The sequence below is a fragment of the Anaerovibrio lipolyticus LB2005 genome, assembly GCF_000621545.1.
Taxonomy (GTDB): domain Bacteria; phylum Bacillota; class Negativicutes; order Selenomonadales; family Selenomonadaceae; genus Anaerovibrio; species Anaerovibrio lipolyticus_A.
Genome location: NZ_JHYA01000013.1, coordinates 1 through 57671, shown reverse-complemented (window position 1 = coordinate 57671; position 57671 = coordinate 1). Strand labels below are relative to the sequence as shown.

The 57671-nt window shown below is 45.1% G+C and carries 47 protein-coding genes and 3 tRNA genes (1 of these 50 running past the window's edge); 37 read left to right on the top strand and 13 right to left on the bottom strand.

What is annotated here, in order from left to right:
* Positions 1-1530 carry the 3' portion of an ATP-binding protein gene (locus tag T355_RS14845; protein WP_051555540.1) on the top strand. It extends 1041 nt beyond the left edge of the window, so only the last 1530 of its 2571 coding nucleotides appear in the window; its start codon lies off the left edge, out of view; it ends in the stop codon at positions 1528-1530.
* A gap of 84 nt (positions 1531-1614) precedes the next feature.
* On the opposite strand, the gene T355_RS14235 is transcribed toward T355_RS14845, so the two are convergent.
* Positions 1615-3555, bottom strand: coding sequence for a nicotinate-nucleotide--dimethylbenzimidazole phosphoribosyltransferase (locus T355_RS14235; RefSeq protein WP_051555539.1), 1941 nt, complete (start codon positions 3553-3555; stop codon positions 1615-1617).
* Positions 3552-5747 (bottom strand): Tex family protein, encoded by a 2196-nt coding sequence (locus T355_RS0110565; protein ID WP_027397733.1) that lies wholly within the window; start codon positions 5745-5747, stop codon positions 3552-3554. Before T355_RS0110565 ends, T355_RS14235 begins: the two co-directional genes overlap by 4 nt.
* A 205-nt stretch (positions 5748-5952) precedes the next feature.
* On the opposite strand from T355_RS0110565, the gene T355_RS0110560 reads away from it, so the two are divergent.
* From T355_RS0110560 to rlmH, 4 genes are all read left to right on the top strand, one after another.
* Complete coding sequence (locus T355_RS0110560; RefSeq protein WP_407639843.1) at positions 5953-6390, top strand: Fur family transcriptional regulator; 438 nt, start codon at positions 5953-5955, stop codon at positions 6388-6390.
* Positions 6391-6549: 159 nt separating this feature from the next.
* Complete coding sequence (locus T355_RS0110555) at positions 6550-7311, top strand: MBL fold metallo-hydrolase (protein WP_027397731.1); 762 nt, start codon at positions 6550-6552, stop codon at positions 7309-7311.
* A gap of 29 nt (positions 7312-7340) precedes the next feature.
* Positions 7341-8432, top strand: coding sequence for a S1C family serine protease (locus T355_RS0110550; protein ID WP_051555538.1), 1092 nt, complete (start codon positions 7341-7343; stop codon positions 8430-8432).
* Between the two features lie 5 nt (positions 8433-8437).
* The gene (rlmH, locus tag T355_RS0110545; protein ID WP_027397729.1) at positions 8438-8917 is read left to right on the top strand and encodes a 23S rRNA (pseudouridine(1915)-N(3))-methyltransferase RlmH; all 480 of its coding nucleotides are present in this window, start codon (positions 8438-8440) and stop codon (positions 8915-8917) included.
* Between the two features lie 55 nt (positions 8918-8972).
* Here rlmH and T355_RS0110540 read toward each other — a convergent pair whose 3' ends face one another.
* The gene (locus T355_RS0110540) at positions 8973-9419 is read right to left on the bottom strand and encodes an Lrp/AsnC family transcriptional regulator (protein WP_027397728.1); all 447 of its coding nucleotides are present in this window, start codon (positions 9417-9419) and stop codon (positions 8973-8975) included.
* Positions 9420-9612: 193 nt separating this feature from the next.
* Between T355_RS0110540 and T355_RS0110535 the strand changes: the two genes are divergently transcribed.
* From T355_RS0110535 to T355_RS0110470, 14 genes are all read left to right on the top strand, one after another.
* Positions 9613-11589 carry a penicillin-binding protein gene (locus T355_RS0110535; protein ID WP_027397727.1) on the top strand — a complete coding sequence of 659 codons (1977 nt, stop codon included), beginning with the start codon at positions 9613-9615 and terminating at the stop codon, positions 11587-11589.
* 44 nt (positions 11590-11633) lie between these two features.
* Complete coding sequence (locus T355_RS0110530) at positions 11634-12431, top strand: Cof-type HAD-IIB family hydrolase (RefSeq protein ID WP_027397726.1); 798 nt, start codon at positions 11634-11636, stop codon at positions 12429-12431.
* A 27-nt stretch (positions 12432-12458) separates the two neighbouring features.
* Entirely contained in the window at positions 12459-13361 is a 903-nt protein-coding gene (gene rapZ, locus T355_RS0110525; RefSeq protein WP_027397725.1) for an RNase adapter RapZ, read from the top strand.
* Positions 13362-13374: 13 nt separating this feature from the next.
* Positions 13375-14688 (top strand): gluconeogenesis factor YvcK family protein, encoded by a 1314-nt coding sequence (locus T355_RS0110520; RefSeq protein ID WP_027397724.1) that lies wholly within the window; start codon positions 13375-13377, stop codon positions 14686-14688.
* A 33-nt stretch (positions 14689-14721) separates the two neighbouring features.
* The gene (gene whiA / locus T355_RS0110515; RefSeq protein WP_027397723.1) at positions 14722-15678 is read left to right on the top strand and encodes a DNA-binding protein WhiA; all 957 of its coding nucleotides are present in this window, start codon (positions 14722-14724) and stop codon (positions 15676-15678) included.
* Positions 15675-16481 carry a polysaccharide deacetylase family protein gene (locus tag T355_RS0110510; protein ID WP_231483025.1) on the top strand — a complete coding sequence of 269 codons (807 nt, stop codon included), beginning with the start codon at positions 15675-15677 and terminating at the stop codon, positions 16479-16481. Before whiA ends, T355_RS0110510 begins: the two co-directional genes overlap by 4 nt.
* 70 nt (positions 16482-16551) lie before the next feature.
* Positions 16552-16695 (top strand): six-cysteine ranthipeptide SCIFF, encoded by a 144-nt coding sequence (gene scfA, locus T355_RS15045; RefSeq protein ID WP_071997203.1) that lies wholly within the window; start codon positions 16552-16554, stop codon positions 16693-16695.
* 81 nt (positions 16696-16776) lie between these two features.
* A complete protein-coding gene (scfB, locus tag T355_RS0110500) occupies positions 16777-18177 on the top strand; it encodes a thioether cross-link-forming SCIFF peptide maturase (protein WP_027397721.1) in 1401 nt (466 codons plus the stop codon).
* Positions 18178-18435: 258 nt separating this feature from the next.
* Complete coding sequence (gap, locus tag T355_RS0110495; protein ID WP_027397720.1) at positions 18436-19449, top strand: type I glyceraldehyde-3-phosphate dehydrogenase; 1014 nt, start codon at positions 18436-18438, stop codon at positions 19447-19449.
* Positions 19450-19550: 101 nt separating this feature from the next.
* Positions 19551-20744: a phosphoglycerate kinase gene (locus tag T355_RS0110490; protein ID WP_027397719.1), complete on the top strand. Its 1194-nt coding sequence runs from the start codon at positions 19551-19553 to the stop codon at positions 20742-20744.
* Positions 20745-20999: 255 nt separating this feature from the next.
* Positions 21000-21752, top strand: coding sequence for a triose-phosphate isomerase (tpiA, locus tag T355_RS0110485; protein WP_027397718.1), 753 nt, complete (start codon positions 21000-21002; stop codon positions 21750-21752).
* A 19-nt stretch (positions 21753-21771) separates the two neighbouring features.
* On the top strand, positions 21772-23304 hold the full coding sequence (gpmI, locus tag T355_RS0110480; RefSeq protein ID WP_027397717.1) for a 2,3-bisphosphoglycerate-independent phosphoglycerate mutase: 1533 nt from the start codon (positions 21772-21774) through the stop codon (positions 23302-23304).
* A 105-nt stretch (positions 23305-23409) separates the two neighbouring features.
* Entirely contained in the window at positions 23410-24105 is a 696-nt protein-coding gene (locus T355_RS0110475) for an iron-sulfur cluster assembly scaffold protein (RefSeq protein ID WP_037330118.1), read from the top strand.
* 34 nt (positions 24106-24139) lie between these two features.
* Complete coding sequence (locus T355_RS0110470) at positions 24140-25141, top strand: GGGtGRT protein (RefSeq protein WP_027397715.1); 1002 nt, start codon at positions 24140-24142, stop codon at positions 25139-25141.
* A gap of 526 nt (positions 25142-25667) precedes the next feature.
* On the opposite strand, the gene T355_RS0110465 is transcribed toward T355_RS0110470, so the two are convergent.
* The 5 genes from T355_RS0110465 to lysA all read right to left on the bottom strand — a co-directional run bounded on the left by T355_RS0110465 (position 25668) and on the right by lysA (position 29841).
* Positions 25668-25742 (bottom strand) — tRNA-Glu (locus tag T355_RS0110465).
* An 87-nt stretch (positions 25743-25829) separates the two neighbouring features.
* On the bottom strand, positions 25830-27299 hold the full coding sequence (gene gltX / locus T355_RS0110460; RefSeq protein ID WP_027397714.1) for a glutamate--tRNA ligase: 1470 nt from the start codon (positions 27297-27299) through the stop codon (positions 25830-25832).
* A 151-nt stretch (positions 27300-27450) separates the two neighbouring features.
* A tRNA-Ser gene (locus tag T355_RS0110455) sits at positions 27451-27539 on the bottom strand.
* An 83-nt stretch (positions 27540-27622) separates the two neighbouring features.
* Positions 27623-28564 (bottom strand): AEC family transporter, encoded by a 942-nt coding sequence (locus T355_RS0110450; RefSeq protein ID WP_027397713.1) that lies wholly within the window; start codon positions 28562-28564, stop codon positions 27623-27625.
* A 14-nt stretch (positions 28565-28578) separates the two neighbouring features.
* Entirely contained in the window at positions 28579-29841 is a 1263-nt protein-coding gene (gene lysA, locus T355_RS0110445; protein WP_027397712.1) for a diaminopimelate decarboxylase, read from the bottom strand.
* Positions 29842-30059: 218 nt separating this feature from the next.
* Between lysA and T355_RS0110440 the strand changes: the two genes are divergently transcribed.
* From T355_RS0110440 to T355_RS14230, 7 genes are all read left to right on the top strand, one after another.
* Positions 30060-30431: a YkvA family protein gene (locus tag T355_RS0110440; RefSeq protein WP_027397711.1), complete on the top strand. Its 372-nt coding sequence runs from the start codon at positions 30060-30062 to the stop codon at positions 30429-30431.
* A gap of 47 nt (positions 30432-30478) precedes the next feature.
* Positions 30479-32983, top strand: a complete 2505-nt coding sequence (locus tag T355_RS0110435) for a DNA topoisomerase III (RefSeq protein WP_027397710.1) — start codon at positions 30479-30481, stop codon at positions 32981-32983.
* Positions 32984-33000: 17 nt separating this feature from the next.
* Positions 33001-34347 carry a hemolysin family protein gene (locus tag T355_RS0110430; protein WP_027397709.1) on the top strand — a complete coding sequence of 449 codons (1347 nt, stop codon included), beginning with the start codon at positions 33001-33003 and terminating at the stop codon, positions 34345-34347.
* A 1-nt stretch (position 34348) separates the two neighbouring features.
* A complete protein-coding gene (locus T355_RS0110425) occupies positions 34349-36259 on the top strand; it encodes an ABC-F family ATP-binding cassette domain-containing protein (RefSeq protein ID WP_027397708.1) in 1911 nt (636 codons plus the stop codon).
* A gap of 58 nt (positions 36260-36317) precedes the next feature.
* Positions 36318-36683: a VOC family protein gene (locus T355_RS0110420; protein ID WP_027397707.1), complete on the top strand. Its 366-nt coding sequence runs from the start codon at positions 36318-36320 to the stop codon at positions 36681-36683.
* Between the two features lie 75 nt (positions 36684-36758).
* Positions 36759-38036: a hypothetical protein gene (locus T355_RS0110415; protein WP_027397706.1), complete on the top strand. Its 1278-nt coding sequence runs from the start codon at positions 36759-36761 to the stop codon at positions 38034-38036.
* Positions 38037-38137: 101 nt separating this feature from the next.
* Positions 38138-39451: an SGNH/GDSL hydrolase family protein gene (locus tag T355_RS14230; RefSeq protein WP_051555537.1), complete on the top strand. Its 1314-nt coding sequence runs from the start codon at positions 38138-38140 to the stop codon at positions 39449-39451.
* Positions 39452-39492: 41 nt separating this feature from the next.
* Here T355_RS14230 and T355_RS0110405 read toward each other — a convergent pair whose 3' ends face one another.
* The gene (locus T355_RS0110405) at positions 39493-39798 is read right to left on the bottom strand and encodes a hypothetical protein (RefSeq protein ID WP_155851715.1); all 306 of its coding nucleotides are present in this window, start codon (positions 39796-39798) and stop codon (positions 39493-39495) included.
* Positions 39782-41494, bottom strand: coding sequence for an ABC transporter ATP-binding protein/permease (locus T355_RS0110400; protein WP_027397704.1), 1713 nt, complete (start codon positions 41492-41494; stop codon positions 39782-39784). Before T355_RS0110400 ends, T355_RS0110405 begins: the two co-directional genes overlap by 17 nt.
* A gap of 155 nt (positions 41495-41649) precedes the next feature.
* Here T355_RS0110400 and T355_RS0110395 point away from each other — a divergent pair, with 155 nt between their 5' ends.
* The 9 genes from T355_RS0110395 to T355_RS0110355 all read left to right on the top strand — a co-directional run bounded on the left by T355_RS0110395 (position 41650) and on the right by T355_RS0110355 (position 55592).
* A complete protein-coding gene (locus T355_RS0110395; protein ID WP_027397703.1) occupies positions 41650-42309 on the top strand; it encodes a hypothetical protein in 660 nt (219 codons plus the stop codon).
* A gap of 1 nt (position 42310) precedes the next feature.
* Positions 42311-42946, top strand: a complete 636-nt coding sequence (locus T355_RS0110390; protein WP_027397702.1) for a YigZ family protein — start codon at positions 42311-42313, stop codon at positions 42944-42946.
* A gap of 228 nt (positions 42947-43174) precedes the next feature.
* Positions 43175-44338 carry a glucose-1-phosphate adenylyltransferase gene (locus tag T355_RS0110385; protein WP_027397701.1) on the top strand — a complete coding sequence of 388 codons (1164 nt, stop codon included), beginning with the start codon at positions 43175-43177 and terminating at the stop codon, positions 44336-44338.
* Between the two features lie 31 nt (positions 44339-44369).
* Positions 44370-45470 carry a glucose-1-phosphate adenylyltransferase subunit GlgD gene (gene glgD, locus T355_RS0110380; RefSeq protein ID WP_027397700.1) on the top strand — a complete coding sequence of 367 codons (1101 nt, stop codon included), beginning with the start codon at positions 44370-44372 and terminating at the stop codon, positions 45468-45470.
* A gap of 85 nt (positions 45471-45555) precedes the next feature.
* Positions 45556-48003, top strand: coding sequence for a glycogen/starch/alpha-glucan phosphorylase (locus tag T355_RS0110375; protein ID WP_027397699.1), 2448 nt, complete (start codon positions 45556-45558; stop codon positions 48001-48003).
* 11 nt (positions 48004-48014) lie between these two features.
* On the top strand, positions 48015-50495 hold the full coding sequence (glgB, locus tag T355_RS0110370; RefSeq protein WP_027397698.1) for a 1,4-alpha-glucan branching protein GlgB: 2481 nt from the start codon (positions 48015-48017) through the stop codon (positions 50493-50495).
* An 18-nt stretch (positions 50496-50513) separates the two neighbouring features.
* Positions 50514-51947, top strand: coding sequence for a glycogen synthase GlgA (glgA, locus tag T355_RS0110365; protein ID WP_027397697.1), 1434 nt, complete (start codon positions 50514-50516; stop codon positions 51945-51947).
* A gap of 26 nt (positions 51948-51973) precedes the next feature.
* A complete protein-coding gene (malQ, locus tag T355_RS0110360; RefSeq protein ID WP_027397696.1) occupies positions 51974-55423 on the top strand; it encodes a 4-alpha-glucanotransferase in 3450 nt (1149 codons plus the stop codon).
* Between the two features lie 82 nt (positions 55424-55505).
* A tRNA-Leu gene (locus T355_RS0110355) sits at positions 55506-55592 on the top strand.
* 293 nt (positions 55593-55885) lie between these two features.
* On the opposite strand, the gene T355_RS15040 is transcribed toward T355_RS0110355, so the two are convergent.
* The 3 genes from T355_RS15040 to T355_RS0110340 form a co-directional block, all read right to left on the bottom strand.
* Entirely contained in the window at positions 55886-56035 is a 150-nt protein-coding gene (locus T355_RS15040) for a YvrJ family protein (RefSeq protein WP_071997202.1), read from the bottom strand.
* Between the two features lie 76 nt (positions 56036-56111).
* Positions 56112-56318, bottom strand: coding sequence for a DUF2922 family protein (locus T355_RS0110345; RefSeq protein WP_027397695.1), 207 nt, complete (start codon positions 56316-56318; stop codon positions 56112-56114).
* A gap of 20 nt (positions 56319-56338) precedes the next feature.
* Positions 56339-56557: a hypothetical protein gene (locus T355_RS0110340; protein WP_027397694.1), complete on the bottom strand. Its 219-nt coding sequence runs from the start codon at positions 56555-56557 to the stop codon at positions 56339-56341.
* Positions 56558-57132: 575 nt separating this feature from the next.
* Between T355_RS0110340 and T355_RS15550 the strand changes: the two genes are divergently transcribed.
* Together T355_RS15550 and T355_RS14225 are read left to right on the top strand one after the other, a co-directional pair.
* Entirely contained in the window at positions 57133-57264 is a 132-nt protein-coding gene (locus tag T355_RS15550; RefSeq protein ID WP_269318807.1) for a hypothetical protein, read from the top strand.
* Positions 57265-57475: 211 nt separating this feature from the next.
* On the top strand, positions 57476-57671 hold a 196-nt coding region (locus tag T355_RS14225; protein WP_037330117.1), incomplete at its 3' end, for a hypothetical protein.

Below are 57671 nucleotides of genomic sequence, written 5' to 3'. Positions count from 1 at the left end.
ATGGATATACGGCGTTATGCCAGCAATATTCATTCTGCCTCCACAGCGCTTTTGGGAATTATTAATGAAATTCTGGATTTTTCCAAAATCGAATCCGGCCGTATGGAGCTGGTAACAGATAAATACAGCTTAAGGGTTCTCCTTAAGGAGGTAGTGACTCTGGTGGGGTTCAGGGCCAAGGCAAAACAGTTGGAGTTTATCATAAATGTGGATGCCGACTTGCCTAATGAGCTGTATGGTGATGTGGGGCGTATACGCCAGATACTTATTAATGTCATTAACAACGCCATAAAATATACGGATGAAGGTACTGTAACCTTCGATGTAAGTGGTGACATCGTAGAGGATACACTTAACCTTAAACTGGTGGTAACAGATACTGGTATTGGTATTAAGCCAGAGGATATGGAAAAGCTGTTCAAGGATTTTGAGCGTCTTGATATTCAGAAAAACTGCAAGGTGGAGGGCACGGGCCTTGGTTTGGCCATTACCCATAGGCTTCTTACCATGATGGGGGGAGCTGTTAACGTAAGCAGTATCTACGGAGAGGGAAGTACCTTTACCATTGAACTGCCTCAGAAGATTATGGGGGCAGAGGTTATTGGAGATTTTGATGCAGATCAGGATATAGAGGAAGAACTGGAGGACGTGGTGGCCACCAGCTTTACTGCTCCGGAGGCATCCATTCTCATAGTTGATGACAATGAAATGAATTGCTTTGTGGCGACCTGTATGCTGTCTGATACCAAGGCAAAATTGACAGTGGCTCACAGCGGAAGTGAGGCATTGGAATTTCTGAAGAAAGAATCCTTCCATTTGGTTATGACAGATTATATGATGCCGGGAATGGATGGTATTGCAACTCTCAATGAGGCCAAGAAAATCAAAGGCACTGAAAATACAAGGTTTGTTATTCTGACGGCTACTGCCCTGGCAGGTGTTCGTGAAAAATTCCTGTCAGAGGGCTTTGATGATTATCTTAGCAAGCCTATGACGGGTAAGCAGCTTGAGACTGTGGTAAAGCGCAATCTTCCTGCTGAATTGGTGCATCCGGCAGAAAACTCCGAGGCAAATGGATTAAATGACGTTAAAGTGTTGGAGGAACCTGTAAAAACGGACAGCAAGGTTGATGACGATGTTCCTATTTCCAGTCGTATTCCTAAGATAGATATGTCCATTGGACTAAAATACTGCAATAACAGTGATAATCTTTATAAAAGGCTTCTTGGCATGTTTAGCAAGCTTTGTGAGGACAATATCAAGGAAATGGAACAATCCTTTGGGGAGGAGCAGTGGGATGCATACAGAATTAAGGTACATGCCCTGAAATCGGGGGCCTTAAATATCGGTTGTAATCTACTCCATGAAATGGCCAAGGAACAGGAGCAGGCCGGTAAGGAGTATATTTCCGAAGAATCCACTGAGATACAGCGCATAAAGGCTGTGGAATACATGAAACAACACCATGAGGAGCTAATGGCTATGTATCGGCATGTGGCTCAAATGGCCAGGGATATGACAGAAGAATAGTACCCGGATAAAAGAAAAACAGGGTTGGGAATACTTTTTAGGTTTCCCAAACCCTGTTTTGATTTGCAATGATTGTCATGTAATCTATATTTGTCTTCCGGCACCTGGGCCGTCGTTGGCAGTAGCCACCTGGGCCTCGCTGAAGGTTTTCATATCATTAACTATATGAATAGCAGCATCTGCAAGACGCATTCCTATGCAGGCCGTTATGCCTGGTATTTTCACTGCCATGTGGTACAAAGGCGGTTCAATCGGTAAAAGGAATGGCTGAATTTCCGGTACCAATTGAGCTGCATAGCTAGCCAAGGCGGTTACTGCCCTATCTCCAAGAATTATCATGGTGCGGTTGTGGGTGGCGGCAATTATGGCCCCAAGAACCGCGGAGGCTATTAGCTGCATTTCCCCAGGCAGCTGAGTCATGAAGGTACCTGGTTGGAGCTTTAGATTGCCCTGGGTGTCGCACAGCATATTTGCCATGGCATCTATTAATGCAGTGTCGTTATCTATAAGGGAAAGGCCCATGATTTGGCTCCCCAGAGAGATATTTTCCCCCTGCAGACGACCAAATTCAAAGGCATCCATCTGGGTCCTTTCTCCTGTGAGATAGGCTGCAATAGCTTCGGCTCCTGTTTGAGTGGTAAAGCTATGAATAAAAGCAGCTTGGTCCTTATCTAATGCAGCTTCCTTTTTCATGCCAATGAAAAGCATTGTTTTGGATATATCATTTGGCAGCTCGTTGGAGGTTATACCACTTAGCTGGGCGGCTATCTGTTCAATTACCCCCAAGCTGTAGATAGGCTTTGATAAATTGTCCAGCCGCATCTGACAGCGTTCCATGGCCTCCTTATCCAGGTCCGGCATGGTACGAGTATAATAATCAAAGGTTTTATCAGTCAGGGTAATGGCTATGTTGGGAATAACATCCTTTTCGATGGTATCTGCCATTAACTCTTTGGCGGCCAGGTCCTTTTGAATATTTTTAAAGGCTCTTATGGCGGCATCTAAAATGTCAGCCACAAGGGATGAACCAATGGCCTCTCCCAGCTTAATGTTTAAAGCCATAATTGGGGTAAAATCCAATTCTTTAAGGATTAAGTGCTGTCCCTGTTCTCCCGCTTTGTGGGAAGGAACAAGATAATCCTTGAGGACAGGAGCCAATCTTAAAGCTATTAGGGCAGCGGCACTGGAATTAAAGCCGTCCAGTATGGTGAGGGAATGGGACGCTGCGGCACCAAGCATAAGTCCGGCAATGGCTCCCAGCTCAAAGCCCCCTACTTTTGCCAGCACATCAATGGGATCATTGGAATTTGGGTTATTTATCGCCAGTATCTTTTCCACAGTAGCCAGCTTTGTCTTGAACCGTTCATCGGAGATATTGGTGCCTCTGCCGGTGGTGTTGGCAGGGGATTCCTCAAGGAGAGCAGCGGTAATAGCTGCACTGGAGGTGGTGTTGGATATACCCATTTCACCGGGCAGAAATATGGTTATCCCCTGTTGCTGGTGGAGCTGTTTTGCCAGAGAATAGCCGTAGTATAGGGATTTTACTGCCTGTTCTCTGGTCATTGCCGGTCCCTGGGAGGAATTATTAGTGCCGGAGGCGATATGGAAATCTATAAGTCCCGGGAGTTCCTTGGCCTTTTCACTATTTATGCCCAAATCTGCCACACAGAGATGAGCTCCTGTGAAGTCGGCAAAAACATTGGCAGCAGCACCGTGGGAAATAAGATAATTTGCCACCATGTGCAGTGTGGTTTCCGGCGGGTAGGCACTGACATTTTCCTTTGCAACACCATGGTCGGCACAGCAGATGGTGACAGCCTTTACAGGCTTGTCCTCAAATGAAGCAGAGCCCGTAGCACCGGCATACTTTTTCAATAAAAAGCGAAGGGCACCAAAATCATCCCTTTTTATGGTAGAAGTGGCAAGAATTCTTTCCACTTCATCTATACTGTCAGTATCCTTGGGAGGTATTTGAGCTATGAGAGCTTTGAAATCCTCTTCCTTTATTACGGGTAAATTCGTCATATAGCCTTGGCCTCCTGAGGGACCTGTTTGATGCTAAGGCCAATACGGCCCCTTGCTTCGTCCACGCTAATGACCAGAACGGTGACAATATCACCAACAGCCACCACATCCAAAGGATGCTTGACGTGCTTGTTACTTAATTCGGAAATATGTACAAGACCAGCGGTTTTTATGCCAATATCTACAAAGGCACCAAAGTCGGTTATATTGCGGACAGTACCACGCATAATGGTACCTACCTTAATATCAGACAGCTTTACAATGGCTTTTCTGGTAAGAGGCACTGGCAGATCCTCACGAGGATCACGGCCAGGCTTGGACAAAGCATCCAAAATATCCTTAACAGTTGGTACACCGGCATTTAAGTCCTTGGCCAGCTTTTCAGGATTAGCAATTTTTATTTTGGCCTGGAGCATTTCCAGCTGCTTTTTGTCATTTAAAATATCCAAATCGGCCCCTAATTTTGCCAAAATATTTTTGGCCAGCTCATAGGATTCAGGATGTACAGGGGTATTGTCCAAAGGCATTTTGCCCCCGCCGATACGCAGGAAACCGGCACACTGGGTGTAGGCGGCATTGCCCAGACGGGCTACCTTTAGCAGCTCTTTACGGGAGCTGAAAGGACCATTTTCATTTCTGTAGGTTACTATATTCTTGGCAATAGTGGCATTTATGCCTGCCACATGCTTCAAAAGGGCTGGGGAAGCAGTATTCAGTTCTACACCAACGTGGTTTACCGCTGATTCAATGGTCTGATCCAGAGTATTGGCCAGTTCCTTTTGATTTACGTCATGCTGATACTGGCCGACGCCAATGGCCTTTGGATCGATTTTTACCAGCTCTGCCAATGGATCCTGCACTCTGCGGGCAATGGACACTGCACCGCGGATAGTAACATCATACTCAGGCAGCTCCTCCTTTGCCAGTGGGGAAGCAGAATATACGGAGGCCCCAGCTTCGCTGGTAACTATGTAGTGGGTATCAAGTCCGTTATCCTTTATGAGCTTGGCGGCAAATTCCTCTGTTTCAAAGGAAGCAGTACCGTTGCCGATGGAAATGAGATTGACCTTGTATTTTTTGATAAGAGCCAGTGCTTTTTTTGCAGATTCAGCGGCACCTTTTTCACCATGGGTAATATAAAGAACTCCATGGTCGAGGACATGTCCAGTTGGATCTACAATAGCCATTTTGCAGCCAGTGCGGTAGCCAGGATCCAGTCCCATTACTGTAAAGCCTGCCAGTGGTGCCTGCAGTAATAGCTGGCGTAGGTTGGTTCCAAAAATATCAATAGCCTGTTTTTCGGCAGTTTCCGTAAGCTGATTTCTGATTTCTCTTTCAAGGGACGGCTGAATGAGACGCTTCCAGCTATCAGCCACAGTGTCTTTCAAAAGGCTTTGGAAAATGGAGTTACCTTTTATGAAACGCTTGCCAATGATAGAAAGAATTTTTTCCTCATCATCCTCCATTTTCACCTTCAGACATTCCAGCTTTTCGCCACGGTTAATAGCCAAGATACGATGGGATGGCAGGGTGCGCACCAGTTCCTTATATTCCTTGTACATCAGGAATACTTTGCCCTCAGCGGTGTTTTCTTTTTCCTCGTCCAAAGTGGTGGTAATAAAGGCGTTATTCCAAAGGAATTTACGCAGCTCCTGACGAAGCTGGGCATCCTCGGAAATCATTTCTGCAATAATATCCTGAGCTCCAGCCAAGGCATCCTGGGCCGTTTCCACCTCCAGCTCTGGATTGATGTATTCCGCAGCCACTTCCTCAGGAGTACCCACAGCAAGATTTTGCAGAATAATAGTGCTTGCCAGTGGCTCTAAGCCCTTTTCCTTGGCCTTCTGGGCTCTGGTGCGCTTCTTCTGCTTATATGGAAGATAAATATCCTCCAGCTCCTGTAGCTTAGTGGTTTTTTCGATGGCCAGCTGCAGCTCAGGGGTTAGTTTTCCCTGTTCCTCTATCTTGTTGATGATTTCCTCCTGGCGTTTTACAAAATTGCGGAGGTAGGTGAGGCGTTCAGAGATAATCCTAACCTTCTCCTCGTCCAGTTCACCGGTTTTTTCCTTACGGTAGCGGGAAATGAAGGGAATGGTGTTGCCCTCGTCTAAAAGCTCCGTAACAGCATCAACCTGAAATACTTTTATTTTTAATTCGTCAGCAATAATTTTACTGATATTTTCTGTTTTCATCTTGATTTATTCCTCCATCGTGTAAGCAATCGACAAATAATTATATCATATTATTTCCTTTTAAGAAAAATGAAACTATTATCCTATATTTTTATTGACATAAATGTTAAATATATGTACAATACTCAATGGATAGTAATTATCCATTAATAATTGGGAGAAGGTAGTTACGTTTTACAACTAAATTTGGAGGAAGAAGAATATGATGATGGACATGCAAAGTGTAGCAGATATACTTCGCAGTCATGGCTTTAAGGTAACTCCGCAGCGTCTTGCTGTATATGATGCGTTGCAGAATACAACTGAGCATCCTAATGCGGAAATGCTTTATAATATGCTTTTGCCAAGTTATCCGGCCATGAGTCTGGCAACTGTATATAAGACCATGGAGATATTTGATCAGATTGGTTTGGCTCAGGTACTGAATATTGGTGAGGACAGTTACCGTTACGATGCCAGAATGGAAAATCATCCACATGTGCGCTGCAACACATGTGGCCGTGTAGATGACATTATGGAGTTTGAGGATGAGGCCATTATGGAACAGGTAGCAAAGCTGTCCGATTACAAGCTGACAGGCAGACAGCTGTATTTTTATGGTGAGTGTCCTAAATGTCAGGGAAAAAAGAAAAAATATAATTAAGGAAATTTGGGGCAGGACTGGACAAGGAGTCAGTCCTGTCCTTTTCTTTTGACCTTTTTGAACATTTTTGTTATGGTATATGGGGTTCTAAACAAAATCTAATAATATTTACAGAATTTTTTCAGCAGGGCTTCTTATACTTGGCTTATAGGAGGAAAGATGCAGGTTTCGGTTTTGGCCAGCGGCAGTAAAGGAAATTGTACCTTCATTGAAATGGAGGGAAGCAGACTTTTAGTGGACGCTGGTATCAGCGCCAGGCGCATTAAGCAGGAACTCAGTAATATTGGTCAGGCCATTGAGGAATTGGATGGGGTCTTTATCACCCATGAGCATAGTGACCATATTAAGGGGCTTGCCACTTTGACAAAAAAATATGGTATACCGGTGTACAGCCGTCCGGAAACCTTTAGGGCCATGAGCTGCTACAGGGATATTCCTCAGGAGTGTATTAATCCAATTATGGATCGGGTCAGAATAAACAAGCTGACGGTAAAGGCCTTTGGAATTCCTCATGATGCGGCTGACCCTGTGGGGTACTCCATAACTGGCAGTGTAAAATGTGTGGTAGCTACTGATATGGGCTTTGTGGACAGCAATCTGCGCAGAGAGCTGGAATCAGCCAGAGTAATGATATTGGAAGCAAACCATGATGTGGATATGCTGAAAAACGGCGAATATCCCTGGCCACTGAAACGGCGTATTTTAAGCAATCGGGGCCACCTGTCCAACATTGATACGGCCTGGACACTGGTGCATTTAAAGCAAAAACCGCAAAAGGTCTTGCTGGCACATCTAAGTGAATCCAACAACCTGCCGGAATTGGCCATGAAAACTGTGCGGCAGATTCTTGATCAGCAGGGAGTTAGGAACATGGAGCTTATACTTACTGCCCAGGATAGATGTGTTAGTGTGGATTTTTGATATATTTTTATATTTTGGAGGGAGAGAAAATGATTACAAAGAAGAGAATTTTTAAGTCTTGTCTGCCAGTTGTAATGGGTCTCCTGGTAGCGGGATCGGTAATGCTGGGGGGATGCGGCAAGAACAATGTGGCCGAAGGAATTCCAGCCTCCAGTCCAAGCTATAATACCAATGTATCCGATGCCAGAAATACACCTGTGGTCAGGGCGGCCAAGAATGTGGGGCCTGCCGTAGTGGGTATTACCAATAAGGCAGTTGCCAGAGATTTCTTTTTTAACCTTCGTGACGTTGAGGGCTATGGCTCCGGTGTTATCTTCCGCAAGGATGGCTATATTGTAACCAATAATCATGTAATCGATGGCGCTAAGGAGATTATAGTATCCCTTTCTGACGGCCGCAGCCTTAACGGTAAGCTGGTTGGGGCTGATGAAATCACTGATTTGGCTGTGGTTAAGGTGGATGCAGATGATCTGCCGGCAGCAGAGTTCGGCGACTCCGATGATATTATGGTGGGAGAGCCTGCCATTGCCATTGGTAACCCAATGGGGCTGGAATTTCAGGGCAGTGTTACCACTGGCGTAATAAGTGCCGTAAATCGTGTTTTGAACAAGGGCGAAAGCAATATGAAGCTCATTCAGACAGATGCGGCCATCAATCCGGGAAATTCCGGCGGTGCCCTGGTAAATGCCGATGGCAAGGTCATTGGTATTAATTCCCAGAAAATTGTTACAAATGCTGTAGAAGGTATGGGCTTTGCCATTCCAATTAATACTGTACGTTCCGTGGTTGAGGAGCTTATTTCCCAGGGCCATGTTACCAGACCATACCTTGGGGTAAGTGTTTTTGACAAGGAGTCCGCAGCCCGTCAGGGTTATATTTTAAATGTGGATAAGGGTGTATATGTATTTAATGTATCCTTGGATGGACCTGCTGGACGTGCCGGCTTCCGTCGTGGCGATATTATCTTGGCTGTAGGTGGCACAGAGGTTAATACTGTGGGTGAGCTGCGGGCAGCCATTACTGCTCATAAAGTGGGTGAAACAGTAGAGGTTAAATATGATTCCAATGGAACCACAAAGACTGTTAATGTAACCTTGGATGCCCAGCCTGTTGAGGGTTAAGCAGAATGAAGATTAATATAGTTACCGCCGGTAAAATAAAGGAAAAATATCTGACAGAGGGAATAAACGAATTTTTGAAGCGTCTGGGGCCCTTTGCCAATGTGAAAATCATAGAGATAAGTGAAGAAAAAATGAAGGATAATCCTTCAGAGGCTGAAAAGCAGCAGACTCTGACTCAGGAGGGACAACGTCTTTTAAAGCAGGTGCCTGAGGGCAGCTATCTTATCGTATTGGATGTATACGGCAAGGAGCTTTCTTCTGAGGAGCTGGCTGCCAAAATTGACAGCTTGGGCCTGTCGGGAAAGAGCAATATAACATTCCTTATAGGAGGAGCCTTTGGCTTGTCTTCGGAGGTAAGGTCAGCTGCAGATATGCTTCTTAGCTTTTCAAAAATGACCTTCACCCATCAGATGGTACGCCTGCTTCTGGTCGAGCAGATATACAGGGCATTTAAAATAAACCGTGGGGAAAAGTACCACTGGTGATGGAAAAACAAAAAAATGGGGCTGCCTGGGCAGTCCCATTTTTAGTATCTGCGATTTACTCAATGGTAACGGAAGGTCTGTCTATAATGGAGGACAGAACGACAATAGTTTGTGTTTTGATTACACCAGTTTGTTCCTTGATACGTGTCAGAAGATTTTCCAAAGTAGTCGTATTCTGAGTGATTATTTTTAGGGAATAATCAAAGTCACCAGTGATGTAGAAGCATTCCTTGATGTCCGACTCACCAACCACAAAATTTTTAAAGCTGTCACCATGGCTAGGATTATCAAAGCTCAGATAAACCAAAGCCATAAGTTGCTTGTCCACAAGCTCAGGATTTAAAATAGCGGTATACTGCTTAATGACACCAGAAGCCTCCAGCTTTTTTAAACGTTCACTGATAGCTGGCATGGATAGGGAAATCTCAGAACTCAAAACTGAAATTGTGACACGGGCATTTTCTTGTAGGCGCTTAAGAATCTTCTTATCAATATCATCCATTTTTAACACCACCATTCTGATTACATTATACCAGTGAAAGGATACAAAAGTAAACTTTTATCTTCAAAACCATAAAATAATTCTTTAAAAAGAAAATATTCTGACATTTTATTTTGTTTAAGTGAAATTTTTGCATTTACTTTGTATTGGTGTAAAATAATAAGTTAGAATAGTATAAATTTGGGGTAGTGTAATGAAAAATAAACAGACAAAGATTCTTATAAATATTAATAGACTCACCTTGTTTCTGATGTTCCTGTTTGTGGTTACCATTGGCAGATATTTCATTTTACAGGTAATCCAGCACGATGAGATGGAAGAAAAGATTATGAATATAGCCCGGGATAACGTGGTGCGCCAATCTCCCAGAGGGAAGATACTTGATCGAAATGGCAGGGAGCTGGCCATCAGCCGCATAGCCAAGCTGCTGGTCATACGGCCGGATAAAGTTGGCAGTGAGGAGGATATCCAGGTTTTATCAGCGGAGTTGAGTCCAATAATTAATATTCCTGCAGAAACTATTGCCAACCGCATACGGGAGGGCGGTGCCTACTATGCCGTTAAGCATGGACTGGAAAGTGATGAGGAAGCGGCAATAAATCAGCTAAAAAAAGACAAGGGATATGAATGCCTTTGGATGGATGATGAGGTTAAACGATATTATCCAAACGATATGTTGGCCGCAAATATAATCGGATTTATCGGTATGGAAGATAAGGGCCTTGAAGGACTGGAATACTCCATGGACAGCATAGTAAAGGGGGATGTCCAGGAGGAGGATGTACTTACGGACATGAGGGGCCGTACCATTTTTGATTCCATTTTCTCCCATTCCCAGAAGCGTTATAAGGGAGATAACTGCAAGACAGTTACCTTAACAATAGATGCCACAATGCAGTTTATTGTGGAGCAGGTTCTGGATAAAGCAATGATTGAGAACAAGCCTCAAAATGTTACTGCCATTGTTATGGATCCTAAAACAGGTGAAATTCTGGCCATGGCTTCCCGACCAAGTTATAATCCAAATAAATTTGGTGATTATAGCATGGAGGCAATAAAAAATCGTGCTGTGTCGGATATTTATGAGCCAGGATCTACCTTTAAGTCAGTTGTGGCCGGTGCTGCCTTGGAGGAAGGCGTGGTAACACCTAATCAGACTTTCTACGATCCGGGGCGTATTAACGTATCGGACAAGCATATTCAGAACTGGAATGGTGAGAGTTTTGGTACAGTAACCTTTACGGATATTGTTAAGAATTCCATTAACACCTGCTTTGCTATGATAGGTCAGATACTTACTGGTGAAAAGCTCAACGAATATGCCAAGAAATTTGGCTTCGGTGAGCCTACAGGTGTGGAGCTGCCGGGTGAGGCCTCTGGTATGCTCTTTGAAAGTGATAAGATGGTGGATTCCGATATAGCAACCATGTCCATTGGACAGAGTATTGCGGTGACACCTATTCAGCTGTGTACAGCCATGTCTGCCATTGCCAATGACGGTGTGCTTTTAAAGCCTCATATCGTAAAAAATATCACCAATGCTGATGGTTCTATGTATAAAGAAAATGGCCGCGAGGAAGTACGTCGCGTACTGAGTTCTGCCACTGACAAGACTCTCATGGGACTGCTGGAGCAGGTAGTTGCCACCGGTGGCGGTCAGAAGGCTCAGGTTAAGGGCTATCGGGTGGCGGGAAAAACCGGTACAGCTCAGAAAATTAACAAGGACACTGCGGGCTATATGGACGGCCGTTATATTGCGTCCTTCTGTGGCTTTGCTCCAGTGGAAGATCCTCAGCTTGTGGTTCTGGTTATAATTGATGATCCTACAGCCGGTTCCTTCTACGGTGGTCAGATTGCTGCACCGGTGGCAGGGGAAATCTTTGCCCAGTTGCTTCGTTATAAACACATTGAACCATCATCTGACCCATTTGAAGATATGGATAAGAAACACAAGGAAAAGGAATCACAGCCAGCTGTCAAGACCGCTCCACCTGGAAAACAGATAATGCCTGATCTCAGTGGTATGAGTATTCGTGAGGTTTCCCAAAAGCTGGGAGAGCTGGGAATTGGGATGAATATTCAGGGGACGGGTCTTTCCACGGGCCAGAGTATACCAGCAAATACAGTAGTGGATCCGGGTACAAGCGTAACGGTTTATTTTAAGCCATAATGATATTCATATAATACCAATATACACAGGAAAGGAACATTATTATGAAAGCTAAGCTCTTTGTTACAGATATGGATGGCACCCTCTTAAATAGCCAGCGTAAGGTAACCGATGGTGTAAAGGCTGCCATTAAGAAGGCTGTGGATGCTGGGGTTATTTTTACTGTAGCCACTGGAAGAATGCATATTTCTGCCCTGCCCCATGTGAAGGATTTGGGAGTTAATGTGCCAATTATTACATATAATGGTGCCCTTGTAAAAACTGTTGATGGGGAGGAATTATTTGCCTCCTATCTGGATCGTAAGCTTGTGGAAGAGCTGGTGGAATTTGCCGAGTCGAGAAATCTTTATATTCAGATTTACAGCAATGAAAAGCTCTATTATAGAGAGGAAAATGATAAATCAGCATATTATCGCTGTGCTGCCGGTGTTAATGGCAATCCTGTGGGGGATGAGCTGGGAAAATTCATGGACAATGTGCCAAAGCTCTTGATTATGGTGGATACCCCGGAGGAAGGGGATAAAGTGGTTGATGCAATTTCGAAGCAGTTTGGTGGCCGTATAGAGGCTGTTAAGTCTACGCCAGTTTATATTGAGCTTATAAAACCGGGAGTAAATAAGGCAACAGCCATTGCTCGGCTGGCGGAGAAATATAACATACCTATGGATTCGGTGCTTGCTATTGGTGATTCCAACAATGATTTGACCATGATTCAGGCAGCAGGCTTTGGGGTAGCTATGGGCAATGCCAACGAAAACGTGAAGAAAATTGCAGAATATGAGGTGGCTGACTGTGACCATGACGGTGTTGCAGAAGCTATCGAAAGATTTTGTCTGGACTAACAGGCTGATTTTTAGAAGGAGGCTGTTATGGATAGAGATGAAAGAATGGATTTTATTATCGTAACGGGTATGTCCGGGGCGGGAAAAACCCAGGCGTGTCGCTATATGGAGGATATTGGGTATTTCGTAATAGATAATCTGCCTCCGGTGTTTATTCCAAAATTTGCCGAGCTGTGCCGTCATTCTGATGGTCATGTAAACAAGGTGGTGCTGGTAGTTGATACCAGAAGTAGGGAGTTTTTTGATACATTTATCCATGTACTGGAAAATATGGACAGGGATAATCAGCCCTATGTAATGCTGTTTATGGATGCATCCGATGCTGCCATTATTCGCCGTTACAAGGAAACTCGACGTCGTCATCCTATGGCCCCTAGCTCCAGAATTCCCGAGGGAGTTGCCAAGGAGCGTGAGAGGTTGGCCCCTATCAGAAATAAGGCTACCTACATCATTGATACCTCAGATCTGAAAAAGATTGAGCTTAAGGAAAAAATACTGAATATATTTGCCAGCAAGCCAGGGGATAAGCTCAGCACCAATGTAATGTCCTTTGGATTTAAGTTTGGTATGCCTCTGGATGCAGATTTGGTATTTGATGTGCGTTTTTTGCCCAATCCCTTTTATGTGGAATCAATGCGCCATAAGAGCGGTGCTGTGCCGGAGGTGGCCCAGTATATCGAGCAGTATCCTGTTACCAAGGAGTTTGAGAAGCATCTTGATAATATGATAGATTTTCTAATGCCCCAGTATGAAAAAGAGGGGAAGACTCAGCTGGTAATAGCTGTGGGGTGTACCGGGGGAATGCACCGTTCTGTGTTTATCGCCAAGCATATATATGACAGACTGAAGGATAAGGGGTATTTGGTGAATTTAGAACACCGTGACCTGATGAAAAATGATGTTTGGGAACACGTTCGTGAGGAATGTTAAGGAGTAACAAACAATGAATTTTTTGAAATGGTTGTATCCAGGCATGAGATTCAAGCGCTGGCTGCTGCTGTTTGCCGCCGGTGTTATGTTGGCCAGTCTGGGCATAGCAATTATGTTCAACTATAAATATATAGACAGTATAGAGGAGTCCATATTCTGGGCTGTTTATACCTTTTCCGGGGAATACACCTATACTGCCACAGCGGTTATGGGATCTGTGATGGTAGTCATAGGCTTTTTGATTATGGCTATGGCGGCCCGCTTTATTATCCAGTCGGTTATTGATGTGGTGTATCCATCATCTTCGGAGAAGCTGGTGGATTTGATTTATGAGAAACGAATGCTGGGCAAGGGACCTGCTGTTACTGTTGTGGGTGGCGGTCACGGACTCAGCGTGCTTTTGCGTGGCATAAAGGAGGTTACCACCAATGTTACAGCAGTGGTGACCGTGGCTGATGACGGTGGGTCCTCTGGCAGGCTTCGTGAGGAGCTGGGGATTATTCCACCAGGGGATTTGCGAAATTGTCTGGTGGCCTTGGCTGATACGGAGCCTTTGATGGAAAAGCTGTTTCAGCACCGTTTTGGAGGCAGCAGCTCATTGTCTGGTCATAGCTTTGGCAATCTTTTTATTGCTGCCATGGCAGAGGTCACAGGTGATGTGGAAACTGCCCTGACAGAATCCTCCAAGGTTCTGGCGGTAAAGGGACGGGTGCTCCCTGCCAGTAAGGAGCATGTACGGCTGGATGCTATCATGGAGGATGGCACCATCGTCTGTGGTGAATCCCATATTCCGGAGGTTCATAAGCGGATTCATCGGGTTAAGCTGTTCCCTGAGCATGTGGAAGCAGTACAGTCCTCTTTGGATGCCATACGGGATGCCAATGCAATCGTTCTTGGGCCTGGCAGCTTGTACACCAGTATTATGCCTAATCTTTTGGTGGAGGGCATAGGTGATGCTATTTGCCGTAGCAAGGCAATTAAGATTTACATTTGCAATGTCATGACCCAGCCCGGGGAAACCGATGGTTATACCGCATCCATGCATGTAAAGGCTATCTTGGATCACGCGGGGCGGCAGGCCATAGATTATGTTATTGTAAATTCCACTCCGGTACCTGAGGACTTGGCTCAAAAATATGCGGAAAAGGGTGCCTATCCGGTGGAGGTGGATGATGATGCACTTAATGCTCTGGGGGTAGGCCTTATTAAGGCAGACCTTATAAGTGGCAAGGATGTAATTCATCATGATTCCCGTAAATTAGCCAGCAGTGTTATGCGGGCAGTTTATGGCATAAAGGCTGGCCTTGATGAAATAAGGAAGCATTAACAGAAATTATATTAGAAGTTTGGTGAGAAATATATGCCATCTTTTGCAGCTGATGTGAAAAATGAGCTGGCCCACAAACTGGATAAAAAATTATGCTGCCAGACTGCGGAGCTGGCAGCACTTTTGCGTATGGGTGCATCCATGACCCTGGGCCCTAACATGACTCTGGGACTTAATTACGTTACTGAAAATGCGGCGGTGGCCAGAAAGACTCTGAGCTTGCTGAAGGCCACCAGCAATGTGCAGACGGAGGTAACCGTAACCAGGAGTAAGCGGCTTAAAAAGAATAACCGCTATATGGTGCGCGTGGTGCCATCGCCATTGGTTCGGCCACTGATGGAAAAGCTGGGAATGCTGGGTGAGACCGAGGGCTCCTTGGGCCGGGATAATGCCCTACTGAAGAAGGTGTGCTGTCGTCACGCGTATCTTCGGGGGGCCTTTATGGGTGGTGGCAGCATTAACAAGCCTGAAGCAGAGTGTCATCTGGAAATGGTCACTTCAAACTACGGCTTTGCGGACACCATAGCAGGAGTCCTTAAGCGTATGGGCTTTCCTGCTGGTTTTACGGACCGGAAAAATCATTATCTTATTTATATGAAAGATGGAGAGGCGATAATGGATTTCTTGTCCATTATCGGTGCCACCAAATCCTTGGATGATTTCGAGGGTGGTCGTAATCTTAAGGAAGTCCGTAACCAGGTTAATCGTTTGGTTAATTGTGAAACTGCTAATCTGCAGAAAACCGTGGATGCAGCAATTTATCAAAATGAGTGTATAAAATATTTAAGGGATGAGGGAAAGCTGGAAGGCCTAACCAAGGCCCTTAGAAAGACAGCCCAATGCAGGCAGGATAATCCCGACGCCACCTTGGCAGAACTGGCAGAAATGCTGCTTGTGACCAAGTCCTGTGTCAATCATCGGTTGAGAAAGCTGGTGGCCTTGGCGGAGGAACTGCGGGGGAAAAATAAAGAAAAAGGTGAAGATGATTGAAAAAGTATATGAGGTTTATTAAGATAGCACTGTTGGTTGTTGTCCTTGGGGCGATATTGCTTTTTGCCGGGATTCAGTATCTATTATCGCAGCCGGCTCCGGAGGGGTTCCCTATTTTGGAGTACCACATGGTACAGGAAGCGAATCCGGACAAGGCATATGAATACAACGTACCACCGGCAGAATTTGAGGCTCAGCTTGATTATCTGGAGCAGCAGGGCTACACTACCATTTCTATAAGGGATTATTTGAGAGCAAAAAAGGGGTTGCAGCAGCTGCCGGACAAGCCAGTGATTCTCACCTTTGATGATGGCTACGAGAGTAATTACACGGAGCTTCTGCCAATTTTGGAAAAGCGGGGGCTTAAGGCTACCATTTTTATGGTAGGAAATGATATTGGCAAGGAAAATTACATGTCCTGGGATCAGTTGAAGGACATCCAGCATCGTGGTGTGGAAATAGGCAGTCATACTGCTAACCATTTGCCGTTGACCAGTATGAGCCTTGATGAAGCCAGAGATGAGGTTAAGCTATCCAAGCTCTTGATGGAGTGGAATGGGGTGAATACCATTTATACCCTGTCCTATCCTAATGGCAAATATACCGCGGAATTGCTGGATATGCTGAAGGAGGAGGAGTATCTGGCGGCAGTAACTGGGGATGCAGGGCTTAATACCTTTGAAACAAATCCTTATCTTCTTCAGCGTATCAATATTCCACATCCATTGTTTGGTTTGACGGAATTTAAATGGCGCCTGTTAAAGGGAAGAATTATGACCCAATTGGGAATAAACCAGCATTAAAATTTGCATATCAAGGCAAAAAAAGGTAAAATAACTTAAGACTTTGTTTAAGGTGAGGAGGTTACCTAATATGAAGCACATTCAGACTGTAAATGAGCCTACTCTGCAGGCTACCAAGACTTCTGGCGGCTGTGGCGAGTGCCAGGCATCCTGCCAGTCCGCATGCAAGACTTCTTGTACTGTCGGCAATCAGGTTTGTGAAAGCAAGAAATAATTATTTAGTGAGAAGGGCTCCCCAGGAGGGAGCTTTTTTCTTGTGTTTTTAGGAGAGTACTGTTTTATTATGAATAATGAAATGAGCACAAAAATACATAAATTTGTCCAAAATGGCATGTATATCCTGTTGGATGTAAATAGTGGTGCAGTCCATGTAATAGATAAAATGATTTATGATATCATGGATATTTTTAATGGTAAAAACGATAATGAGGTTATAAATAACCTAAAATCTCAGTATGCGGAAAATGATTTGAAGGAAGCCCTGGATGAACTCCATATTCTCATGGACAAGAACCAGCTTTTTGCTCCTGATATTGATGTTCCGCCTACCTTCAAGGCCAAGGGCCTGGTTAAGTCCCTGTGCCTGATGACTGCCCATGACTGTAATATGCGCTGCAAATATTGCTTTGGTGATACCGGCGAGTACGGCGGTGAGCGTCAGCTCATGAACAACAAGGTGGGCCGTGCTGCAGTTGATTATATTATTGAACACAGTGGCCCTAGAAAGCATTGTGAAATCGACTTCTTCGGCGGTGAACCTCTCATCAATATGCCTTTGGTGAAGGATGTTACCGAGTATGTAAGAAAGCGTGAAAAGGAAACTGGCAAGGAATTCAAGCTGACCTTGACTACCAATGGTTTGGCTCTTAATGATGACAATATAAAATGGCTCAATGATAACAATATCAGTTTGGTACTCAGCACCGATGGCCGTCGTGAGACCCATGACAATATGCGCCCTGACTGTGGCGGTCAGCCAACCTATGACAAGGTAATGAAGAATTTCAAGAAATGTGTGGATTCCCGTAATGGCGAAAATTACTACATGCGCGGTACCTACACTGCAGAAAACCTTGATTTTACCAAGGATGTGGAAGCCATGGCGGATGCAGGCTTTGATATTCTGTCCATGGAACCGGTGGTACTGAAGGATTCTCCGTATGGTCTTACTGAGGAGATGCTTCCGGAGATTTTCGCTGAGTACGACAGACTTACTGATTTCTATTTGAAGCGTCATCGTGAAGGAAAGGGCTTCTTCTTCTTCCATTTTAATATGGACCTTTCCAACGGTCCATGCGTGGCTAAGCGTCTGGCTGGCTGTGGAGCTGGTCATGAATACTATGCAGTGGCTGCCAACGGCGACCTTTATCCATGTCACCAGTTTGTGGGCCGCAACAAGTATAAATTGGGTAATGTATTTGATGACCTTGATGAGGGTGCTGAGGATATCACCAGATATTTCCGTGAATCCCATGTTATGAACAAGGAACGCTGTAAGACCTGCTGGGCAAAGTATTTCTGCTCAGGTGGTTGTCATGCCAATGCGGATTTGTTCCATGATGATATAAGAAAGCCTTATGAAGTGGGCTGTGAAATTCAGAAGAAGCGCCTTGAATGTGCCATCGCTGTACAGGCAGTTTTGTCCATGGAAAAGATAGGAAAAAAGGATTATAAGCCTGCCAGCGTTAATTGCTGATAAAGGTGCTAAAATTATTACTTTATAGTGATTGTAAGCTTACTTTAGTATGATACATATTATTTATGCTATAGTTATTGAAGCTTATGAATTTGCGTTGACAAGGTATCTTGAATTGGTGTAATATTAACTTACTTGAAAGATAAGGGACACTAGGATATATGATTGTCATCTGTCTGCCGTTCAGGTAGATGGGTGTCTTTTTCTGACGTGTTCTCAAATTATTTTATCTATATATTTTTAGGGGGTATTTTACAAATGGCAGTAAAAGTAGCTATTAATGGTTTTGGCCGTATTGGTCGTCTGGCATTCCGTCAGATGTTCGACGCAGAGGGTTATGAGGTTGTTGCAATCAACGACTTGACCAGCCCTAAGATGCTGGCTCATCTTCTGAAGTACGATTCTTCCCAGGGTCGTTACAAGTACGCTGACAAGGTAACTGCTGGCGAGGATTCCATCACTGTTAACGGCAAAGAGATCAAGATCTATGCTTGCGCTAACGCAGCAGAGATTCCTTGGGGCAAGCATGATGTAGACGTTGTTCTGGAGTGCACTGGTTTCTACACTTCCAAGGAGAAGGCTTCTGCACATCTGACTGCAGGTGCTAAGAAGGTTGTTATTTCTGCTCCAGCAGGTAAGGACCTCCCTACTATCGTTTACAACGTAAACCACAAGGTACTCACCAAGGAAGATAAGGTTATTTCCGCAGCTTCCTGCACCACTAACTGCTTAGCTCCTATGGCTAAGGCTCTGAACGATCTGGCTCCAATCCAGTCCGGTATCATGGCTACTATCCATGCTTACACTGGTGACCAGATGACTCTTGATGGCCCACAGCGTAAGGGTGACCTCCGTCGTTCCCGTGCTGCAGCTGTTAACATCGTTCCTAACTCCACTGGTGCTGCAAAGGCTATCGGCCTTGTAATTCCTGAGCTGGACGGCAAGCTCATCGGTGCTGCACAGCGCGTTCCTACCCCTACTGGTTCCACTACTCTCCTCTACGCTGTAGTTAAGGGTGATGTAACTGTAGAGCAGGTTAACGAGGCTATGAAGAAGCAGGCTACTGAGTCCTTCGGTTACAACGAGGACGAGATCGTATCCAGCGATATCGTTGGTATGCGTTATGGTTCCCTCTTCGATGCTACCCAGACTATGGTTAGCAAGGTTGCAGATGGCCTGACTCAGGTTCAGGTTGTTTCCTGGTATGATAACGAGAACTCCTACACCAGCCAGATGGTTCGTACCATTAAGTACTTCGCTGAGTTAGGCTGATAACTCGTCATCAAAAAACAATAGTTTAAAAGATCCATTGAGGTCCGGCCTTTGTTTGGGCCGGACCTATTTTATTGACGGAGGTTTTTATTAATATGGGTATGAATAAGAAAACCATTAAAGATGTAGATCTTAAGGGTAAGAAGGTATTTTGCCGCGTAGATTATAACGTACCATTCGATGAGAATATGAATATCACCAATGATACTCGTATTCAGGCTACCAAGGAAACTGTTAAGTACATGCTGGAGCAGGGTGCAGCAGTTATTTTGGCTTGCCACATTGGCCGTCCTACCGAGGCTCGTGAGGACAAGTTCTCCACCAAGCACATCGTTAAGCGCGTATCCGAGGTTATGGGCGTAGATGTTAAGTGGGCTCCTGACTGTGTAGGTCCTGAGGCTGAAAAGGCTGCAGCTGACCTTAAGCCAGGTGAGATTCTCCTCTTAGAGAACCTCCGTTATCACAAGGAAGAGAAGAAGAACGATCCTGAATTTGCAAAGCAGCTTGCTTCCCTTGCTGACATTGCCGTAAACGATGCATTCGGTGTTTCCCATCGTGCTCATGCTGCCAACGTTGGTATTGCACAGTATCTTGAGTCCGTTGCAGGCTTCCTCATGGAAAAGGAGATTAAGTTCATTGGTCAGACCCTTGAGGCTCCAAAGCGTCCATTCGTTGCTATCATCGGTGGTGCTAAGGTTTCCGACAAGATTGGCGTTATCTCCAACATGATTGATAAGGTTGATACCATCATCATCGGTGGCGGTATGGCTCACACCTTCGATGCAGCACAGGGCTTGCCAATTGGTAATTCCATCTGCGAGAAGGATAAGTTTGAGGAGGCTCTTGGTCAGCTCAAGAAGGCCAAGGAGAAGGGCGTAAAGGTTGTTCTTCCTGCTGACCTTACTATTGCTGATGATTTCTCTGCTACTGCCAACACCAAGATTGTGGATGTTGACAAGGTTCCAGAGGGTTGGGAAGCTCTCGATTCCGGTCCTAAGACCTGCGACCTTTATGTAAAGGCTCTTGAGGGTGCAAAGACCGTTATCTGGAATGGTCCTATGGGCGTATTTGAGTTCGATGCATTTGCAAAGGGTACTCTGGCTGTTGCTGAGGCTGTTGCCAAGGCTACTGAGAATGGTGCAACCTCCATCGTTGGTGGCGGTGACTCCATTGCGGCTCTGAAGAAGACTGGCCTTTCTGACAAGATTTCTCACATTTCCACTGGTGGCGGTGCTACTCTCGAGTTCTTAGAGGGTAAGGAGCTGCCAGGCATCGCAGCTATAGCAGACGCATAAATGCTTGTCTTTTCACTGCATAGCTTTGTCAACCTTCGGAAAAATTCCTCGACGTACCAGTTATGTACGACTGTGGATTTTTCCTTCGTGTTTTCGCGCTCTGCGGCGAAAATCCTACGCATTGTGATTTGTCTTTTCACCGCATAGCTTTGTCAAGCCTTCCCCTTTGGGGAAGGTGTCAACGAAGTTGACGGATGAGGTATTTTAACGTTTAACCGATAAATATATAGATAATTTGAGGAGGATATAATTATTATGGCACGTAGACCTATTATTGCTGGTAACTGGAAGATGAACAACACTATCGCTGAGGGCGTTAAGCTGGTTAAGGAGCTGGCTCCATTGGTAGCTGACGTTGAGGCTGTAGATGTAGTAGCTTGCCCAACTGCAACTGCTCTGGCAGCTGTAGCTGATGCTTGCAAGGGTACCAAGATTCATGTTGGTGCACAGAATGTTCATTGGGAGCCAAAAGGTGCTTTCACTGGTGAAATCTCCACTGGCATGCTGAAGGAAATCGGCGTAGAGTATGTTGTACTTGGTCATTCCGAGCGTCGTGATTACTTCGGTGAAACTGATGAGGGCGTTAACAAGCGTGCTCGCGCTGCTTATGCTGCTGGCATTACTCCTATCATCTGCTGTGGTGAGTCCCTGGAAATCCGTGAGGCTGGTACTTACATCGACCATGTTGTAAAGCAGATCAAGGCTGCTCTTGATGGCTTCTCCGCTGACGAGGTTGCTAAGCTGGTTATCGCTTATGAGCCAATCTGGGCTATCGGTACTGGCAAGACTGCTACCTTCGAGCAGGCTGAGGAGGTTTGCAAGGCTATCCGTGAGGCTGTAGCTGAGGTATTTGGTCAGAGCGCTGCTGATGCTATCCGCATCCAGTATGGCGGTTCTGTAAAGCCTGCTACTATTAAGGATCTCATGGCTCAGCCAAACGTTGACGGTGCTTTGGTTGGTGGTGCTTCCCTGAAGGCTGCTGACTTCTCCGCAATTGTAAAGTTCTAATTTAGAGGTTGATAAAATAATGGCAAAATTAAAAAATGCACCTGTTGCATTAATTATCATGGATGGCTACGGAAACGGCAAAACCTGTGATCCAAACAATGCTATCCAGATAGCTAAGACTCCTGTTATTGATAGTCTCAGACAGAATTTCCCATCCACCCATATTCAGGCTTCTGGCGAGTTCGTTGGTCTCCCTAATGGACAGATGGGTAACTCTGAGGTTGGTCATACCAACATTGGTGCCGGTCGTATTATTTATCAGGCACTGACCCGTATCACCAAGGCTATCAAGGATGGTGATTTCTTCAAGAATGAGGCTCTGGTAAGTGTTGCTGATCAGGCTAAGGCCAATGGCGGCGCTCTCCATCTCATGGGTCTCGTTTCCCCAGGCGGTGTACACAGCCATAGTGAGCATCTCTATGGTCTCTTACAGTTCGCTAAGAACCAGGGCTTCAAGGATGTATATGTTCATGCATTCCTTGATGGCCGTGATGTTGATCCTTCCTCCGCAGCTGAATATGTTGCAGAGCTGGAGTCTAAGATTGCTGAAATCGGTTGTGGTAAGATTGCTTCCCTGTCCGGTCGTTATTATGCAATGGACCGCGACAACCGCTGGGATCGTGTACAGAAGGCTTATGAGGCTATTGCGTTGGGCAAGGGCGTTGCTACTGATGATGCAGTAGCAGGCGTTAAGGCATCTTATGCAAATGAGGTAACTGATGAGTTCGTAGTTCCTGCTGTTGTAGGTGACTACAAGGGTATGAAGGATGGAGATGGTGTTGTATTCTTCAACTTCCGTCCTGACCGCGCCCGTGAGCTGACTCATGCATTTACTGATGTTGAGTTTAGCGGTTTTGAGCGCAAGGTTCTGAAGCTCTCTTTTGTTACCATGACTCAGTACGAGGAAGGCCTTAATGTAAAGGTTGCATATCCGCCTGAATCCATCACCAACACCCTTGGTGAGGTTATTTCCAAGAATGGTATGACCCAGCTGCGTATTGCAGAAACTGAGAAGTATGCCCACGTAACCTTCTTCTTCAACGGTGGTGTTGAGGAGCCTTATAAGGGTGAGGACCGTATTCTGGTTCCTTCTCCAAAGGTTGCAACCTATGATTTGCAGCCTGAAATGAGTGCTATTGAGGTTACTGACAAGGTTGTGGAGGCTATTAAGTCCGGCAAGTATGATTTCATCATTCTGAATTATGCTAACGGCGATATGGTTGGCCACACTGGCGTTATTGAGGCAGCTGTAAAGGCTGTTGAGACTGTTGATACCTGCGTTGGCCGCTTTGTTGAGGCTATTCGCGAGGTTGGTGGTGAGGTATGCATCACTGCTGACCACGGTAATGCAGATCAGATGGTTGACCCTGAGACTGGTGCACCTTTCACCGCTCATACAACCAACCCTGTACCATTCATCGTTGTATCTGACCGTGTAGGCTGGATAGCCAGCGATGGTGCTCTCTGTGATATTGCTCCAACACTGCTTACCCTGGCAGGCATGGAGATTCCTGCAGAGATGACTGGTACTCCAATGGTTAAGCTGAAGTAATAAAGCTGCCATTTAGATGTGTTTGAAGGTGTATAGTGGCCCGGACCTGGCTTTAGGGCCACTTGGCACTGAGTATTATATTATTAGCGAAGAGAGGAATACAAAATGATTTATTATGATAAGCATGTTGAAGACATGACTTGCATTGCAAAAGAAGTAAACCATGGTCCAGCTCCAATTCCTGAAGAGGGCAAATGGGTACAGTCTAAGGAAATTAAGGATATCAGCGGTCTGACTCACGGTATCGGCTGGTGTGCTCCTCAGCAGGGTGGCTGCAAGCTGACTCTGAATGTTAAGGATGGTATCATCGAAGAGGCTCTCATCGAGACCATCGGTTGCTCTGGTATGACTCATTCCGCAGCTATGGCTGCTGAGATTCTCCCAGGCAAGACTATTCTGGAAGCTCTCAACACTGACCTGGTTTGCGATGCTATCAACACTGCTATGCGCGAGCTGTTCCTGCAGATCGTTTATGGCCGTACTCAGACTGCATTCTCTGATAATGGTTTGCCAGTTGGCGCAGGTCTGGATGACCTTGGTAAGGGTCTCCGCAGCCAGGTAGGTACTCTGTACTCCACCAAGCTGAAGGGTGCTCGTTACCTCGAATTAGCTGAAGGTTATGTTACCAAAATGGCAGTTGACAGTGAAGATCGCGTAATCGGTTACGAAGTTGTTCACCTTGGTAAGGCTATGGAAGCTATTGCTAATGGCATGGATGCCAACGAAGCAATCAAGAAGAACACCTCCACTAAGGGCCGTTACGCAGATGCTGCCCGTTACATCGATCCTCGTAAGGAATAATTTGAGATAACGAACAGGAAGGACTGAAAATAAAATGGCATTATTTGAAGGCTATGAGCGCCGTATTGACGGTATTAATGAAGTTTGCAAGAAATATGGTATTGCTTCCATTGAAGCTGCTGCTGATATTTGTAAGGAAAAGGGTTTCGACCCAGCTGCTATCGTAACTGATCTGCAGCCAATCTGCTTCGAGAACGCTAAGTGGGCTTACACTCTTGGTGCTGCTATTGCTATCAAGAAGGGCGTAAAGACTGCTGCTGATGCTGCAAGAGCTATCGGCGAGGGTATTCAGGCATTCTGCGTACCTGGTTCTGTTGCTGACCATCGTAAGGTAGGTCTGGGCCATGGTAATCTGGCTGCTATGCTCCTCACTGAGGATGCAGAGTGCTTCGCATTCCTGGCTGGTCACGAGTCCTTTGCTGCTGCTGAGGGTGCTATCGGTATTGCTCAGACTGCAAACAAGGTTCGTAAGAACCCTCTCCGCGTAATCCTTAATGGTCTTGGTAAGGATGCTGCTCAGATTATCTCCCGTATCAACGGCTTCACCTATGTTCAGACTCAGTATGACTACAAGGCTGGCAAGGTTAACGTTGTTAAGGAAGTTAAGTACTCTGACGGCCCTCGTGCAGCTGTTAAGTGCTATGGTGCTGATTCCGTTCCAGAGGGTGTTGCTATCATGCATCTGGAAAAGGTTGATATCTCCATCACTGGTAACTCCACTAACCCTACCCGTTTCCAGCATCCAGTAGCTGGTACCTACAAGAAGGAGTGCACCGAGCAGGGTAAGAAGTACTTCTCCGTTGCTTCCGGTGGCGGTACTGGCCGTACTCTGCATCCAGATAACATGGCTGCAGGTCCTGCTTCCTATGGTATGACTGATACTCTCGGCCGTATGCATTCCGATGCACAGTTCGCTGGTTCTTCTTCCGTACCTGCTCATGTTGACATGATGGGCCTCATTGGTGCTGGTAACAACCCAATGGTTGGTATGTCTGTTGCTGTTGCAGTTGCTGTTGCAGAGGCAATGAACAAGTAAGATTTGCTTACATAAATAAAATTAGGGCTTCCGCTTTGGCGGAGGCCCTTTTTGGTATTTGAAAATAAGCATAAAAGGTATATGCCATGTGTGATTGCCTTTCACCCAACTGAATTGCTAAAAATATTGTTTTCCTTTAAATAAATATCTTGAAAAATTACAACTCGCTACGCTCAAACAAGTAATTTTTCGAGATAACTCTAGTATGGAAAAAATATTTTCTATACACAATTCAGTCTAATGTTCAAGACAATCAAACATGGCACTAGTATTGTAGTTATCATTTTAAATGGCAAGAGCCAATGACTAGAGCAATTAGGACATGGGCCGTAAAAAAGTCTTTTTTACGTACCTTAATATTAGTGGAAAAAATCATTTGTTTGAGCGAAGCGAGTTATGATTTTTTTCACTATATAATCGGAAAAAAGAATTTTAGGCTCGTGGCCGACGCTCTAGTCATTAGTTCTTGCCATGTATATTTTGGTATCAAAAAAGCTCAAGGCAGAAAGCCTTGAGCTGAATTTTCTGGTGACGCGTAGGGGATTCGAACCCCTGAAGCCGCCGTGAGAGGGCGGAGTCTTAACCACTTGACCAACGCGCCGTTGACAAGGAATATAATACCTCTTTTAAAGGAACTTGTCAAATATTTTTTGAAAAAAGTTTTTGAGCGTTATTTCGGCTTATGGAATTAGCCCTGAACCTTGGTCAGACCCAGATTTAAACGCTTCATGGATTCTTCACGGCCCAAGAGATAGAGCAGTTCAGTTACACCACCTGGTGTTACCTTCTGGCCGGAAAGAGCAATTCGGGCAGGCCACATAAAGGTGCCCATTTTGATACCGCTTTCAGCAACGCCTGGCTGCAGTACCTCATCAATACCCTCAGGAGTCCAGGTCTCAACCTTTTCAAGAACCTCAATAACTACAGGAAGGATTTCAGCAGCCTTTTCTGGAGTTACTTTATTACGCTTATTGTTAAACAGATCGATATCATAATCAGGCAAATCCTTGAAGAAACCAATCTGTTCCGGAATTTCATTGAAACGGCTAACTCTGGTCTTCAGGAGAGAAGCCAGGTAGGTCCACTTGTCACCTAAGGATTCGGCAATAATGCCACCAAAGGCACTGGACTTCTTGGCAAAGTCCTCATCGCTCATGGACTTGAAATATTCGCCGTTTACCCAGTCCAGCTTGTTGTAGTCAAATACAGCTGGGGATTTGCTGAGGCCCTCTAAAGAGAAGCGTTCAATCAACTCATCCATGGTGAAGATTTCCTGCTCGGATTTAGGAGACCAACCCAAAAGGGCCACATAGTTGGTAATGGCCTCCGGGAGATATCCCATATCCACCAGCTGGCTAAAGCCAGTGGCTCCGTGACGCTTGGAGAGCTTGGAAATGGAGCCGTCCTCGTTCTTGCCCATTACTGGAGGAAGGTGAATGAATACAGGTGGCTCCCAGCCCAGGAACTGATATAACAGTACGTGCTTAGGGGTGGATGTAATAAATTCAGTGCCACGGAAAATATGGCTGATGTCCATAAGATGGTCATCGATAACATTGGCAAAATTATATGTAGGCATGCCGTCACGCTTCAGTATAACCTGATCCTCCAAAGTGTCACAGGCGATAGTAATGTTTCCGTGAACCACATCGTGGAATGTAACCTCACCAGTAAGAGGCATCTTCTGACGGATAACATAAGGTCTGCCCTCAGCCAGATACCGGTCAATAACAGACTGCTCCAAATCGCGGCAGGCACGATTGTAACCACCGAAGCTCTTGGCATCGCCGGCTTCCTGAGCTGCATGCTGCTCCTCGCTGCAATCATTGCAGAAACAACGATAAGCATGGCCCTTTTCAATAAGCTCCTCTGCATACTTCTTGTAAATATCCAGACGCTGGCTCTGGATGTATGGACCGCAGTCACCGCCGATATCAGGCCCCTCATTTGGGATGATGTTGGCTGCCTTTAAGGTATTCTGAATGAATTCCACTGCATCAGCCACATAACGCTTTTGGTCAGTGTCCTCGATGCGAAGCAGAAAATCACCATTCTGGGACTTGGAAAAAAGATAACCATATAGTGCGGTACGAAGATTACCGATATGCATGTAGCCGGTTGGGCTTGGAGCAAAGCGGGTACGAACGCGATTTGACAAAATAATTCCTCCTAAAAAAAGAGATTGCTGGTGAGCAATCTGTAAATACACTAAGTGATACTGGCACGGACAAGGCCCAAAACTCACGGCCCTTGTCGAGTGAGCATCACTAGGCTCAAGCGGCACTTCGTTTGCTTTTGCCAAGTGTTGCTGGCAGAGAGGGTGGGATTCGAACCCACGGAGGCTATTAACCTCACTTGATTTCGAGTCAAGCACCTTCGACCACTCGGACACCTCTCCGTAGCATTAAATTATATAGATGAATCCATCTGCATAACAGAGATATTATACACTAAAATGCGTCTAAAATAAAGAAAAAGGGCTTAAATAAGCCCTAAAGTCTTTCCAAGGAAAATCCAGCCGAAAATGGTGAAGCAGGATAGTCCAGAGGTCATTATTATGCAGTTGCCAGCCAGTTCATAATCGCTGTCCATTTGCTGGGCCATGGTAAAGCCCACCACAGCACATGGTGCTGCAAAAACAGTCATAAGGGATACCAGCTCAATATTTCGATATCCCAGCCATACAGCAATGGGCAGAATAATTGCCGGAGCAATTACAAGTCTTCCCAGTGTACACAGCATGATGGACAGGTGGTCCTTCTTTATGCTGGAAATGGTAAAGGATGCGCCCAAAAGAATTAAAGCCAGTGGGGTTGTGGCACTGCCTATTTGGAAAATGGGCTTTAAAACTGCATTGGGTACCACAATATGGCATAGATTAAAGATGATACCAACAACACAGCCCAATATCATAGGGTTGTGGGCTATCCCCAGAAGTACAGGCTTCAGTTTTATCTCGTTGCCTCGGAAGGTTTCAAAGATGGTTACGGCCAAAATGTTATATAGTGGTATAACCACCGTAATGAGCATAGCGGTAATGGCGATATTGTCCTGGCCATAAATATTGGCTGCCACAGGAATACCTATAATAATAAAATTACTGCGGTAAATGGAATGAATCATGGCACCACGACGTTTATTATCCGTGACGAAATAACAAACAACAATACTGGCTACTGCTACGGTAGCAAGAATGGCTATCAGGGTAAAAAGCAGCAGCTGAGGCTGAAAGGCAATACTGAAATCTGCCTGGTACATATTTTTAAATAAGAGGCAGAAAAAGAGAATCTTAAACACCAGCTTGTTCACATGGGCGATTTCATCCTTGGTGAGCAGCTGCATTTTTTTTGTCAGCATTCCCACACCTATAAGAATGGCTATAGGAAGGACTGCCTCCAGAGAGACTATAAAATTACTGTACATTAAATATCCCAGCTTTACTTCATAATTGCCCCATCAAAACCGGTGAGTGTGGCGAAGTAATCATCCAGAGTTTCGGCACGTCGAATCATTTCCACGCTGCCGTCCTCACGCAATAAAAGTTCGGCACTTCTCAGCTTGCCGTTGTAGTTAAAGCCCATGGAATGACCATGAGCACCAGTATCGTGAATAACAATACGATCACCCATGTCAATCTTTGGCAGCTGACGGTCAATGGCGAATTTGTCGTTGTTTTCGCACAGGGAACCGGTTACATCGTATACATGGTCCTTAGGGGCGTGTTCCTTGCCCACAACAGTAATATGGTGATAAGCACCATAAAGGGCAGGACGCATGAGATTAGCCATGCAGGAATCAAGACCAATGTAATTTTTGTAGGTGTGCTTTTCATGGATAGCTGTGGAAACCAGATAGCCGTAAGGCCCGGTAATTGCACGGCCGGATTCAAAGCAGATGGCACACTGGCCAAGTCCTGCTGGTACCATGATTTCATCATAGAGCTTATGAATGGCCTCGCCTACTTCCTCCAGATTTACTTCCTCCTGTGAAGGCTCATACGGGATGCCGATACCACCGCCAAGATTTACAAACTCCAGGGTGATGCCCAGCTTTTCCTTGATTTCCTTGGCCAGATTGAACATGATGGAGGCTGTAAGGGCAAATCCTTCAGTTCTCAGCTCATTGGAAATAACCATACAGTGGAGCCCAAAGCGCTTTACACCACGGTCCTGAGCCATTTTATAGGCCTTGAGAATCTGATCATGGGTAAGACCGTACTTGGCTTCCATTGGCTTGCCGATAATATCGTTGCCGGCAATAAGATTACCAGGGTTGTAGCGGAATGACATAATCTTTGGCATTCCCGCATGCTTTTCAAGATATTCGATGTGGGTAATGTCGTCAAGGTTGATGACAGCTCCCAGCTCGATGGCCTTCTGAAATTCGTCTGCAGGGGTATCATTGGAGGTGAGCATTATTTTTTCACCGGTGATGCCAGCGGCCTCTGAAAGACAAAGCTCTGCCAGGGAGCTGCAGTCAGAGCCAGCACCTTCCTCTGCCAGAATCTGCATGAGTCTTGGATTTGGAGTGGCCTTTACAGCAAAATGCTCCCTGAATTCAGGAGCCCAGCTGAATGCTTTAAAAAGACGGCGGATGTTTGCCCTGATAGCCTTTTCATCATAGATATGAAATGGTGTAGGGTACTTTGCAATAATTTCTTCCAGGCGCTGCTGGGAAATTGGGAAAACCTTTTCTTTCATAAACAAGCCCTCCATATTTTAATTTGGTAGTTATAGCTAATTGATAAGCAATATTAATTACATAGATAGTATAAATTGTCATAGAAAATATGTCAATTATATATTTTTTGTTATACTAATATTATTTAATGTAGGTTTTGTGGTATATATTGAAAATATGGTAAAATATAACGATAGACATGTATATCATTGCAGTAAGTCCAGAAGGAGATGAATTTATGAACCGGCTCTTTATGATTTTTCGTCTGATACGCAAAGATATTGTTGTAATGCTCTTTGCTCTTATAAATCGTCGCACTCCAAAGGTATTCCGTCTGGCCATATTGGCGGCTATTTTATATTTCGTCAGCCCCGTGGATATTGTCCCTGATGCCATTCCCGCTGCTGGCCTTGTGGATGATGCGGTAATTGTGCCGGCTATATTGGCGGGGCTGCGCCAGCTGTTGCCTCCAGAGGTGCTGGAGGATTGTGAGCACAGTGCTGGTCATTATGGGAAGTTTCTGCCAATGGTGGTGGTAATAGCTACCATATTGCTTCTTTTGTGGACTTTCCTGGTGGTATATGGAATTTATAAGTTGCTTTTCACTTGATTTATCCAATAAATATTTAGACAGAATTTATTCGAGAGGTTTTTACAGTGCGTTTATATATAGCAGAGAAGCCCAGCATGGGTGCTGAAATTGCCAAATGTCTTCCAGGGCCAATGCGCCGGGGGGATGGCTTTATTGAAACCCAGGGGGGCGTTGTTACTTGGGGCTTTGGCCATATTTTAAGGCAGGCTGAACCCCAGGAGTATGATGAAAAATATAAAAGCTGGCGGGCAGAGGATCTGCCAATCGTTCCTGCGGAATGGAAATTGTTGGTGGATGCTTCCTGTGCCAAGCAGTTTAATATTATAAAGGGCCTCATAGATAAGGCTGATGAAATAGTTCACGCAGGTGACCCGGACCGGGAGGGACAGCTCTTAATTGATGAGGTGCTGGATTTTGTGGGCAATACAAAGCCGGTGAGGCGTATTCTTCTCAATGCTCTTGATGAAAAGAGCATTAAGGAAGCTAACAGTTCCCTTAGAGAAAACAGTGAGTTTTTCAATCTTAAGCAGTCAGCTCTGGCCAGGGCACGGGCAGACTGGCTTATTGGTATGAATTTATCCAGAGCCTATACTCTGGCGGCCCAGAGGGCAGGACATAGACGTCTTGTACTTCCAGTGGGACGGGTTAAGACTCCTACCCTTGCTTTGGTGGTGCGCAGGGAACGGGAAATAGAAAACTTTAAACCAGTGGATTACTACACCATAAAGGGTAAGTTTCACCATGAAAATGGAGATTTTTACGCCACATGGAAGCCAAAGGACATTCAGGCTGGTCTGGATTCTGAGGGCAGGTTGGTGGACAAGGCCGTAGCGGATGCCAAGATGGCGGAGTTCCTTGAGTCACCAACAAATGGTGTTATATCAGCTTATACCAAGAGCAAGAAGCAGGAGCAGCAGCGACTGCCATTTTCCCTGTCATCACTCCAGGTGTTGGCTGGAAAACGGTTTGGCTACGACCCACAGCAGGTATTGGATACAGCTCAGAAGCTATACGAGCGAAAGCTCACCACATATCCCCGTTCTGACTGTGAGTATTTGCCAACCAACCAGTTCAAGGATAATGGGGCCATTTTAAAGCATTTGCAAAATTTCGGTGATGAACAGCTGGCTAAGTGGGCGGCTGCAGCGGATGGCTCAATCAAGAGCCGTGCCTGGAATGACAAGAAAATCTCTGCCCATCACGCTATTATTCCTACCCGTGTTCCAGCCGGGGCAGAAAAGCTGACCCCAATGGAGCGAAATATTTATTTTTTGGTGGCTCAGGCATATATTGCCCAGTTCTATCCTGTGCATACATATAATCAGACAAAAATAGAGATCGATTACAAGGATGAGCTTTTTACAGCCAGCGGTAGAGTAGAGCTGGATTTGGGCTGGAAGGCTCTTTATACATCCCAGACAAAGGATAAGCATGAAGAAAATGGTGATAACGGAGATAATAACGAGGAAGATGACACTGCTTCCTTGCCTATGATGAAGAAAAAGGATGGGGTAGCTTATCTTGAAGGTGAAATGAGCCAGAAGGCCACTAAGCCTCCAATGAGATTTACCACATCTACTCTGTTGGCGGCCATGAAGGATATTCATAAATTCGTAAAGGACCCCGAGTCCAAGAAGAAGCTGAAGGATGTGTATGGCATCGGCACAGAGGCCACCAGGGCTACCATTATCGATGATCTTATCCGCCGTAAGTTTATGAACCAGACCGGAAAGAAAAAATATCTTCAGCCTACTCAGTCAGCCTATATGCTCATTGATGCAATGCCGGAGGAGCTGTCATATCCGGATTTTACAGCCATTTGGGAGGATAAGCTCCATTCCATGGCTGATGGTGACGGCTCATTAAATGATTTCATTGAAAATCAGGTGAAATTTACCACAGAGCTTTGTCAAAAGGCCTATGGTGCCAAGTTACAGGTGGCCTCCACTACAGAAGGCGGTGAAGCTGCCAATGTGTGTCCTCGGTGTAAAAGTGGCGTGTTATTGAAACGACACGGCAAAAATGGTGATTTTTGGGGTTGCTCTGCCTTTCCTAAATGCCGTATGACCTGCGACGACAAGGATGGCAAACCGGATTTGGAGGGAGCAAAAGCCCGTAATCAGAGCCGTAGTTTTGGCGGGGGCTCCAATTTCTCAAGTGGTAAACGCAGAATTGTCACGGCAGCGGCAAACATTGAAGAAAGTCCTTTTGGCAATCCGTATATCAGCGAGGAGGAGATGGCAGCCTTTAATCAGGAATTTCAGCTAATGGATTCCTTTACGGCCTCCGCCTCCAGTGGTTACAATGAAACAATACCTTCCTTTGGTACGCCCCGCAGCAATGGCAATCAGGGCGGCTGGAGCAAGGAGGAGCCAAAGGCTTCGGCGGCACCTATGGAGCATTTAAGTACAGAAAATAAAAAGGATGATTCCAAATATCTCTGCCCGAAGTGCCGGGAGGGCAGTTTGCGGCGCATCAAGGGCCGTAACGGAAATTTCTGGGGATGTAGTAACTATCCACGTTGTACAGCCACTTTTGATGACGAAAAGAATATGCCTGTTTTCAATTAACATAGGAGGAAATTTTCTTGGATATAACAGAGGTTATAATTAAACTTATAATCATAGTAATTTTGGTTGCCCTTAATGGATTTTTTGTGGCGGCAGAATTTGCCATTGTAAAAATGCGAATGTCCCGCTTAAACTCCATGATAGAGGCAGGTAACCGTCGGGCGGTTTATGCCAAGCCACTGGTAGAGCACGTGGATGTTTCTCTGTCCGTAACCCAGCTGGGTATCACTCTGGCTTCCCTGGGCCTTGGACTTTTGGGAGAGCCTACCATCAGTCATGTGTTGAAGCCGGTATTTGAAATTATAGGCCTTAGTGGAGCATTGTCCACCACCATTTCCTTTATTATTGCCTTTTCACTGGTAACGGCAGCTACCATTATTATTGGTGAGCTGATTCCAAAAAATGTGGCAATCCAGCAGGTGGAAAGGGTAATGCTGGCAGTGGCTATTCCCCTCATGTTCTTCCAGAAAATTATGTACCCATCTGTATGGGTGCTGAACAAGGTGGCTGTGTTTGTGGCCAGCATTTTTGGGGTTGATATATCCAACAACGGTGATGAAGTGGCCCATACAGAGGATGAAATCAGACGTCTTATGGAGGAAAGCCATAAGCAGGGCTACATAGATAAAACAGAGCTGGATTTTGTGGACAATGTATTTGATTTTGCGGACCGCAATGTACGTGAAATTATGATTCCCCGCACTGATATGGTATGCCTTTACTTGGAGGACAGCTTTGAGGAGAATATCAAGGTGGCCATGGAGGAGCACCTTACCCGTTACCCGGTGTGCGGTGAGGACAAGGATGATATTGTGGGATTTTTGCATATTAAGGATTTGATGCAGTCTTTATATAAACGTCGTCGTCCTATTCTGAGAAAACTGGTACGCCGTACTTTGGTGGTGCCGGAAACCATGAAAATCAGTATGCTTTTGAAGATGATGCAGAAGCAGCGTTCCCAGCTGGCTATTGTGGTGGATGAATACGGTGGCACTGCAGGCATGGTTACCATCGAGGATGTCATTGAGGAAATCGTAGGTGAAATTCAGGATGAATTTGACCAGGAACGTCCTTCCATTGAAAAGCGTTCTGACCTTATTTACTCCATTGATGCTATGCTGTTATTGGAGGAAGTAAGTGATATTTTTGAAATGGAAATTGAGGCGGATAACATTGACACCATTGGAGGCTGGCTCTATAACAATGTTCAGTCGCCTCCTATGATTGGTATGAAGGCATCCTGTGACTGCGTGGATTTCTTTGTGGAGGAAATTGATAATTTGCGCATTACCAGAATATTGCTTCAGTTGAAGAAGCCGCTGGTGGAGGACCATCCGGAAATCACCGCCGAGGAGGAAATATAACTTGGTTTTGACAGTGGAAGACCTGGGCAAGAGCTACGGCGAAAAAGTCTTGTTCAGTCATGTAAATCTTAACGTAAATGAAAATGATAAAATCGGTATAGTAGGCGTAAACGGTACGGGCAAATCTACATTTTTGAAGACAGTGGCGGGTAAGCTCACAGCGGATACAGGAAATATGGTTACCATGAGAAACCTTCGTATCAGTTTTTTGGAGCAGTCCAAGGAATTTGACATGGAAAATACTGTGCTCATGGAGGTATTCAAGGATGATAGCCCCCTAATGAGAGCCCTTAGGGATTATGAGGCAGCTCTTGCCAAGACTGAGGCCGGGGACGTCTCCCCCGAGGTGCAGCAGGCACTGGTTAATGCCTCTGCCAAAATAGACAGCGTTAATGGCTGGAATATGGAAAGTGAAGCCAAAACCATTTTGAATCATTTGGGCATTCACGATTTTGAGGCCAAGGTGGGTAGCTTATCCTCAGGCCAGCAAAAGCGCATGGCATTGGCTACGGCCCTTATTCAGCCCTGCGATCTGCTGATTTTGGATGAGCCCACAAACCATTTGGACAGTGAAACCATAGGGTGGCTGGAGGAATATCTTGCCCGCTGGAAGGGCTCCCTTTTGACAGTAACCCATGACCGTTATTTTCTTGACAGGGTTACCAACGGAATACTGGAATTTGACAAGGGACGAACCTATAGCTATGATGGCAACTATTCCCAATTTTTGGAATTAAAGGCAGCCCGTATTGAGCAGGAGGAAGCTGGTGAGCGCAAACGTCAGAATTTCCTTCGCAACGAGCTGGCATGGATACGTCGTGGAGCCCAGGCCCGCAGTACAAAGCAGAAGGCCCGTATTCAGCGTTATGAGCAGGTGAGGGACCAGAAGGTGGACCTTAATCGCAATCAGGTGGAAATAGGTCTGGCCGGCAGTCGCCTGGGAAGAAAGATAATTGAGCTGGAAAACGTTACCTATGAGTGGGAAGGGAAAACCTATATCAATGATTTTACCTATACCGTCCTAAGAAATGACAGAATTGGTATTTTAGGTGGAAATGGTACGGGAAAATCCACCCTTCTTAACATAATTGCGGGGCGTCTTCAGCCTACAAAGGGAGTAGTGGACATTGGCCAGACCGTTAAATTGGGGTATTTTGCCCAAACAAATGTGGAAATGGACGGAAGGCTCAGGGCTAAGGAATACATCCAGGAGGCTGCCCATTATATTACCATGGCCGACGGCACCAAGCTGTCAGCAGGCCAGCTGATGGAAAAATTCCTCTTTCCTCCAGACCTTCAATGGACGGAAATCTCCCGCCTGTCAGGAGGCGAAAAGCGCCGTCTGTACCTTTTGCGCATTTTAATGGAGGAGCCCAATGTACTGCTTTTGGATGAGCCTACCAATGATTTGGATTTGGACACTATGGCGGTACTGGAGAATTTTATAGAGGACTTTAACGGCGCTATCATTTTTGTTTCCCATGACCGTTTCTTTACTGACCGCATGGCCCAAAAGGTCTTTGTATTTGATGATGATGCCCATGTTCAGATTTTCATGGGCGGCTATTCCGATTACAAGGCAAAGGCTGATGCAGAGCAGGCGGAAAAAATACAGCTTCAGCGTCAGACGGAAAAGGCCAGGGCCTCAGCTGGGCCGGCAACCGAAAGGGTAAAGCCAAAAAGCAAAAGCAGGGGCCTTAGCACTAATGAGGCCAGGGAATATGCAGAAATAGAGGCTGTTATTGCCAGCAAGGAAAGTGAGCTTAATGTAGTGGAAATGCAGATGGCCATGAACGGCTCGGATTATGATATGCTGCGGGAGCTTACTGGGGAGCAGGAGCGGCTTACCGCGGAGCTGGACAAGCTCATGGATCGCTGGGCTTATCTTGAGGAAAAGGCTCAGGAGTCATAAAACAAGAAATTTTAACTTAAATATAGATTTTTATCTTTAAAATAAGGAGTTTTGGGTAATGAAATTTACTATGGCACATAGCAGTATTGCAGTTAAGGACGTGGAGCGTTCCGTGGAATTTTATAAAAAGGCTGTGGGACTTAAGGTGAAAAGCGTGAAGGATTTGCCACATATTAATCTCACCTACATGGTGGATGAGGAGGACTCCGGTTATGAATTGGAAATTACTCTGAAAAAGGACCATGAGGGGAATTATAATTTAGGTGAAAATCCTGTTCATCTGGCCTTTTGGGTGGATGATTACAAGGGTGCCCTGGCTATGCATCAGGAGATGGGCTGCGTATTGAGAGTGGTGGAGCCGGCGGGTATTCATTTTATCCAGGACCCGGACGGCTATGTAACTGAAATAATGCCAAATCCTTAAGCCTTCCCCTGGAGGGGAAGGTGTCTGCGAAGCAGACGGATGAGGTGTTTAAAAAGTTTTTAGGGGGCATGCAGGGTGGCGTTTAATGAGGTTTTATACAAGGAAATAATGGAGGAGCTGGATATCAGTAAGGAGTTTATTACTGATGTGGCCGGGGCCTTTCGCTGGGATTTGGAGCAGGGGCTTAAGAAAAGCGAATATTCTTCTCTGCCTATGCTGCCTTCCTTTATTGGCTTGCCTGCTGGCAATGAAAAGGGAGAATATCTGGCTGTGGATTTTGGGGGCACCAATGTGCGGGCTTCTGTGGTACGTCTTATGGGAAATAGCACCTTTGAAGTTCTGCGATGGGTGGAAAAGCCTCTGGTAACTGCTGATTATAATTTAATCAACAGCTCTGCATCCCCTGATGACCTCTTTGATTTTTTGGCAGAAGCAGTGGGAGAAGCTGTCGAAGGGGATAAGGAAAAGCCATACTTTTTGGGGCATACCTTTTCCTTTGGCACGGAGCAAAAGGATATTAATCATGCAAGGCTCATAAAATGGGCCAAGGAATTTGCCGTACCAGGGGTTGAAGGCGAAGATATCAATGCTTTGCTGGAAAAGGCCCTTATTCGTAAAGGATTTGGCAATATAAAGCCTGTGGCTATTCTCAATGACACCGTGGCTGTGCTTTTGGCATCAGCCTACAACTATCCTGATACCCGCATAGGCTGCATTTATGCTACTGGCTATAATACTTGCTATATGGAGGTTATGCCAGATGTAGGAAGGCCGGCCTGTATTATTAATATGGAATCCGGGGCCTTTTCCAAGATGATTCCGAGCAAATGGGATCTGGAGCTGGATAGGGCGTCAGAGCAGCCGGGGCGGCAGCGCTTGGAGAAAATGGTATCGGGAAAATATATTGGGGAGCTGTTCAGCAGGCTTACAAAAGAACTGTTGGATTTATCCAAAAAGCCTAGCTTTTCCACTGTGGATATGTCCGCCATAATGGAGAACTCATCCGAGGCTGTTAAAATATTGGTTGATACCCTGGGTAATGTGGCTGAGGATGAAGAAATTATTGAAAAGCTGCGTAATCTGACCAAGGTCATTACCATCCGTTCTGCCCGAATTGTGGCTGCCAGCTGGGCCGGCACTTTATGGCATATCGCTGGCAGCGGCAGGGTGGAGCCCCAGCATATAGCTGTGGATGGTTCCTTGTTTCAGCACATGCCCTATGTTCAGGAGAATGTGAGACGGGCCCTTTACGAAATAATGGGAGCTGAAGCGGGAGGCTTGGAACCGGTTCTTGTAAAGGATGGCTCCAGCATCGGTGCCGCCATTGCCGCAGCCGTTGCAACCTGTCGTTAATAATGATAAGCTATTATACGGGTATTACTTTTTGCCTATGTGATTTGGCTAAAAAAATTATGGATAAAGCAAGTTTATCTATGTTGCTTGGGAGAGATAACATGAAGTTTTCCAATAAAATTGTGGTGGCGGTTATAGTCGGCCTAATGTCCTTTTCCGGGGTGGTCGTGGCAGAGGATATTAATACTGAGGCTATTGGCAACGCCATTGGAAATATAACTAACGAGATTGATACTGAAAAAACACTTAAGACTGAGCCACTGAATAAGGTCAGAATTAGCTGGGAAACCATTCCGGGGGCAGTAAGCTATCGCCTGGTTATAACAGATGGGGACTCTACCAGCAAGGATGCGGAGGTAAAGCATTTTAATCTCATACCAAATAATGGTTATGAGCTAGATACTGCCAATATGTTTAAAGCCAAGGATTATTATTGGCGGGTGTGTCCTTTGGATTATGACGGCAATGTCATGGGAGCTTACAGCGAACCTAAGCCCCTTGTTGGTGAGGAGGTAAATCCAAAAGCTCCGTTGGCTACTGCGGAGTTTGAGAAAATGGCATATATGCCTCTGTATCCGGTGTTTTCCTGGATTCCTGTTGATGGCAGCGGTGGCTATGAAATCAGGGTCAGCCGTGAAAATAAATTTTCTCCTGGACGGTATGAAGTGGTTCGGGTAATGACCACCAAGAATAATGTTTACTACGAAGAAGGTGGCTACACCTGGCCAGGTCATTATATGTGGCAGGTCCGTTCACAGAACAAGGCGGGAGAGCCAAATACTGAATGGTCTGAACCAAAATATTTTGATGTGGAGAGCCATGTGAGGGTAGCAGCCCTGGGAGATAGTATTACCCATGGTGGTGGCGTATGTAATGTTCCTCCTGGTTATGCTATGTACAGCTGGGAATATTATTGCCAGGTTCCTGTTAAGAATTTAGGACGAAGTGGTGACAGTGTTCAGGATATGGCCCAGCGCTTTGACCAGGATGTGATGGCTTTTACTCCGGGGATGTTGATAATAATGGGCGGTGTAAATAACTTCCGGGCCGGCGAGGACGGCTGGGATACCATTGCCGCCATGGAGCAGATATTGGCAGAATGCCAGTTCCACAATGTGATTCCCGTTTTTGTAACCGCGACTCCTATAAATCCTGGTTTAATGTCAAAGGTACCTACCATTGAACCGGCGGCCTGGAACTGGAAGGAGCAGCAGCAGCTTCTGAATCAGTGGATAAAGAATCAGCCATATCATGTGGATGTGACTCCGGCCCTTACTGATTCCAACGGACAGCTGAAAGCAGAGCTCACTACTGATGGCCTTCATCCGGACCATCTGGGCAAAAAAATAATAGGGGAGATCATCAGCAACTATCTGCTGACCACCTTTCCAAATTACAATTTAACAGCAAAATAAAAAAAGCTGTCTCACGAAATAATTGTGAGGCAGCTTTTGCGTTAAAGGAGAACCATCATAATGGAGCCGATGAACATGGCGATGCTCATGCCCTTCAGCAGATTGGACATAAACCAATCCTGATTTCCTCTGGCCAGCTTTAAGACTACATGAAATTCATATATGAGGAAGGAGGCCGTAAAAAAACATAGGGGCAAATCACCATCGGAAAGGCCAAAAAGAAATAAGACCAAAGACAGGGCCATGCCGGCTTTTTCGCCATTGCTGAAGGCGGGCTCAACTTTATTGTTATTTTCCTCTATAGGTATTTTTGAACGCATTCCGGGCATATTAAACGGTCCTTTCAATCATCCAGGCACCGCCTCCAATGAGACGGAGAATGGTATTATGACGGGATAGCAGTGTGGAACGGTGGCCTACACTGACCACAGACATCTCTGGTAATTGGGCTTTTAGGGTATCGTAGGAATGAGCCTCCATATCCTCGTCCATGGCGGAGGTTGATTCATCCAGGAATACCATTTGTGGCTTAAAGAGCAATATGCGGATAAAGGCGATGCGCTGCTGCTCACCCAATGACAGAATACGGCTCCAGTCGTCCACGTCGTCCAAACGGCTTGTTAAATCTGCCAATCCAAAATCCTTAAGATATGCTCCCAGGTCTGTGGAGTCATTTTCTGGAACATTTTGTGGGTAATAAATGGCCTGACGCAGGGTACCCAGTGGCAGATAAGGACGCTGTGGCAGGAACATCAGACGCCAGTCATCAGGTCTTGTGATGGTTCCGCTGCCGTAAGGCCAGAGATTAGCCAGGGCTCTTAAAAGGGTACTCTTGCCGGAACCGGAAGGCCCACTTATAAGGGCGTATTCGCCAGGGGTAAATTCCAGATTAAGGCTTTCGATGATTTTTTTGCCTTCTGGAAGAAGTATATCAATATTGGAAAGGGTTACCTTGTTATCAGCTTCGTTAACTGTGGTGAATTTGGATTCCAGCTCGTCCACTTCCTCCATGTGGGCGGTAAAGTCACCAAGACGGCGGATAACTGCTGCGTATTGGGCAATGGAATCGTAGGCTGTAACAAAATAGCTTAGGGCATCCTGTACCCGCCCAAAGGCACTGATGGTCTGCATAAGGCCGCCTAGCTGCATTTCCCCAGAAAAATATTTTGGGGCTGCCATAATAAGGGGATAAATAATGGCCAGCTGGGCATAACCGTTAATGTAGAAGTTCAGTAGCTTGGTGCGTTTCATAAGGCCCCAGAAGTTTTTAACCACCATTTTAAAGCGGTCTCCAAAGCCATTGAGCTCTGGGGATTCACCGCGATAAAAGGCGATGCTTTCACTGTTTTCCCGGACACGTATCATATTGAAACGGAAATCAGCCTCGTAGCGTTGCTGGTCATAGTTCAGCTTTATCAGCTTGCGGCCAACTATATGGGCCAGCCAGGTACCCGCAATGGAGTACAGTAGTGATAGCCATACCATGTAACCAGGAATGGAAATGGCTGTTTCGCCAAGGGTCAGGTCCAGGGAACCGGAAAGGCTCCACAATACAAAGATAAAGGCTGCTAATATGGTGAGCTGCTTCAGAAAACCTAGTGAAAGGCTCAGGGTCAGGGTAATAAAGGAATTGATATCCTCGGAAATACGCTGGTCCGGGTTATCCATATCGGACTTTAAAACCTGGAGCTTATAATAGACCTGTTTGGTCATCCAGCTATTTAAATAATTGTTTGTCATCCATGTACGCCATTTTATTTGCAGCATTTGCTGTAGATAGATGGCATAAACCGCAGCGATTATGTATATGAATGCTATAAGGGTAAAGTGCCCCACCAGGGGCCAGAAGTTATCCAGATCATAATTCTGCAGGGCATTATAAAAATCATTATTCCATTGATTCAGCATTACCAGGAGATAAACCTGGGCCAGATTCAGGATGATGATGACAGCCAGCATGCCCCGTGCCCACCATCGTTCTTCAGATTTCCAATAAGAGCGCATCATACTCCAGATGCTTTTTGCAATATCCTTTTTCGTCATTAGGAGTCTCCTTTTTATAAAAATAACTTTTATAATTATAACAAACAATTAAAGGGTATTGTATGAAAACTGTGATATTTTGCCTCAACCTCAGTTTGGTGTATAATATCTTAATAGATTTTACATTGTCTTAAATTCTGTTGAAGGGATTTATTATGTTATTACCTATTCTAATTGCAGTTATAGTGCTGGCCCTTATGGTTCTGGTACTGGAAAAGAATATTAAAAGCCGTATGGCATTTTATGCCTTTTGTGGTTCTCTATTGTTGGCTCTTTCCATTGTGGGGTATGGCTATTATTCAAGTACCACCAACTCATACGAGGAGCTGGATGAGTCGACTATCCGACATATTACAGCCCAGCAGCTGGCCTTTGGTGAATGGTATACCAATTACAAGAAAAAGCTGGATGCCATTGATTATTGCTGGGTATCCTATCATCGTATAATGAAGGATTTTCAAAATGAGGATATTTCCCTGCGGGAGGCATATACCCGTCTTACTCAGCTGGAATCCAATGTGGTCAGCCTTCATAATGAGATTTACCAGATGGCACCACCCATTAGCCTTGATGATGCCAATTATGATTTAACGTCATCTATTTTGAAAAAAACCAAGGCCTATTCTGATGGCCAGCTAAAGACTATACGGGCCACCAAGATGATGGCGGATCCGGAAAAAATGCCTACGGAAAATCATGACGTACAGATGGGATATTTAAAGGACGCCATGCTTGTAAATTCACCTGATATGCTCTTTACAGCCAGTGAGATTAATTCTCTCAGAAAAAATCTTACCATACCGGAGGTGAACTGATATGCAGCCATATAAGACCACCTCTGATTTCGGAACTTCATATTACGAAATCCAAAAATCAAAATTTTATACATATACAGCCCATGTGGAGAATGAGGCAGCAGCCAGAGAGTTTGTGCAGGGTATCAAGAAAAAGCATTTTGATGCCAGACACAATTGCTCCGCATGGATTTTGGGCACTGACAGCAGTCAGCAAAAATCCAACGATGACGGGGAGCCGGGAGGAACTGCGGGAAATCCTATATTGGAAGCTATAAAACAGCATGGCCTCACCAATGTGGTGGTAGTGGTAACCCGTTATTTTGGTGGAATTAAGCTGGGAGCTGGCGGCCTTATCAGGGCCTATAATCATTCAGCCTCATTGGGATTGGAGGCCACACCTCAGGTGGAGGTAAAGCCCTTTTGCATGGTTTCGGCGGAGATGGATTATACTTTGTTGGGTACTGTGGAAAATTGGGTACGAACCAATAATCTTCGCTCCGGGGAAACGGAGTATACAGACAAGGTGACCGTGAAGCTGTTAATTGAGCCCGATGATGTAGAAAATATACAGTCATCCTTGGTGGATTTAACTGCAGGCAGGTGTGACATTAATGTAGCCGATCCTGAATATTTGGAGGTTCCGGTGGAAAAGTAGTTTGACAACACAATATATATCTGAATTCTGTGAAAAAGATAGGAAAAAACGTTTATTTTTTCAACAAAACTACTTTTTTGCAGGATTTTTTTTTTATATGAAGAAATAATTACAGTACAAATAATATATTTTTATTTTTCAGTAGTGTAGTTTTTCAGGTAACGGCTACGTAGGGAAATATATACAATGGCTGAGCCTGGAGCTGAATTAAGCGCAGGAGTGAGTTTTATGAGTAAGACAACATGTGTGGCCATGATATTGGCAGGTGGTCAGGGAAGCCGCCTGGGGGCACTAACCAAAAAAATTGCCAAACCAGCAGTACCGTTTGGCGGTAAGTATCGAATTATTGATTTCCCACTTTCAAATTGTGCCAATTCCGGCATAGACAAGGTTGGCGTGCTGACACAGTACCGCCCATTGGAGCTTCATAATTATCTGGGTACTGGTGATGCCTGGGACTTGGATAAGTCAGATGGTGGTGTGTTTATTTTGCCACCTTATGCAAGGGACAAAGGGGCAGACTGGTACAAGGGTACAGCAGATGCCATATATCAGAATCTGAATTTTATTGACATGGTAGATCCAGAATATGTGCTGGTGCTTTCCGGCGATCATATTTATACCATGGACTATGCCAAAATGCTGGCAGCTCACAGGGCCAACAAAGCCGATGCCACCATCGGTGTATTTGAGGTGCCTTGGGACGAAGCACCACGCTTTGGCATTATGAATACCGATGAAAAGGACGGCCGTATTGTAGAATTTGAGGAGAAACCAGCAAAACCAAAGAGCAATCTGGCTTCCATGGGTATTTATATTTTTAATCGTGACTTTTTGGATAAGTACCTTAAAGAAGATGCTACTGATGATAACTCCTCCCACGATTTCGGTAAGAATATTATTCCTACGATGTTGAAGGATAAGGCCAGGATGTATTCCTATGCCTTTGAGGGGTATTGGAAAGATGTAGGAACTATCGAGAGCCTGTGGCAGGCCAATATGGACCTCCTGCAGGATGAACCACCATTCTCCTTTACCAGTGCATGGAAAATTTATTCCAACAATCCATCCTTGCCACCTCATTATTTAGGCAGGGATGCCAAAGTCACCTGCTCTATGCTGAATGAAGGCTCCATGATTATGGGCGAAGTGGATCATTCAGTATTGTTCTCCGGTGTTAAAATTGGTAAGGGTGCCAAGGTTACGAATTCAGTAATCATGCCATTTACCGTTGTTGAGGAAAATGCAGTAATTGACCACGCCATAGTGGCCCAAAACTGCGTAATTTCCGCCGGGGCTCACGTTGCTGGTTCAGAGGGGGCTATTGCCGTGGTTCCAGAGGGTGAAACTGTTGCGGCAGAGCAGGCAAGTGTGGGACAGCAGGTAAGCTGATTTACGAAAACGAGAAATGGAGCTGATCATATTGGGTAATGTAATGGGGATTATAAGACTCGATGGTGCCAACAGTATGCTGAAGGAGCTTTGTGAACACCGTCCGGTGGCCGCACTTCCTATTGCGGGCCGATATCGTATATTGGATTTTGCCGTGTCTAGTCTGGTAAATTCTGGTATTGGTCATGTTGGTGTTCTGGTATCAAAAAAGGCAAGACCTGTTTTTGACCATCTGCGCTCTGGTAAGGATTGGGATTTGGCACGTCATCGTGATGGCTTGGCTTATCTCCCTAATGACGGCGAAAATGGTAATACCAGTGCTCTCGCCGGACTTTATCAAAATATAGATTTTGTTATGCGCAGTTCAGCTGAGTACGTGTTCCTGGTACAGGCTGATACAGTATATAACATTGATTTTAGACATGTTCTTCTGTTCCATCAGAATACTGGGGCAGATATCACCATGGTATATTGCAAGGCCCGGGAGGATCTGCCAGGAGAGGCAGCTTCCATGCAGGTTGCCGAAAATGGCAAGGTGACTGACATCGCCAAGCGTATGACCTCTACCAAGGGTTCCAACGACTTCATGGGTATTTTCCTCATGAGAAAGGATACTTTGGTGAAGCTGGTTACCTCTACCTTTGAGCGTGGAGGCAACAGTATGCTGGTGGATGGTATTATACGTCACATGGATGAATTCAGCATTTATGGCTACGAGCACAAGGGCTTTTCCACTAGAATAAATTCCACTATGGCCTACTTTAACGCCAACAAGTCCATATTAAATCCTGATATTTGGAATGAGCTCTTCATGAGTGAACATCCTATCCACACCAAGACAAAGGATGCGGCTCCAGTGCAGTACAAGAATACTGCCAAGGTTACCAATTCTCTCATCGGCAATGGTTGTGAGATTTATGGTGAGGTTGAGGACAGTATTCTCTTTAGAGGAGTACGGGTGGCTGAAGGCGTAAAGATTAAGGATTGCATTATTATGGAGCAGTGCCAGATAGAGCAGTATGCAATGCTCAGGGATGTAATCTGCGACAAGAATGTTGTCGTTTCTGAGGATCAGTGGTTAAAAGGTGCTGAGAATTATCCTTTGATTATTGCTAAGAGCACCGTTATTTAATAATTGATTTCAGGCCGCTGATGATAAGGGTTATCCTGTCGTCAGGGGCCTGTTTGGCTTTTTTTAATTATATGGGAGTGATTATATGGCATTTATTGAAAGAGATATTGATGAAATCAAGGATGAACTTAAAGAACGCTTTATACTTACATCCAAGATACTGTATGGACGCGAGCTTTCAGAGCTTTCCCAGAATGAGGTATATAATGCTGTTGCAGCAGTGGTAAAGCAGTACACCACTGAAAATTGGATTAAGACCAATAAACAGTATGCTATTAATGACAATAAACAGATTTATTATTTTTCCATTGAGTTCCTGCTGGGCAGACTTCTTAATACCAATTTGATTAATCTGGATTTGAAGAATGCCCTGAAAATTGTATTGAAGGAGCTGGATGTTAAGCTGGACGATATCTACAACGAGGAGCCAGATGCAGGCCTGGGTAATGGTGGTCTGGGCAGACTGGCCGCTTGCTTTATCGATTCCATGGCTTCTCTGTCCTTGCCAGCCCATGGTTGCGGCCTTCGTTATCAGTATGGCCTTTTTGAGCAAAAAATTATTAACGGAACCCAGATTGAAATTCCAGATAACTGGCTTCGTGATGGCTACGCCTGGGAATTCAGAAAGCCTAACAAGGCTGTAAATGTCCGGGTGGGCGGCCATGCTTACATGAAGGAAGTGCCTGGTGAGGATGATTTGCAGCTGGTTTATGAAGGCTATACCGATATTATGGCCGTTCCATATGATGTGCCGGTTATCGGCTACAAGAATACCACTGTAAATACCCTGCGCCTTTGGAACGCAGAAGTTAATATGGACTTTTCTGACTATGGTACCCTGACCCAGGAGGAGATTAACCAGCGTCAGGAGTATCGTCGCTGGGTAAACCGTATCACTGAGTTCCTTTATCCGGATGACAGACTCTCCGATGGTAAGAAGCTCCGCCTGTTGCAGGAGTATTTCTTTGTGTCTGCTGGTGTTCAGAGTATTATCCGTCACTTTATGCTGACCCATGACAATGTTTATGATCTTTCCGACAAGATTGGTATCCATATCAATGATACCCATCCGGCTACAGCTGTTCCGGAAATGATGCGAATTTTGGTGGATGAGTATCATCTTGAGTGGGAGGACGCATGGGATATTACCACTCAGACCTGTGCATATACCAACCACACCATTTTGCCAGAGGCACTGGAGAAATGGGATGTGGGCCTCTTTAAGGAAATGCTGCCTCGTATCTACATGATTGTTGAGGAGATTAATCGTCGCTTCCTTGAAGGAATCCGCAAAAAATATCCTGGTGACGAGGCACTGGTTCGTGAGCTGTCTATCATTGAGAATGGTCAGGTTCATATGGCCCGTCTGGCAGTTGTGGGCTCCTACAGTGTCAACGGTGTGGCCCGTATCCACTCAGAGATTTTGAAGACCAATACCTTAAAATTTTTCTACAAGGTATTCCCTAGAAAATTCAACAACAAGACCAACGGTATTACCCATCGCCGTTGGCTCATCAGCGCCAACAACGATTTGGCACATCTCATCGATGATAAGCTGACCCGTGAGTGGCGTCATAATATTAAGCTTTTAAAGAAGATTAATGATTATGTGGATGATCCTGATTTCCTGAAGGCCCTAAACAAGGTAAAGAGAGCCAGAAAACGCGCCTTGGCCCAGTATGTATGGTCCCACAATAAGGTTCGTGTAAAGATAGATTCCATATTTGACATTCAAGTTAAACGTATTCACTCCTACAAGCGTCAGCTTATGAATATATTGCATATTATGTATCAATATAACCGCTTGAAGAATGACCCTGATTACGATATGCCTGTACCAGTGGTTTACTTCTTCGGCGGCAAGGCAGCTCCTGGTTACTACACAGCCAAGGAAACCATCCGCCTCATTAATGCAGTGGCTGACAAAATCAATAATGATGAGAGCATTAACGGCAAGATCAAGGTGGTATTCCTGGAGAACTTTGGCGTAACTCTTGGTGAAATGGTATATCCTGCAGCTGATGTCAGCGAGCAGATTTCTACCGCATCCAAGGAAGCCTCCGGTACCGGTAACATGAAGTTTATGATGAATGGTGCCATTACTCTGGGAACCATGGATGGTGCCAATGTGGAAATTCATGAGCAGGTGGGTGACGATAACTGCGTAATCTTTGGTCTCAGGGCTGAAGAGGTTATTGCCTACTATGAAAATGGTAATTATAATGCGTGGGATGAATACAATACCAACGAAAATGTCCGCACCGTTATGAACCAGCTGACTGATGGTACCTATGGTAATTTCCAGACACTGTTTGATTATCTGATCAACAGTAATGATGAGTTCTTCATCTTGAAGGATTTCAACGCATATATTGAAGCCCATGAGGAAATTGTCCGTCGTTATCAGGATCATGATGCATGGCTTAGGTCCTCTGCCATCAATATTGCAAATTCTGGTATTTTCTCCTCTGACCGTACTATTACTGAGTATGCTGAGGATATTTGGAATATTGAACCTGTAGAGATTAAGTAAGAGGTATATACATGAAAACATCTGAGTTAAGCGAGTTTGATCTGTTTTTGTTCCATCAGGGTACTAATTTCCGTGCCTATGAAATGTTAGGTGCTCATGTAATGGAGCAGAACGGTAAAAAAGGTGTAAGATTCACAGTTTGGGCACCTCATGCCAAGGAAGTTTCAGTTGTAGGTGATTTCAATAACTGGGATACAAGAGTAAATAAAATGTCCAAGCTGGGGGATGGAGAAATCTGGAATCTCTTTATCCCAGACGTCGGGCCTGGCACTGTGTACAAATATGCTATTTTGCCACAGCATGAGGGACCACATATTATGAAGGCTGACCCTTATGGCTTTTTCGCTGAGAAAAAGCCTGAGACAGCTTCCATCGTTTATGATATGGGTAACTACAAATGGAAGGACAGTAAATGGACTAAATTCAAGGAGGATCATCCTTCCTACACCCGCCCGATGCTAACCTATGAGGTTCATCTTGGCTCCTGGAGACGTACTCCTGATGGGGAATATCTTTCCTATATGGATATGGCTGACCAGCTGGTGGACTACGTAAAGAGCATGAACTATACCCATATTGAGCTGATGCCTCTTTGCGAGCATCCATTTGACGGCTCATGGGGATATCAGGCCACTGGTTATTATGCTGTTACCAGCCGTTATGGCACCCCTGATGAGTTCCGCTATCTGGTGGACAGGGCCCATCAGGCAGGCATCGGCATTATTATGGACTGGGTTCCTGGCCATTTCTGTAAGGACAATCAGGGCCTTCGTGATTTCGATGGCCAGAATCTGTACGAATCCGATAATATCCAGCGGGCTGATAATGCAGGCTGGGGTACTGTAAACTTTGACTATGGCCGTACTGAGGTGCAGAGCTTCCTAATTTCCAACGCCATGTTCTGGATGGATCAGTATCATATTGATGGTCTGCGCATTGATGCTGTGGCCAATATGCTGTATTTAAATTACGGTCGTCAGGATGGTGACTGGGTGCCAAATAAGTTTGGCGGTGATGGCAATCTGGAGGCCATCGATTTCCTCCACAAGCTAAACGAGGCAGTTTTCAAGAACTACCCTCAGGCGCTTATGATTGCCGAGGAATCCACCTCATGGCCGAATATTTCCAAGCCGGTTTATATGGGTGGCATGGGCTTTAATTATAAGTGGAACATGGGCTGGATGAATGATATTCTTCGCTATGTCAGTCTGGACCCTGTTTATCGTAAGTGGCATCACGACAAGCTGACCTTCTCTTTGATGTATGCCTTCAGTGAGAATTTTGTGCTGCCTTTGTCCCATGACGAAGTAGTTCATGGTAAGTGCTCACTTATAAGCAAAATGCCAGGCGATTATTGGCAGAAATTTGCCGGTCTCCGCGCCTTCTTCGGCTATTGGATGGCACATCCGGGAAAGAAGCTGCTCTTTATGGGCGGTGAGTTCGGTCAGTTTATCGAATGGAATTTTGATGACAGCCTTGACTGGCATCTGGTAGAGCAGTATGAAAAGCATACCCAGATGTTGGAATATTCAAGAGCCCTTAATAAATTCTACGTTGATCACAAGGCATTCTGGGAGGTGGATTTTGACTGGAGAGGTTTTGAGTGGATTGACTGCGACAATGCTGATGATAGCTTGGTATCTTTTATTCGTAAGGCTGAGGATGGCTCCTTCATCATTGCCATTTCCAACTTTACTCCGGAGGTGCGTCATGGCTATCGCTTCGGCGTTCCAGAAGCTGGCGTTTATCGGGAGATATTCAATAGTGATGCAGAGGAATATGGTGGTTCCAATGTTCTGAATGATTATGATATTGTATCCGAGGATGTTGAATGGCAGGGGAAGGCAAATTCCATTCTGGTTACAGTACCACCTTTGGCAACCATTTATTTGGAATTACAGTCCCCCAGTGACGATGGGGTGAAGAAAAAGACTACACCCAAAAAGACTACAGTAAAAGCCAAGGCAGCTGCAACTAAAACTAAAACTAAAACTAAAACGACTGCAGCTAAGACCAAGACTTCTGCAAAAGCTAAAAAAGAGGAAACAGACACAGAAGAATCGACGGCCAAGAAAAAAACAGCAGTAAAGAAAACCACAACTGCAAAGAAGACAACGACTACGACGAAAACAACCACTACAAAGAAAACTGCCACGGCAAAAAAGACTACCACAGCAAAAAAGACTGCAGCAACTAAAACGGCTGCTGCCAAAGCCGAGGCAGAAGAGGAAACTAAGCCTAAGACAACAAGGACCAGAAAAACTGCTGTAAAGGCTAAGGAGGATGGGGAAAAGGAAGTAAAGCCTAAAACTACCCGGGGAAGAAAGCCAAAAGCTGAAACTGCCCAGGAAGCTGAAAACAAACCTAAGACCCGGACCCGCAAGGCCACAACTGCAAAGGCTAAAGAAGACGGTTCAAAAACCGCTGCAAAAAAGGAAGAAATAAGTGAGAAGCCCAAGAAAACAACCAGGGGTCGAAAAAAGGCCGAGTAATAGAGAGAGGTGCAAGTTATGAAAGTTTTGTATGTAGTTTCTGAAGCAGTTCCTTTTATTAAGACTGGCGGATTGGCCGACGTGGCCGGATCCTTACCAAAATACCTTAAGGCTGAAGGCGTTGACGCCAGAGTTATTCTGCCTAAGTACAGCTCCATTTCTGAGGAATATCGCAATAACATGGAGCATGTGGGAGATATTACAGTACCAGTATCCTGGCGTGAGAAATATGCTGGGGTGGACAAGCTGGAATATGAAGGGGTTACCTACTATTTTGTAGATAATCAGGAGTATTTCTATCGCGATGGCCTTTATGGCTACTTTGATGATGCTGAGAGATTTTCCTTCTTCTCCCGTGCTGTGCTGAATTTGTTGCCAACCATGGATTTCTGGCCAGATGTCATCAACAGCAATGACTGGCATGCAGCGCTGGTAAATGTGTTCCTGAAGTTGGAACATCAAGGTGATAGTCGTTACGAAAACATTAAGACCGTATTCTCTATCCACAATCTTAAGTATCAGGGCATTTTCGACAAGAACATTATGGGAGATGTACTGGGCCTTGATTGGAAGTATTTCAATAACGGCGATTTGGAGTTCAATGATTGTGTGAACTTTATGAAGGGCGGTATTGTTTATGCGGATAAAATCAGTACCGTAAGCCGTACTTACGCCGAGGAAATTCAATATGAATTCTTTGGTGAGCATCTGGATGGACTGCTTCGTTCCCGTTGTGAGGATTTACGGGGCATTATCAATGGTATCGATAATTCTGTATACGATCCGGCAACGGATAAATACCTCTATGAGAACTTTGATGCCAATTCTCTGGATAAGAAGCTGACCAACAAGGAAAAGCTTCAGGAGCAGCTGGGACTTCCTGTAAGTCGTAGTACCCCTATGTTGGCCATGGTATCCCGTTTGGTGGAGAACAAGGGTATTGAGCTTATTACCAGAATTTTAGATGAGCTTCTGACCCATGAGGACTGCCAGTTCGTTATTTTGGGCACTGGCGATAAGGTTTATGAGGATTGGTTCCGGGAACTCCAGTGGCGCTTCCCTACCAAGGTGTCTGTCAATATTTACTTCTCCAATGATTTGGCTCAGAAGATTTATGGTAGTGCGGACTTCTTCCTTATGCCATCTATTTTTGAACCATGTGGTATTGGCCAGATGATAGCTCTGCGTTATGGAACTGTGCCTATTGTTCGTGAAACAGGTGGACTTAAGGATACTGTAAAACCATTCAATAAATATGATAGCACCGGCAATGGATATACCTTTGCCAATATAAATGCCCATGATTTGTTGTATTGCATTAAACGTGCCCTCACTGAATACGACAATATTCAGATTTGGAACATACTCCAGAATAATGCCATCAGATCTAATTTCGATTGGAAACAGTCAGCAAGTGAATATATTGATATGTACAAGCAGCTTTTAGCCTAGTGCTTATGCTGTAAGGAGGTCATTATGTGGCTGCTCTATTAAACGTTATCCACGACTCGCAGAATGAATTTTACCGTTTCCCTGTTGGGGCGGCTGCCACTGAAAGTAAGGTGCGACTGAGATTAAAGGTGGAAACCGACAAGGAAACAGAAGTCAGCGGTATAAAAATCCGTATATGGGAGGACCGTGTAGGAGAGACCCTTTATAGTATGGCCCGTATGGAAGATGGGGAGTACTATGAGGGATATGTTAATATGCCAAAAAAGGGAACTCTCCTTTGGTACTATTTCATAATCAGAGTTAATGGTCAGATTTGTTTTTACAGTAATAATGATGAGCTGATGGGAGGCGTGGGCCTTTTGGCCGATTGCCCTCATTCAGCTTACCAGATAACAGTATATAATAAGGACTCCAAAACCCCTGACTGGTTTAAGCACTCTGTAATGTATCAGATTTTCCCTGACCGGTTCTATCGTAAGGGAAATGAAATGGTGGAGAAGCCCAATGCTCTCTATCATGCATCCTGGAAGGATAAACCAAGGTATTACAAGGACCCGGATAATGGGGAAATAATCGCCTATGATTTCTTTGGGGGAAATTTTGCCGGCATCATGGAAAAGCTTCCTTACTTAAAGGATTTAGGAATATCTGTGGTGTATCTTAATCCAATATTCGAATCTGCCAGCAATCATCATTATGATACTGGTAACTACATGAAAACAGACCCTATTCTTGGTACAAACGAGGAATTTGCCCAGCTTTGTGCCGAGGGTAAAAAAATGGGTATACGGTTCATCTTGGATGGTGTGTTCAGCCATACCGGCGAGGACAGTATCTATTTCAACAAGTATGGGAATTATGATTCGGTGGGTGCTTGTCAGAGTAAGGATTCACCTTATTACAGCTGGTACAGCTTTATTGATTATCCGGATAAATATGAGAGCTGGTGGGGATTTACCAATCTCCCAAATGTGAGAGAGGAAACCCCTGCCTATATGGATTACATTATTCATAAAGAGGATAGTGTACTTCATTATTGGAATAAACAGGGTATCAGCGGTTGGCGCTTGGATGTTATTGATGAGCTGCCGGAAAAATTCTCTCAGGCCTTTTACAAGGAGCTGAAAAAAACTGACCCGGATTCGGTTCTTATTGGCGAGGTGTGGGAGGATGCCTCCAACAAGGTTGCTTATGGTGTGAACCGACATTATCTTTGTGGTTATGAGATTGATTCTGCCATGAATTACCCTTTCCGCAAAATAGTGATGGACTTCCTTTTGGGGTATGTGGACGGCTATCAGGTTTGTCGAAGGATAATGAGTCTTAAGGAAAATTATCCAGTTCAGAACTTCTATGCCATGATGAATCTTTTGGGAAGTCATGATCGGGAGCGTATACTGACCATATTGGGTGAAGCACCTTCCTGTGAGGGAGTTCCAGAGAGAATTCAAGCAAAGTATAAGCTGGATGATGAAAAACTGAAGCTGGGCAAGAGCCGACTGAAAATAGCTGCGGCATGGCAGATGACTTTCCCGGGCGTGCCATGTATTTATTATGGTGATGAGATTGGTATGGAGGGCTATAAGGATCCTTTCTGCCGTCTTCCTTATGATTGGGAAAATGGCGACGAGGATATGCGCCAGTGGTACAAAAAGCTTATTCACCTCAGAAATGAAAATGTGGCCCTGCAGACAGGCAAGTTCCTGCCAATTTATTCCGATGGGGATATATTTGGCTATGCAAGGGTTATTGACGATGGCAAGGATGTATTTGGCCAGTCGGCGGAAAATGATGTATTCATTATCCTGATGAATCGGGGCAGGGAACAGCGTACCGTTTATGTGGATGTTCGTGACCTGTGGGCTGGCAGCTTTACAAATGTCTTTGGTGATGGCAGGGAACTGAATGTTGTTCGGGAAGTGCTCCATGTGTCCATGAAGCCTTGCAGCGTCAAGATATATAGATGTGTAAAGAAGGAGTCCCAGCATATCAGGGAATGCGGTGTGCTGATGCACCCAACCAGCTTCCCTTCAAAATATGGCGTGGGAGATTTTGGTGCCTCGGCTTATGAATTCGTGGACTTTTTGGCAGAGGCCAATCAGAAAATATGGCAGATTCTGCCGTTGACTCCGGTGGATGACTGCAATTCTCCGTATGCATCACCGTCAGCCTTTGCGGGCAATACCATGCTTATTTCCATGGAAAAGCTGGTGGATATGGGGCTGCTCACTGAGGAGGATATCAAGGTACCTGAAAAGGAAGCCACGAATAAGACAGATTATGAATTTGCCCGTCAAGTTAAGGGTGAGCTTCTGGCCAAGGCGGCGGATAATTTCTTTACCAATGGTAATGCTGATGATATGGCCGTATTTGAAGGCTTTTGCAGCCAGGAGGCCTATTGGCTCAATGATTACGCTTTATTCAAAGCCATTTCAAAACAACAGCTTGAGGCTGGTTGGATAGAGTGGCCGGAGGACCTGAAAAAGCGTAGGCCTGAGGCCTTGGAGAAGGCCAGAAATGAACTGGCTCAGGAGATTGGCAGGGAATGCTTCTACCAATATTTGTTCTCCACTCAGTGGCAGGAGCTTAAGATTTATGCCAACGGAAAAGGCGTAAAGATTTTGGGGGATATGCCGATATTTGTATCCCAAAACAGTGCCGATGTGTGGGCCAACCAAAAACTCTTTAAGCTGGGTGAGGATGGCAGACCATTGAAGGTGGCAGGCGTACCACCTGATTACTTCAGCAAGACCGGTCAGCTGTGGGGTAATCCGCAATATGACTGGGATGAAATGGCCAAGGACGGCTACCGTTGGTGGATAAGTCGTTTGGGTCGTATGCTTGAACAGGTGAACATGGTTCGCATTGATCACTTCCGTGGCTTTGAGGCTTATTGGGAGATAGACGGCGATGCGGAAACCGCTATTGATGGTGAATGGGTCAAGGGACCGGGAATGGACTTCTTCGGGAAATTAAAGGATGCCTTGGGTGAGGTGCCAATAGTGGCAGAGGATCTGGGCATCATCACCGATGAGGTTGAGATACTTCGTGAAAGATGCGGTTATCCGGGAATGAAGGTGTTGCAGTTTGAGCTCCATTTTAATGCCTTCCACAGAATAAATTTTGTGGAGCCGGAAAACAGCTTGGTTTATACCGGTACCCATGATAATAATACTGTGGTGGGCTGGCTGGAGGATGATGCTGATACCGAAACCAGAGCTGCAGTGGCAAAGCTTTTGGGGAAGGAAGGGGCGGACAGCCAAACACTCTGCCAGGCCTTGGTGGAACATGCCTATGCCTCAAAAGCCCGTACAGCCATTGTCCCAGTGTGGGATGTTTTGGCCTTGGACGGCAATAACCGAATGAATCTGCCAGGAACCTCAGGAGGCAATTGGAGCTGGAGAATGCTGCCAGGAGCCTTAACATCAGAAAAAGCTCATTGGCTGGCAGGTCTGGTGGAAAAATATAATCGGTAGTTATGTTCTAAAATAGTTGACAATATTGATATAGTATGTTAACATAGCACTGTTGTGTGATGTAGTTACACAACCCAAATGTGCCGAAGTGGCGGAATTGGCAGACGCAGCAGACTCAAAATCTGCCGTATGCAAATACGTGCCGGTTCGAGTCCGGCCTTCGGCACCACTTGAAAACACTGGCCTCCGAGAAATCGGGGGCTGTTTTTTTATGTTCGGTTTTACCCCAAAAGGTTGCAATAGGGTTGCAATGGGCACAAAACGCCACATCACGAAACAACGCCATCCCAATTTTTGAACCTATATGATGCCAAAGTGGGGAATTGGAGATTTTTACCCAAAATGGCAAAATTTTGTGGGTGTACTTGGGTGTATTTTTTGGGGTGTACAGCCACAAAAAAGACTGCCATCCCGCATAACTACTGGATTTGTAGTTTGCGAAATGGCAGTTTATGTGACTGCTTACGAGTGTTCCTTGCGGATTTCCAGTATCAGGGCATCCAGCTTGTCGCAGAACTTGTCCATGGTAGTCTGGAACCTTATCAGAAGATAAAAGGTAATGACTATCGGAAAGCCTACGGTGCTGACAGCCGATAAAATCTTTTCTTCCATAGGTGTACTCCTTTCTTTGATAAGAAAGCCCCCCTGCAGGCCGCCAGGCGAGCAGAGGGGCAATCATCAGGACCTATCAGGCCAACTTAGTGACAACGGTTTCCTTCAGATAAACGTCATGGACACCGGTAACATCAGGGTAAGCCTTCATGTCAACAAACTTCTGCATAACAGCAGTAGCCTCGTCCTTGGTAAGACCAGCCTTTGGGTTGGCGATAATGATGGTCTTCAGCTTCTTAGGATCGTTGTTGAGTTCAAGCTCAGCGTAGAGTTTCTTTGCCATAATAAATCATCCTCCTTCCATTACTCAGTTACAAGGGTGCAACTGTTAATACGGCTTACAGTATGAACCGGATAGCTCTGGAGAGAAGCCAGAGCATTTGCCAGCTCCATGAAGTTATCATCGGAAACTGCAGCACTAATGCCGGAGAAAGTTACGATAGCGTAAGACTCCTTGCCCCTGTCAATGTCGGTTACGACCTTCAGCTTAATGGCGCTGGTTTCATTGGATTTCATAGTCATAATCTTGACCTCCTTCATAAGATAAAATAAGACAAAATAATTTCCGGAGGCCTTTTGCCAAAAACGCAAAAAGCCCGCGGAGCCATACCGCGGACTTTTCGCGGAATGACAATATATTCCTATCCCGGCCAGGAGAGAATATCGGGGTATACTCGTCATTCCGCAATGACTTTATAAAATTTGATGTCTTTATTATAAATTATTTGGTCTATCGTGTCAAGTTTGAATATGAATATAATAAAATGTATTTTATTTAAGTAAACATGGGCCGTTTTTTTGCCCTGTGAGGTGTTGAATTTACTGGCGGGGCGGATATAATAGAGGTAACTTTCTTGATCAAGTTTGTCAGGCTGTCAAGAATTTCCAGAATCAGAGCGATTATTACCAGTAATCGCTCTTTTTAATGATATTATTTTGGGCTGGGCGTATCCGTTATCAAGATGGGGCTATTATTATAATTAGATTAAAAGTTCGGTATTTGGCCCATATATTACGATATAACCAGCAAAAGGTAGTATAATTAGGTTAGTTAGATAATTTGATAATTAACCAACCAGAACAAAGGGGGATTTAACATGATGGCAAATTTGGCTTTTGGTTTAATCTCAGTGTTATTTATCGGGTTGACTGGTGCGTTGGCGATTATGGCGGGAAAGATGCTTTACCGCCTTATTACAGGGTTATATGAGGAAATTCATCAATATTAGGGTTGCGTGATCTGGGGCTGTTTCGGCAGTCCCTTTTATTTTGCCCAAAAGTCAAAAATAAAAGGTCAAAAGGTCTAAAAATCGACCACTTTTTGCAAAAATCGACCACTTTTTGCAAAGTCGTTGAATGTTTGGAATCTTTGTGATATTTTCTAAAATAAGGAAAAAAATGTGCCTTATGGCACAACAGATAAGCATGGAGGATGTAAAAATGGAAACACAGAAGTATAGTAGTCCACTAGGGGGGGACATTGTCACCGGCAAAGCCAATAAGGGCAAGGGCTGGAAAGGTTTAAAGGGACAGATGGCTTTGGCTCTCGCCGTATCGCTGTGGATGGCGACCGGCGGGATTGTATCGGCGGGACAGTCCACGACCATCAACGAGGACTACGAAGGCGATGTATACG

Coding starts and splice junctions, on each gene's coding strand:
- gap (WP_027397720.1), top strand. CDS start 18,436: ATGGCAGTAAAAGTAGCTATTAATGGTTTTGGCCGTATTGGTCGTCTG.
- T355_RS0110440 (WP_027397711.1), top strand. CDS start 30,060: ATGAACCGGCTCTTTATGATTTTTCGTCTGATACGCAAAGATATTGTT.
- T355_RS0110345 (WP_027397695.1), bottom strand. CDS start 56,318: ATGGCAAAGAAACTCTACGCTGAGCTTGAACTCAACAACGATCCTAAG.
- T355_RS14235 (WP_051555539.1), bottom strand. CDS start 3,555: ATGACGAATTTACCCGTAATAAAGGAAGAGGATTTCAAAGCTCTCATA.
- T355_RS0110475 (WP_037330118.1), top strand. CDS start 23,410: ATGATTTATTATGATAAGCATGTTGAAGACATGACTTGCATTGCAAAA.
- scfB (WP_027397721.1), top strand. CDS start 16,777: ATGAGCACAAAAATACATAAATTTGTCCAAAATGGCATGTATATCCTG.
- rlmH (WP_027397729.1), top strand. CDS start 8,438: ATGAAGATTAATATAGTTACCGCCGGTAAAATAAAGGAAAAATATCTG.
- T355_RS0110470 (WP_027397715.1), top strand. CDS start 24,140: ATGGCATTATTTGAAGGCTATGAGCGCCGTATTGACGGTATTAATGAA.
- T355_RS14230 (WP_051555537.1), top strand. CDS start 38,138: ATGAAGTTTTCCAATAAAATTGTGGTGGCGGTTATAGTCGGCCTAATG.
- glgA (WP_027397697.1), top strand. CDS start 50,514: ATGAAAGTTTTGTATGTAGTTTCTGAAGCAGTTCCTTTTATTAAGACT.
- T355_RS0110520 (WP_027397724.1), top strand. CDS start 13,375: ATGAATTTTTTGAAATGGTTGTATCCAGGCATGAGATTCAAGCGCTGG.
- T355_RS0110400 (WP_027397704.1), bottom strand. CDS start 41,494: ATGACGAAAAAGGATATTGCAAAAAGCATCTGGAGTATGATGCGCTCT.
- whiA (WP_027397723.1), top strand. CDS start 14,722: ATGCCATCTTTTGCAGCTGATGTGAAAAATGAGCTGGCCCACAAACTG.
- tpiA (WP_027397718.1), top strand. CDS start 21,000: ATGGCACGTAGACCTATTATTGCTGGTAACTGGAAGATGAACAACACT.
- T355_RS0110375 (WP_027397699.1), top strand. CDS start 45,556: ATGGCATTTATTGAAAGAGATATTGATGAAATCAAGGATGAACTTAAA.
- T355_RS0110395 (WP_027397703.1), top strand. CDS start 41,650: ATGTTATTACCTATTCTAATTGCAGTTATAGTGCTGGCCCTTATGGTT.
- T355_RS15550 (WP_269318807.1), top strand. CDS start 57,133: ATGATGGCAAATTTGGCTTTTGGTTTAATCTCAGTGTTATTTATCGGG.
- T355_RS0110565 (WP_027397733.1), bottom strand. CDS start 5,747: ATGAAAACAGAAAATATCAGTAAAATTATTGCTGACGAATTAAAAATA.
- T355_RS0110530 (WP_027397726.1), top strand. CDS start 11,634: ATGAAAGCTAAGCTCTTTGTTACAGATATGGATGGCACCCTCTTAAAT.
- T355_RS0110540 (WP_027397728.1), bottom strand. CDS start 9,419: ATGGATGATATTGATAAGAAGATTCTTAAGCGCCTACAAGAAAATGCC.
- T355_RS0110555 (WP_027397731.1), top strand. CDS start 6,550: ATGCAGGTTTCGGTTTTGGCCAGCGGCAGTAAAGGAAATTGTACCTTC.
- lysA (WP_027397712.1), bottom strand. CDS start 29,841: ATGAAAGAAAAGGTTTTCCCAATTTCCCAGCAGCGCCTGGAAGAAATT.
- glgB (WP_027397698.1), top strand. CDS start 48,015: ATGAAAACATCTGAGTTAAGCGAGTTTGATCTGTTTTTGTTCCATCAG.
- gpmI (WP_027397717.1), top strand. CDS start 21,772: ATGGCAAAATTAAAAAATGCACCTGTTGCATTAATTATCATGGATGGC.
- T355_RS0110420 (WP_027397707.1), top strand. CDS start 36,318: ATGAAATTTACTATGGCACATAGCAGTATTGCAGTTAAGGACGTGGAG.
- rapZ (WP_027397725.1), top strand. CDS start 12,459: ATGGATAGAGATGAAAGAATGGATTTTATTATCGTAACGGGTATGTCC.
- T355_RS0110450 (WP_027397713.1), bottom strand. CDS start 28,564: ATGTACAGTAATTTTATAGTCTCTCTGGAGGCAGTCCTTCCTATAGCC.
- T355_RS15040 (WP_071997202.1), bottom strand. CDS start 56,035: ATGGAAGAAAAGATTTTATCGGCTGTCAGCACCGTAGGCTTTCCGATA.
- scfA (WP_071997203.1), top strand. CDS start 16,552: ATGAAGCACATTCAGACTGTAAATGAGCCTACTCTGCAGGCTACCAAG.
- T355_RS0110385 (WP_027397701.1), top strand. CDS start 43,175: ATGAGTAAGACAACATGTGTGGCCATGATATTGGCAGGTGGTCAGGGA.
- T355_RS0110340 (WP_027397694.1), bottom strand. CDS start 56,557: ATGACTATGAAATCCAATGAAACCAGCGCCATTAAGCTGAAGGTCGTA.
- T355_RS0110550 (WP_051555538.1), top strand. CDS start 7,341: ATGATTACAAAGAAGAGAATTTTTAAGTCTTGTCTGCCAGTTGTAATG.
- T355_RS0110560 (WP_407639843.1), top strand. CDS start 5,953: ATGATGGACATGCAAAGTGTAGCAGATATACTTCGCAGTCATGGCTTT.
- T355_RS0110490 (WP_027397719.1), top strand. CDS start 19,551: ATGAATAAGAAAACCATTAAAGATGTAGATCTTAAGGGTAAGAAGGTA.
- T355_RS0110390 (WP_027397702.1), top strand. CDS start 42,311: ATGCAGCCATATAAGACCACCTCTGATTTCGGAACTTCATATTACGAA.
- T355_RS0110535 (WP_027397727.1), top strand. CDS start 9,613: ATGAAAAATAAACAGACAAAGATTCTTATAAATATTAATAGACTCACC.